Source organism: Allobosea robiniae (assembly GCF_900102525.1).
GTDB classification, from domain to species: Bacteria; Pseudomonadota; Alphaproteobacteria; order Rhizobiales; family Beijerinckiaceae; genus Allobosea; species Allobosea robiniae.
In genome coordinates this window covers 1-56420 of record NZ_FNBZ01000011.1, presented here as the reverse complement: position 1 = coordinate 56420, position 56420 = coordinate 1, and the positions used below count along the sequence as shown (strand labels likewise).

Here is a 56420-nt window from a genome sequence, read left to right as displayed (position 1 = left end):
CGGCAATTGCTGGAAGGTTCGTCGCCTAGATGGAGCAATTGCGAGGTGTGACGGCTACTGCCGCTGCGAGGTGCAGCGGTCTGACACCTCAATCCTGCATTACGGCGGCGGGCACCCGTCACTGTCGGGAAGATTGAGATGGGGTTGTAGCGCCGAGCGCGACGCAAGAAAGGATTCTATTTCAGTGATCCTTTCGCCGCAGTCCGCGGTGGCATCGGTGGAAGCCGCGTCGCTGCGATCCTGCTCCCAGCTGCGCAAAATCTCATCAAGACGATCGGGAACAGACGCCTGAATTCGCCGGTTGCGCTCGAGCGTCACTTGCGAAAGAGCCCTCATGGAAATCCGCCTCGGCTACCGGATCGAGATCACCACCGTTCAGCCAACCCCGGTATTACTCCTACTCGATCCCCATCCCAGCCGAGCCGGAGACATTATTGAGGGGCCAAATCCCAGCATCACCTCTCTGAGCGATGGCTGCCCGCTTGCAGCGTCCGAATACACCGATGGCTTCGGCAATCTGTGCCGCCGGGTGGTCGTGCCGGCGGGCGGGGCTGCCTTCAGCAATGACATGCTCGTCCGAGACAGCGGTCAGCCGGACCAATGGGACAAGAGCGCCCCGGAAATCTGGCCAGCCGACCTCCCGCCGGACGTGATCGAATACACACTCTCCAGCCGCTACTGCGAGGTCGACGAACTCTCTGCGACCGCATGGAGCCTGTTCGGCACTTATGCTCCAGGCTGGAATCGCGTTCAGCAAATCTGCAACTACGTCAACGCCCAGATCCGGTTCGACTACCAGTTCGCCCGTGCCACCCGTACCGCCGCGCAAGCCATGAACGAAGGCGTCGGCGTATGCCGCGACTTCACGCATCTCGCGATCGCGCTGTGCCGCGCGATGAACATCCCGGCGCGGTACTGCAACGGTTTCCTGGGCGATATCGGCGTGCCGCCGGATCCCGCGCCGATGGATTACAACGCCTGGTTCGAAGCCTATCTCGGCGGCCAATGGTACATATTCGATGCCCGGCACAACGTGCCTCGCATCGGTCGCGTTCTCGTGGCGCGTGGGCGAGATGCGGCTGACATTCCGATGATCCACAGTTTCGGGCCGCACATCCTGCAAAAGTTCGAAGTGATCACTGAAGAGGTCGCAGCCTCGGAGTCCTGAAGACTGTCATTGGCGGGGCGGAAGGATCAAATAGATCGCCCGCCGGCTCGGAAGCGACAGGCCTTTGACGGGTGTCGATATCACGAAATTCTGCGAGCACCCTTCGTCATTTTCGGAAGACGAGGGCGGCTCCTGTCCGGGGGCCAATTCAAACCAGCGGCCGCAACGGTCGCCTATTGCAGGAAGCGGACGGTCGTGCCGGGCCTGACGATCCGCGCCAATTCCTCAGCGTCCCAATTGGTGAGCCGGACACAGCCATGCGACGACGCCTTGCTGATCCGCGAGGGCTCCGGCGTACCATGGATGCCGAAGGTCGGCTTCGATAGTTCAATCCAGATAGTCCCCACCGGGTTGTTGGCGCCCCTGGGGAGCACCATCCGGCGCTTGTTCTTGCCCTGCTGAAAATTCTTCACTGGATCATAGTGATAGGTCGGATTCTTGACTACGCGGATCACCTGATATTCGCCGTCCGGCGACGGAGTGTCCTCGCTGCCGATGGTGGCTGGATAGAGCGCGATCACCTTTCCGGTCGCATCCAGCGCGCGAACGATTCCGTTCGTCTTGTCGGCCTCGACCGTTCGGGCTTCGTCTGAAGGAAGGGTTCGTCCGACCGAGACGACGTGCAGCGTTTCCTCCCGCTTCCGATAGTGCATTCGCGGGTTGAGTACCCTGAGAAGGCCCTCGCTCATGTGAAAGCGTTCAGCGAACATCTCCTGCGCGTTCCTGTAGCCGAGCCGTTTCATTCGGGCCTGACGGGCGTAATCGCGAGGAATGCGCCTGACGAACCGGGTCTTGATATCCTCATTCGTCATCTCGTAGTCCGAGACGATGTCCGCGCTGCCATCCCCTTTGAGCGCCTGCCAGGTCGGTGCGTCGATGATCTCGCCAATTCCGAGATTTTCACGACGGCGGAACTGGTCGATGGCTTTCCGATAGTTGTCGCCGTCCAGCCCGTCGATCTCCCCGGGAGAGACCCCTTGACGCGCCAGTAGGACCTGAGCCTTGACGATCGACGCGCTGGGGCGCGTCACCTTGCTTTTCGTGGCGGGAGGGCGGCCAGAACGGTTGACCTCGTCGGCAGTCAGGGCATTTGCGACTGCCGGTGCCAGCAAGGCGCATCCACACACTAGGGCTACCTGGAAGGTCTTAAGCAGCTCGAAAGTGGCTCGCGGCACCGACATCACCATTGCTCGCTTCATGCAGCGGCAACGCGATGTTTCATCGCGGAGTTCCGCGACACGCGATGGGATTGGTGGCGATGACTGGCGATCATCCCCCCGCTCGCGAGAAGCTGTTAGGTTGGCGAAGCACGCTCCCAAGGATCCGAAGCCTATGTCCGCTCCTGATCGCCCGATCTATCTCGATTACAATGGCACCACACCGGTGGATCCCGAGGTGCTCGATGCGATGCTCCCCTTCCTGCGCGAGCAGTTCGGCAATGCCTAATCGACCACGCCGCTGGGGCGTGCGGCTCGCTCTGCGATCGAGAAAGCCCGAGCCGAAGTCGCGAAGCTGATCGGTGCGAAGCCGGAGGAGATCATCTTCAACGGTGGCGGGACCGAAGCGAGCAACCACGCGATCCGCGGCTTCGCTGCGGTGGCTCCGGTCAGCCGCAGGCGGATCGTCACCAGCAAGGTTGAGCACCCAGCGACCGAGATGTCGTGTCGCCGGCTCGAACGGGAAGGCTTCGCCGTCAGTCGCATCGGCGTTGACGACGACGGCGTCGTCGACCTGGCCGCGGCCCGCGCAGCCATCGATGACGAAACCGCGCTGGTCACGATTATTCATGCTTAGAACGAGATCGGGACGCTCGAACCGGTAGCGGAACTCGCCGAGGCGGCGCGCTCGGTTGGGGCTCCGATCCATGTCGATACCTCGCAATCGCTCGGCAAGGTTCCGGTCGACGTGGCCGCCTGGGGCATCGATGCGCTGACGCTCGCCGGACACAAGCTCTACGCGCCGAAGGGCATCGGAGTCCTCTACCTCCGACGGGGACACGCCATCCCGAGCGTGCTCGACGGAGCAGGGCAGGAGGGTGGCCGTCGGCCCGGGACGGAGAACGTTCCCTATATCGTCGGGCTTGGACGAGCCTGCCGCATCGCCCGGGAGCAGTTGACGGAGGATTCGACGCGGATCGCCGCGTTGAAGGAACGGCTATGGCAAGCGCTTGTTGGGGGCGTGCCGCGTCTGAGGCGATTGGGTGGGGAGCTTACCTTGCCGAATACCCTGAACGTGCTCTTCCCAGGAGCGGTCGGCAACAACCTCCTCGAAGCGACGCCGGCGATCGCAGCCTCGACCGGTTCCGCCTGCCATGCCGGAAGCTCGTAACCCTCAGCGATCATCCTCGCGCTCGGCATCTCCCTGGGCGAGGCGCTCGGTGCCGTCAGGCTTTCGCTTGGCCGTTCTACCGATGCCGTGCAGGTAGATGCCGCCGCAGCCGCGCTGATCGAAGGCCATCGAAATTCGCCCGCCCAGTAAGGGGTGCCGTCCGGATTGATCGGTGAGTCGGATTTATTTGTATTGAAATGGTCCGCAATGCGGTGGTCGGCGCGAATAGCGGTTGCAGGCTTAAGGCGACGAAATGGCTTCGCGCCGGCGATCATAGCGATGGAGTTCTTGAGCGATCACTATCGCTGTGGTCACGATCATGAAACCGACCGAGGCCCACAGGACGCTGGTTGCCAGACCGTTATCCAGCAGAAGGCCGTAGAGGATGGGCCCGATCACGCCGCCGATATTGAGACCCGTCGACACGAATCCGAAGGTCTTGCCCTCCTGACCGGCGGGCGACGCGGCACGGACCAGCATGTCCCGGGAAGGTGCGACGACCCCCGTCAGGAAGCCTGTGGCACCGAGCGTCAGGATCAAAATTGGTGGCGGCAGGCGAACCAGGATCACCATCGTGACCAATAGCGCAGCCAGCGCGAAGGCAATCGCCGCCACGAAGCCGTGGCGTGAGGTGCGGTCGGCCAGAACGCCTCCGGCGAGCACGCCGAAAGCGCTGGCGAACAGGAACGAGGTCAGGGCGATGTTGGCAACCGAGAGAGGTACCTGGAAGCCTTGAACCAGGGCTGTCACCGAGAAACGCTCGATCGCTCCGGTGCTGAGGCTCAGCATCATAAACAGGAGTGTGAGCACCAGAATGGTCGCGCGGGCGGCTCGAACAGGTTGCCGTGTATCGGTCGAATGCTCGCCAGCATGGGCCGCCTGCCCAGCCGCGGGCATCCCTCTGCTTCCGAGCGAAACGAAGGTCAATGTGATGACGCCTACAACAGCGGCGGTCGCGAAGGCCCATCGCAGATCGAATGCTAGGGCCATGCCGAGGATGATCGGCGGTGTGATCGCTCCGCCGAGGAAGCCGGCGAAGGTGTGGATGGAGAAGGCCCGTCCCATTCTCCGGGCATCCATGTTCTGCGACAGGAGCGCATAGTCAGCGGGGTGATAGACGCCATTGGCAACCCCCGCGATCGCCATCCCCATAAGAAGCCCGGTGTAGGTCGGGATGGCAGCCACCAGCGCGAATCCGGAGCTTCCTAATGCCAGGCCGAACATCAGCACCCGCCGCGCTCCGAAGCGATCGACGGCGAAGCCCAGTGGGGCCTGACACAAGGCCGAGACGACGTTGAAGACGCCGAGCGCGATCCCGAGATCGACGAAGCTGACCTTCATCGCGTTGGGGAGCACGGGAAGCAGGGCAGGGACCGTCATGAAGTGGAAGTGGCTGATCAGATGTGCCACGGAGATCTGCGCCAATAGGCGGGTCTGAGGGCCCATCGCGATCAAAACTTCCTCGTCAGAAGGGGGCAGGTTGCCGCAGCGGCTGCCAGCGGAGCGGCACACGCTATCGCCGTTCGCAGGCGTGCGTAATGGGCGCGACGCCGCGGCATGTTCTCGAACTTCTGAAGCGATACCAATGAAGGGCGCTCGCGTTCGCTGCTCGCGAGGCCCGCTGACAGGGTTCTTACGCCGGACCCAGAAGAATGTGCGTTTCTGACTTCGAGATGCCGTCCATGATTCGGATGCCGCTCACCAGCCGATTGAACTCGGCCATGTCCAAGACCTCGATTTCGGCGATGAGGTCCCAGAGCCCATTAGTGGTGTGAAGTCCGGCAAATCCCGGATTCCGCCTGAGCGCGACTACCGTGCTTTTCACATGCCGCCCTTCCAGCTCGATCATCATGATGCCGCGGATCCGATCAGTGGCAGCATGATCCTTTAGCCGAACCGTGAACCCGGCAATCGTTCCGTTGGCGATCAACCGATCCATCCGGGTCTGGACCGTGCCCCGTGCAACACCAAGGAGCTTGGCTAATGTCGGAACCGTGGCGCGGGCATTCACGCGCAGCTCCGCAATCAAGCGGTGATCGAGATCGTCCATTGGATTGCTCATTCTGGCAGAAGTGCTGACGATAAAGACAACATCACGCCCAAAGCGTGTGGATGTGACGTTTCTGCTCACCTGTCGGTCGCATATGTTGGGCGTGCCCGCAATGCATCCGGAGCGTTCCGATGGAACAACGACGAAAGCTGGAGTTCGGTCCTCGCGTTCGTGAGCTAGCCTGCCGCCTGGTAGGCTGGGGAAGCGAAACCGGCACGCCTGGTGAAGCAGAGTTCGGAGCGAAGCTCGCGGGACTTCTGCGCGAAATGCCGTACTTCCGCACCCACCCGGATCAGGTTCGCCTCGTAGATAGTCATGGCGATCCAATGACCCAGAGCGTGATAGCTCTCGTGCGTGGGCAGGGAGCCCGGGCGCTGGCATTGGCCGGGCATTATGATGTCGTGTCGATCGATAACTATCGGGAGCTCGCTCCCCTTGCGTTCAAACCCGACGAGCTGCTGGCGGCCCTGATCGCCGATCTCGAGAGCAGGCCTTTGAACACCACGGAGCAACGCGCCCTGGAGGACCTTAGGAGCGGCGAATTCCTGCCCGGGCGCGGCTTGCTCGACATGAAGAGCGGGATCGCGGCGGGCATTGCGGTACTGGAAGCCTTCGCGGCCCAGCCGGACCGGCTAGGCAATCTCATTCTCATTGCGACGCCCGACGAGGAGCGTGGCTCGCGAGGGATGCGCAGTCTTCGAGATGCTCTTCCGACGTTCGCGAACGAGTTCGGGCTGGATATCCAGGCGGGGATCAATCTGGATGCAACGAGCGACCAGGGAGACGGCGAGGAAGGCCGCGCGATCTATCGCGGCACGATCGGCAAGGCGCTTCCGTTCGCTCTGGTCATCGGACATTCCTCGCATGCGAGCTATCCGTTCGAAGGCGTCAGTGCCCAGTTGATCGCGTCCGAGATCACCAGGGCGGTTGAGGCGAATCCGGAGCTTTGCGACACGGCCGGGGGCGAGATTTCACCGCCGCCGATCTGTCTCGAGGCCAAGGATCTACGCGGTGGCTACGAGGTGACCACACCGGAACGAGTCTGGCTCGGCTTCAACTGGCTTTCGCATCATTGGGCGGCGACGGACCTTCTCGGCCTCTTCGAGCAAGTAGTCCGCACCGCGGCCGCCGAGGCCATCGAGACCTTCAATCGGCGAGCACGCACCTATGGTACGATGCTGGGAACGAAGCAGACGGCCGCGGCGCCGGACGTTGCGGTCATCTCGGCTGCGGAACTGCGGGATCGCGTCCAATACGTCGGCGGGACGGAAGCCATCACGCGGTTGAATGAGGTCGGGAGGAAATGGCGCAACGCCGATGATCCCCTGGCTCAAACCCGTGCAGTCGTCAGTGCCATGGTGACAGAAGCCGGCTTGATTGGCCCCGCCGTCGTCTATGGCCTGAGTAGCCTCGTGTATCCTTCGACCCACTTTTCCAGGTTGAGCGGGCATCCTGAGTTTGCTGCTGCGATCGAAGCGGCGCGACTGACACAGGAGGAGAGAGGTCACCCAGCGATCAAGTACCGAGAATTCTTCACCGGCATCTCCGACATGAGCTTCTTCGGACATCGCCCGCTCGATACCGACCGCGCGCTGATCGCGGGCAATACGCCAGCCAGGGAACTCATCGATGATGTGCGGACCGATGCACTTTCGTTTCCGGTGGTGAATATCGGACCTTGGGGGCGCGAATTCCATCAAAGGCTCGAGCGGGTGCATGCACCTTACGCCTTCGAGGATCTGCCGAGGTTTCTTCGCCAGATTGTCAGCCGCTTCTTGGGCTAATGGTTGGACACACGCTGCAAAAGTTCGAAGTGATCACCGAAGGAGTCACAGCCTCGGGTCTTGAAGGCGTGGCTTTGCGAGCCGGATCAAATAATAAGCCCGCCACTTGGAAAGTGGCGGGCCTCTGACTTCTGTCAGGACTAGGCGGCTCCGGCCATCGCCGGGAAACTGGCTATGCCCTCCTGTCGGTTGCGGCCGGTACATCCGCGGCGACGCATCCAACCGGAGAGCAGGCAGGCATCCGAGGATGCCGCGCTGACAACGAGATAAGCGCCACTTCGGTTCCCGCAAGATTTTAGCAGCCAGTGAGCGCCGCCGCCGGGAACGAGCTCGCGTCCGCGGACGTTCAACCTCAGCCTCGCGGGAAGGCCGGTGGAGAAATGCATGGCGAACGAACGAAGCCCGGCGGTCGAAAGCCTCCGGCAGGAACAGAAGACCCAACGCAAGGAGGAGCGCGAGCTGACCCCCGATCAGAAGCTCGAAAGGGCGCTCAAGGATACCTTTTCCGCGAGCGATCCGGTGGCCGAGCAAGTGCCTATCACACCCGGTGGAGCCGAGGAGCAGAAATGATCAGGGCTGCATTTTCCAGCTTGGCGGGCGCCTGGATTGCCCGGAATGTCGAGCAGGGTGAAATCCCGGAACGGTTTGCAGTTCCTCTGACCTTGCTGGCCACCCGGCTCCCGACGCCAGTCATTATTGCGGGAGCGATCGGCTACGGGCTTTATCGCCTGAACCAGGACGCGCGGGCCATGGCGGCAAAGGACGTTACCCCCAAACGCCGCGCAAAGCCGACAGCCGCACGCGCAAGACCCGCCTCTCGGCGCGCGCGACCGAACACAAAGCGACAGAACTCCGCAGGCCGAAAGGCGTCAGATGCTTAAGCTCTTCCTTGAAATGTCGATGCTGGCATTCGAGTCGCAACAGGCCATTTGGCTCAGAAGCATGAAGGTCGCCGCTGGCGGCTCAGCCGGCGAGCGCGAAGCCAAGTTGATGGTGAAGGAAAAGATCACGGCTGCTCAGACAGCTGCTATAATGGCGGCGACGGGGACCGGGCCTGTCGGCATCGCCCGCGGCTATCGACGCAAGGTGCGGGCGAACGTCCGTCGTTTGTCGAAATAGGTTTCTGCGATGAACTGGGTCGCTGTCGCCGGCACTCTGGCCGCACTGTGCTCCACAATCTGCTTCGTGCCTCAGGCGTGGCGGATCGTCAGGACGCGCGATACGAAAGCGATCTCTCCGCTGACCTACAGTCTCACCGTCACCGGCTTTGCGCTTTGGACCGCCTACGGCCTCGGCTTGGGCCAATGGCCGTTGATCGTCACCAACAGCATTTGTTTCGTCCTCTCCGCCTTCATCCTGATCATGACGCTCCTGCCCCGCCCGAAGAAGGAGGCAGTGGCCGAAACGATCGATCCTGCTGCTTGAGCAGCGCTGGAATTCGCTGGGTCGTGCCGTGGGCAGTGCCTATGATTGTTCGATCATGCCGTTTTCGTCTCTGAGTGATCCGGTCGATGTCGCCCGTGCCCAGGGTGCTCTCGATACAGTCTGGAACGAAATCCGACCTAGCGTTCCTGACGCGGATCAGGAGCTCGAACGGGAGCGCCTTGCCGATATTGTGGCTTGTCTAGCTCGTATCGCGTTGGATGAGGCAGATCTCGTTCGTCGCGCTTTGGAACGATACCGGCGAAAAGCCGATTAGCCGTGCCGAATTGAGGAAGCGATCCTTGGTTTGGACCCTGCTGAAGGACGTCCTCCATGACTGATCATATCAAGAATCCGGAGGTCGATAAGCTGACCGGGGAACCCGTCAGTTTTTCCGGGACCTCGAAAGGCGAGGCAAACAAATCTGCGAGCGAGCACGAAACTGCCCAGAGCAGTCTGTCGATGCGCGATCGAATGTCTAAATCCCTCGCGATGGTGCAGGCGGCAGGGCCGTTTGCGCTCGGCGATCACAAGCGCGAAACCGATGAGATGTGGGGCGAACACGGATGCAGTTCGTCGACGCGACCGTGAGCGATCCCATCGTCTGCTTCAACGTGCGTCACGAGACGGCCGGCGGGCTCGCCGCCTTGGATTGCGAAATGGGTGGGTATGCATGCTTCTCACCTACGCGATAGGCGATGTCCACGGTCGCTCTGACCTCCTTCAGACAGCCATCACATTCTGTGAGAAGGATGCGGCTCGCATGGGCGGCACGCCGCGGATCATCTTCCTCGACGATCTTGTCGACCGTGGTCGAGATGCGAAGGGAGGTCTTGAGATTGTCGGTCGTGCCCTGACCGACCATCCTGCTTCCGTTTTCCTGCGTGGAAATCACGACGACTGGTTTCTCCGATTCCTGGAGAATGACCGGCGCCAGCTCCGCACGTGGTTTCATGACGGCGGCAGGGAAACCATAGATTCCTACTGCGACCTCAACATCGACTGCACGTCGGTTCATCCTGAGCCGGCATCCCGGCCATTTCGACCTTCTTCGCGGCTCCACATTCATGATTGAGGAGGGCCCGTTTCTTTTCGCGCATGCGGGCATTAGACCGGGCGTCGCCCTCAAGGCGCAGTCGCCTGAGGACCTGATGTGGATCCGGGAGCCGTTTCTCAATCATTGCGGCAAGCTGCCTCGGGTCGTCGTTCACGGCCACTCGGTCATGGATCCTCCTCGACCCGTGATCACAGAGAATCGGATATCTATGGACACGGGCGCCTGCTGGACGGGACGATTGTCGGTCCTTGTAATCGATCAGGCGAGACAAGAGCTGTCGTTCTTCCAGACCGATGGGGAAGGCCGATCGATCGTCAAGGTCGATCCTGTGGAACGCAACCGCGGGGATGGGACGTTGCTGGATGATCTGTCCTGGCTTGCGCCCCAGCAGTAACTCGAAGCATCTGGAGGTATCCCGTCGCTCAATGCGACGGGCGCGAGGAGCACGGTCGTTCGCTGGGATCGAGACGACGTCCCGGGAATGGAGGTTGGTCCGTAATGACGATGGCAGCAAGGGCTCAGCCTTGAAGAGCATTTCCAGCCAGTTTGACTTGTTCGACGATGCGCCTGGCTATCGGCAAACGCCGAGAGCTACGCCGCGCAAGCGGAAGTCGGAAAGCCCGTCCACTCCGCCCGGCTGGGATGACGAGGAGGCCGCACAACGGCTGGAGCAGGGCGGGCGCTATAGAATCCTGCGCAAGCTCGTGCCGCGTCCGATCATCCCGCGAGCGGAGAGCGCATTTCCGAACCTTGCAGTTTTGGTGGACACGGAGACGACAGGGCTCAATCACGCCAAGGACGAGATCATCGAAATTGGAGCTGTCGCCTTCACCTACGACGACGAGGGAGCGGTCGGCGACGTCGTGGGAATCTATAGCGGCCTGCGTCAGCCCTCGGATCCGATCCCAGCGGAGATTATCCGGCTGACGGGCATCACCGACGAGATGGTCGCCGGTCTTGAGATCGATGTTGCAGCGCTGGATGCTCTTATCGAGCCTGCAGATCTCGTTATCGCCCATAACGCCGCTTTCGACCGGCCATTCTGCGAAAAGCTCTCGCCGACTTTTGCCTCGAAGGCCTGGGCATGTTCCGTCAAAGAAATTCCGTGGGCGGATTTAGGCTTCGAAGGCAACAAGCTCGGATACCTCGTTGGCCAATCTGGCCTGTTCCACGAAGGCCACCGCGCGACGGATGATTGCAATGCGCTTTTAGAGGTACTGGCGAGGCCGGCCGGGGAGGGTGGCGCGCCACCATTCTCGCAGCTCTTGCGTTCAAGCGAGCGGAGCCGCGTCCGCATCTATGCGGAGAACGCGGCGTTCGACATGAAGGATCACCTCAAGGGCAGGGGCTATCGCTGGTCGGATGGAAGCGATGGCAGGCCGAGAGCCTGGTGGATCGAGATCGATGACGAGCTCGAAGAGGAAGAGCTCCGCTATCTCCGCACCGAGATTTACGGCTGGGAGGACGCGGAGCCACTGATCCAGCGGCTTACGGCATTCGATCGATATCGCACCTAGCCGGCGCCCATTCGTGCAGGGTGCCCGGGTGTGAATTTTGCCTGGTATCTTGACTCCTCGCAGGTGATTGTTCTCATAATGTTCTCATTCTTGAGGACGCATCCATGCCCCCGGTCGTGCTGAAACAGGCGCCTGCTCCAAAGCCTATGGAGCAACAAATCGACTCTGTTCTGGCGGAGTTCGAGGGCGATGCCCGGGCTGCCATCAGGGCCTTACTTCACAACCGTGATGAGCTCTTGCGAGATGCCGATCGGGCAGCCTCACTGGGCTTCCTTCGCGGTCGGTTCTCGGAAGGAGCGCGGCCGGTTCGGGAATTGAAGTCATGAACGCCGTCGCGCCGATCAGCTATCTCGACGCGCTCAACCCGGCGCAGCGACGCGCGGTGATCCATGGTGTCGGCGCGGTGGCTTCCTCGCCGCTGCTCGTCATCGCGGGGGCCGGCTCGGGCAAGACCAATACGCTTGCACATCGCGTCGCCCATCTCATGGTGAGCGGCGCCGACCCGCGGCGGATCCTGCTGATGACCTTCTCGCGGCGCGCGGCTTCCGAAATGGCAAAGCGCGTCGAGCGGATCGCCCGGAAGGTGCTCGGCGAAGGTGCCGGCGTACTCGCCGACGCGCTGACCTGGGCAGGCACCTTCCATGGCATCGGCGCGCGCTTGCTGCGCGACTATGCCGAGCAGCTCGGACTCGACCCGGCTTTCACGATCCATGATCGGGAGGATTCGGCTGACCAGATGAACCTGGTTCGACACGAGCTCGGCTTCTCCAAGACGGAGTCGCGGTTTCCGACGAAGGGCACCTGCCTGGCGATCTATTCGCGCTGCGTGAATGCCGAGCTGCCGATCGAAGACGTTCTGCGCCTGTCCTACCCTTGGTGCGCCACCTGGGCGGCTGAGCTGAAAGAGCTGTTCGCGGCCTATGTCGAAGCCAAGCAGAGCCAGAACGTCCTGGATTACGACGACCTGCTACTCTACTGGGCCCAGGCCGTGACCGATCCCGACATCGCGGCGGACATCGGCGGTCGCTTCGACCATGTCATGGTCGACGAGTATCAGGATACCAACCGGCTCCAGTCCTCGATCCTGCTGGCGCTCAAGCCCGACGGCCGCGGGCTTACGGTGGTCGGCGACGATGCCCAATCGATCTATTCGTTCCGCGCCGCGACAGTCCGCAACATCCTCGATTTCCCAGCAGCCTTCGTGCCGCCAGCCGAGGTCATCACGCTCGATCAGAACTACCGCTCGACCAGCGCCATCCTGTCGGCTGCGAATGCCGTCATCGACCTTGCGGCCGAGCGCTTCACCAAGAACCTCTGGACCGACCGCGCGACCGGATCGCCACCGCAACTCGTCCATGTTCGAGACGAAGCGGACCAGGCGCGTTTCATCGCGGAGAAGGTGCTGGAGAGCCGCGAGGGTGGCTCAACCTTGAAGCAGCAGGCGGTCCTGTTCCGCGCCTCCCACCACAGCGGCCCGCTGGAAATCGAGCTCACGCGACGGAATATCCCGTTCTTGAAATTCGGCGGCCTCAAGTTCCTCGACAGCGCCCATATCAAGGACCTGCTGGCGCTGCTGCGCTTCGTGGAGAACCCGCGCGACAAGGTATCCGGCTTCCGGGTGCTGCAGCTCTTGCCCGGCGTCGGCCCGACCTCGGCGCAGCGCGTCCTGGAACATGTTGCCCAGGCCTCGGCGCCCCTCGAGGCACTGGAGAACGCTCCGGCTCCGCCGCGGGCTGGCGACGACTGGTCGTCGTTCGTCGCTGCGGTCGGTGAGCTGCGCGCCGGCACGGCGGGTTGGCCGGCAGAGATTGAACTTGCTCGCCGCTGGTACGAGCCCCACTTGGAGCGGATCCATGAGGACGCCAGCACCAGGCAAGCCGATCTCGTGCAGCTCGAACAGATTGCGGGCGGTTACCCGTCGCGCGAGCGCTTCCTGACTGAACTGACGCTCGACCCGCCGGACGCGACAAGCGATCAGGCCGGCGTTCCGCATCTCGATGAGGACTATCTCATCCTGTCGACGATCCATTCGGCCAAAGGGCAGGAATGGAAATCGGTCTTCGTCATGAACACAGTCGACGGCTGCATCCCTATCGACCTTGGCGCCGGTGCGCGTGATGAGATCGAGGAAGAGCGGCGTCTGCTCTATGTCGCGATGACGCGGGCGAAGGACGATCTGCACCTCGTCGTGCCACAGCGCTTCTTCACGCACGGCCAATCGGCGACGGGCGATCGTCACGTCTATGCCAACCGCACCCGTTTCATCCCGAATGCGCTGCTCGGCCAGTTCGAACGGACGGCCTGGCCCATGGCCGCCGCGGAAGCCTCGCGAGCACCATCTGGTGGCCCCAAGGTGGATGTCAGGGCAAAGATGCGGGGCATGTGGCGATGACCGCGCATTGGCTGCACCAGGTCGAGATCAAGCTGGATAGGGCGTCCGCGGCCGAACGTCTTCGCCGGATCGAAGCATGGTGCACCGATTGGCAAATCGGCTTCCGCGTACTCGGCACAGTGACGGAGGACCTGATCCGGGTGGCTTTCGAAGAAGCGCGGTTTGCGCGTGCCTTCCACGCTCATTTCGGCGGCGTCATCGCGCCTGCTGATGAACTTGAAACGGCTCTGGCCGCTGATGCCGCGGAAGTCGACTTGTATGATCGGCTTGCGGGCGACTACCCTGACTAGGGAGGGCCAGCGTCATGACGGATGTGGTCAGGCTCGGATCAGGGGTGCCGCGCGTCCCATTGCGGCGGGCTGATGATTTGGTGGATCGGATCGAGGTGTTGAAGAACGAAGCGGCCGCCAGAGGGTTTGGCACGCTGGCCTACTTCCTTGATACGGCCTTGATAGAGGCCAGGATGCAGAACCAACACATCAGCGATGACACCGCCATAGCGAGAGCCAAACCCGGTGAGCTTTGGCTCCCGGTTAGGGATCAGGAGTGATGGCTGAGCCGCCCGAGTTGCCCGAAATCGATCTCGATGTTGCGGATGTGAAGCGGATCGCGCTGACGACCGATCCGCAAGGCGAGACGATGATCAGCTTCGAGATGGCCAGCGGTCAGGTGATGAACCTGATGTTCTCACCGGAGATATTCGCGAAGCTCGAGGCCATGATGGCCAAGGCCAACGAGGCGCAAGCTCAGGTCTCACCGATCCAATAGGAGCGGAGCGCATGTGCGGACGGTTTAGCCAAGCCTACACGTGGGGCGAGATCTACGCCTTCAGCCAGCCTCTCACCGAGCCGGAATCGCCAGCCCGCAATCTGCAGGCCAGGTATAATATCGCCGCTACGACGACGATTGATATCCTGGTCAAGACCAATGTCGGTCGGGAACTATGGAAGGCACGCTGGGGTCTGATCCCCCCTTGGCACAAGGGAACGGCAAAGCAGATCAAGCCGCATATCAATTCCCGCGTTGAGGGCATCGACACCAACAGCCTTTTCAAGCGCGCCTATGTGAAGAACCGCTGCATTATCCCGGCGAGCGGCTTCTACGAGTGGACGGGCGAGGAGAAAAACAAGACGCCCCATTTCATCAGTCCCAGGGACGGCGCCATTCTCGCGTTCGCTGGCATCTGGGAGCGGTGGCGCGACGAGAACGGCGAGGAGATCATCAGCGCGAGCATCATCACCCGGGACGCGAACGATTGGATGCTGAAGATCCATACCCGCATGCCGGCAATGTTGCATCCCGACGACTTCGAAGCCTGGTTAGATGGCTCGGCCGGTAAGGACGTGCTGGTGCGCTCGTCGCCGGAGCTTCAGGAATGGGTCGTCGATCGCCGTATGAACAAATCGGGGGCCGGAGACGACGATCCGGCGACGGCCGCTCCGATCGAACTGGAGGCAGCCGCCCCGTCTGCTTCGCTGCCGGTGCAAGGCACTCTCTTCTGAGCCGGCTATCAGCATCGCCTGCATCGGAAGCATTTAGGCGACATTGGTCGAGGTAGAAACCCTGCGCCGCTTCTGGCCCTTAGCGGACTTTGGCATCGTCCGGTTTCAGGTGATGTGATCCGTCGTCTAGCACTCGACATCGCCGGGTAAATTTACTGACGCCAAGTGGCTGCTTGGCGAGGTCCGCTGCTTCCCGCATGTTAAGGCGATGGCCTATACCTGCCCCGCCTACTTTCTTCGGAGATGCAAGATGCGTCGCTTTCGAGCCGTTGCAGCAATCCTTCTCGCTGCGCTCGTTTTGCCGGCGCCTGGTGTGCAGGCGCAGTCCCGCATCAAGGCATTGATCGAGAGATTGCGAGGCGACACGATGCCGGACGGGATCGTCAAGACCAACGGTCGGATCGAGGCGACGCAGGTCGACGTTTCCTCGAAATATGCCGGTCGTCTGGCGGAAGTCACTGTGAAGGAAGGTGACGAGGTCACTGCCGGGCAGGTCATCGCCCGCATCGCGTCGCCCGAATACGAAGCGCAATTGCGGTCCGCACAGGCGCAGGTGCTGCGCGCTCGGCAGGCCCTCGCGGAGGCCGAGGCGCTCATCGCCCAGCGCAAGAGCGACCAGATCCTCGCCCGCACCGATGCCGAGCGGGGCAAGGAACTTGTCGCAAAGGGATATCTCAGCAAGCAGGTCGACGACCAGCGCTCGGCCAAGGCCGACGCGGCCGACGCGGCGCTGCGAGCCGCCCAGGCGCAGCGCGATCAGGCCCAGTTCGCGATCCACGCCTCCGAGGCCGATGCCGAGCAGATCAAGGCGATCTTGGTCGATCTCGTGCTGCTCGCGCCGCGCAGCGGGCGCGTCCAGTACCAGCTTGCCCGGAGCGGAGAGGTCGTCGCGGCGGGCACCCGCGTCGTCACCATCCTAGACCTCTCGGATGTCTACATGACGATCTATCTGCCGGCCGCGCAGGCGGGGCAGCTCGCGCTGGGCGACGAAGCGCGCATCATCCTCGACCCCGTGCCGCAATATGTCATCCCGGCGACGGTGAGCTTCGTCGCAGCCGATGCACAGTTCACGCCCAAGGTCGTCGAGACCGCCGAGGAGCGCGAGAAGCTGGTCTTCCGCGCCAAGCTACAGGTCGATCGCAACCTGCTCGCGAAATACCATCGGCAGGTGAAGACGGGCGTGCGCGGCCTCGGTTTCGTCCGCACGTCCCCCAGCGCGAAATGGCCTGACTCTCTCGCCGTGAAGCTGCCATGACGGAGGCCGGCCCCGCCGCCAGCCTCGCGGGGGTCACGCATCGCTACGGCAAGGTGATCGCCCTCGACGCGCTGACCCTCGATATTCCCGCCGGCCGGATGATCGGCGTGATCGGGCCGGACGGCGTCGGCAAATCGACCTTGCTTGCACTGGTCGCCGGGGTGCGGGCCATCCAGCAGGGCAACGTCCGTGCGCTTGGCGGTGATCTCGGTATCAAGGCTGAGCGCGAGGCCCGGCGCGGGCGCATCGCCTATATGCCGCAGGGACTCGGCCGCAATCTCTATCCGACGCTCTCGGTCTTCGAGAATATCGACTTCCATGCCCGGCTCTTCGGGCAGGACGCGGCCGAGCGCCGCAGCCGCATCGACGAATTGCTCAAGGCGACGGGGCTTGATCCCTTCGAGGCTAGGCCCGCCGCGAAGCTGTCCGGCGGCATGAAGCAGAAGCTCTCGCTCTGCTGCGCCCTGATCCATGATCCCGATCTGCTAGTCCTCGACGAGCCGACGACGGGCGTCGATCCGCTGTCGCGCGGCCAGTTCTGGGACCTGATCGACACGATCCGCACCCGCCGCCCGGGCATGAGCGTCATCGTCGCCACCGCCTATATGGAGGAGGCCGAGCGCTTCGACTGGCTCGTGGCGATGGATGACGGCAAGGCGATCGCCACCGGCACGCCTGCCGAACTCCGCGAAAAGGCCGGGCAAACGACGCTGGAAGGCGCCTTCGTCGCGCTATTGCCGGAAGTCAAGCGCGCGCAGCATCGGGAGGTCGCGCTGCGGCCGCGGGTCGTGAGCAACGATGCGACACCTGCGATCGAGGCGGAGGGCCTGACCCGCCGCTTCGGCGATTTCGTTGCGGTCGACCATGTCAGCTTCCGCATCGGCCGCGGCGAGATCTTCGGCTTCCTCGGCTCGAATGGCTGCGGCAAGTCGACGACGATGAAGATGCTGACCGGCCTGCTGCCCGCGACCGAAGGCACGGCCAGGCTTTTCGGCCAGCCGCTCGCGGCCGACGACATGGAAACGCGCCGCAATGTCGGCTACATGTCGCAGGCGTTTTCGCTCTACAGCGAGCTGACGGTCCGCCAGAATCTCGTGCTCCATGCCGAGCTCTATCATTTGCCACCGGCCGAGGTTCCCGGCCGGATCTCGGAGCTGCTGACCCGTTTCGATCTGGCTGATGTCGCCGACGAGCGGCCAGAGAGTCTGCCACTCGGCATCCGCCAGCGCCTGCAGCTCGCCGTCGCCGTCCTGCACAAGCCGGCCATGCTGATCCTCGACGAGCCGACATCGGGCGTCGACCCGATCGCGCGCGACGCCTTCTGGCGCACGCTGATCGACCTCTCGCGCGACGACGGCGTGACGATCTTCCTGTCGACGCATTTCATGAACGAGGCGGAGCGCTGCGATCGCATCTCCTTCATGCATGCAGGCAAGGTGCTAGCGGTCGGCACCCCGCCGGAGCTGGTGCAGAAACGCGGGGTCGATACGCTCGAAGAGGCCTTCATCGCCTATCTCAAGGAAGCCGCCGGCATTGAGGATACGCCAGCGGAGGCGGCTGCGGCGCCTGCCGGCGAAACCCGGCCGGCGCCCCCGGCCCGCCGCTTCGATCCGCGCCGGCTCTGGGCCTGCACCCGCCGCGAAACCATGGAGCTGCTGCGTGACCCGATCCGCTTGAGCTTCTCCTTCCTCGGGCCGCTCCTGCTGATGCTGGCCTTCGGCTTCGGCATTTCCTTCGATGTCGAGAACCTGAAATTCGCGGCCTTCGACCAGGATAACTCGATGGAGAGCCGGCAATTGGTCGAGGCCTTCTCCAGCTCGCGCTATTTCGACGAGCAGGCGCCGATCCGCTCCGCTGCCGAACTCGACCAGCGCCTGCGAAGCGGCGAGATTCAGCTTGCGATCGAGATCCCGCCCTCCTTCGGCCGCGACCTTATGGCGGCGCGAGCGCCAGAGCTCTCGGTCTGGCTCGATGGCGCCATGCCGTTCCGGGCCGAGACCACCCGCGGCTATGTCACGGGCCTGGCGACGCAATATGCGCAAGGTTTCGCGGCAGCGCAGGCCGCGTCGAGCCATGCGCCGTCGCCCGTCACGATCGAGACCCGCTTCCGCTACAATCAAGACTTCAAGAGCGCCAATGCGATGGTGCCGAGCGTGATCATGCTGATGCTGATCCTCATCCCGGCCATCATGTCGGCGATCGGCGTCGTCCGTGAGAAGGAGACCGGCTCGATCGCCAATTTCCGCTCGACGCCGATCAGCCGCTTTGAGTTCCTGTTCGGCAAGCAATTGCCCTATATCGCTGTGGCGATGGCGAGCTCCTTCATGCTGGCACTGATCTCGCTCACCGTCTTTGCGGTGCCGATCAAGGGGCCGACCTGGGTGCTGGTGCTGGCGACCCTGCTCTATGTCTCCGCCACGACCGGCTTCGGCCAGCTTATCTCTAGCTTCACCCGCACGCAGGTCTCGGCCGTCTTCGCGACCGCGATCCTGTCGATCATTCCCGCAGTCAATTTCTCCGGCCTGATGGTGCCGGTTGCCTCGCTCTCTGGCGGCGGCCGGATCATCGGCATGAGCTTGCCGCCGGCCTGGTACCAGCCGGTCAGTGTTGGCGTCTTCACCAAGGGGCTGGGGGCGGCCGAGCTCTGGCCCAATCTGGTGATGCTGGGCTTCTTCTTCCTGCTCTTCCTCGTCGTCGCGCAGCTGGCGCTACGCAAGCAGGAGGTGTGAGATGGCCGCGCTCGTCATCCATCTCCAGAATATCCTGCGCCTCGTCGTGAAGGAGCTGCGCAGCCTGCGTGCCGATCCGATCATGCTGGTGCTGGTGGCCTATACCTTCAGCATCGCCGTCTACACGGTTGCGACCGGCGTGAAGCTGGAGGCGCGCGACCTCACCATCGGGATCGTCGACGAGGACCAGTCGGAGTTCTCGCGCTCGCTGCTCGGTGCTTTCAACCCGCCGCTGTTCAAGGTCTCAAAGCGCATCGCCGCCTCGGAGATCGACGCCGAGATGAACTCCGGCCGGCTCGTCTTTGTGCTCGAGATCCCGCCCAAGTTCCAGGCGGACCTGTTGGCCAGGCGGCAGACGGCGCTGCAGCTCAATATCGACGCCACCGCGATGACCCAGGCCGGCAATGGCGCGGTCTATATCCAGCAGATCATCGCGCAGGAGATCGCGAACAGGCAGGCCGGGCGCGAGACAGCGACGGCGCTGCCGATCAATCTTGTGGTGCGGGCGCGCTTCAACCCCAATCTCGATTCCGGCTGGTTCAGCTCGGTCATGCAGGTGCTCAACAATGTCACCCTGCTGACAATCATCCTGACCGGTGCGGCCCTGATCCGGGAGCGCGAGCAGGGTACGGTCGAGCACCTGCTCGTGATGCCGGTCACGCCGGTCGAGATCATGCTCGCCAAGATGGTGGCGAACGCGCTGGTCATCCTGGTCGCTGCGGTGGCCTCGCTCGTGCTCGTTGTCGAGTGGGCTCTCGGTGTGCCGATCACCGGCTCGCTCCTGCTCTTCGTGCTCGGGACGGCGATCTATGCTTTTGCCGTCGCCGCGCTCGGCATCCTGCTCGGCACGCTGGCGACCACGATGGGGCAATTCGGCCTGCTCGCGATCCCGGTCTTCGTGGTGACGCAGCTCCTGTCCGGTGCAACGACCCCGATGGAAAGTATGCCGATCTGGCTGCAATGGATCATGCGGATCTTCTCGCCGACGCCGCATTTCGTCGCCTTCTCGCAAGGCGTGCTCTATCGCGGCGCAGGCCTTGACGTCGTCTGGCCCGAGATCGCCAAGATCATCGCGATCGGCGCAGCCTATTTCGCCTTCGCGCTCGCCCGCTTCCGGAAAGTGATCTTCGCTTGAAGGGGATTGGAGAGAGGCAAGGCCGGAGCGGTACCGATGCGTGAGATGGTCATCCATCTGAACCTGTTCGCCATCGCGCTAGCCGGCGCCATCGCCGGATTTTTCGCTAGCCGCTTCGGAGGACTCTGGACGCCGGATCAGATCTGGACGGCAGCCACCATCCCGGTTGCGGTGGCGCTCGCCGTCTCGATGCTGCGGGACATGCTGGCGGGCCGATTTGGCGTCGATGCGATCGCGCTCGTAGCGATGCTCGCGTCGATCGCCATGGGAGAACCGCTCGCCGGCGTGGTCGTCGCGATGATGTATTCCGGCGGCAACCTGCTGGAGGACTATGCGCGCGGCAAGGCTGAACGCGAGCTCCGCTCGCTGCGGGACCGGACGCCGCGCATCGCTCACCGTCAGGAGGCCGGCGGCCTCGTCGACATCGCCGCCGGGGACGTGGCGGCCGGCGACGAACTGCTGGTCCGCGCCGGCGAATTGCTGCCGGTCGATGGCGAACTGCTCGATGTCCGGGCCCAGCTCGACGAATCCGCCGTCACCGGCGAGCCTCTGCCGGAGACGAAGACGCGGGGCGCCGCGCTGCGCAGCGGTACGGTCAATGCCGGTGAAGCGTTCCGTTACCGTGCATCGGCCGCGGCGCATGAGAGCACCTATGCCGGCATCATCCGGATGGTGGAAGCGGCGCAGACCGCCAAGGCTCCCTTCATCCGCATGGCTGACCGCTTCGCGCTGCTACTGCTACCGGCGACGCTGATCGTCGCCGGCCTCGCATGGTGGCTGTCGGGCGATCCGATCCGCGCGCTCGCGGTGCTCGTCGTCGCCACGCCATGCCCATTGATCCTCGCCGCGCCAGTTGCCTTCATCGGCGGTGTCTCGCGTGCTGCGCGCTCCGGCATCCTGATGAAGGGCAGCTCGGCCATCGAGGCGCTGGGCCAGGTCCGCACGGCGATCTTCGACAAGACCGGCACCCTGACCGAGGGCGGCGCCCGGCTGATCGCGCTCGACACGGCACCGGGCGTCGAGGCGGGCGATATCCTGCGCCTCGTCGCCTCGCTCGAGCAAGCCTCGCACCATGTTCTCGCCGAGACCCTGGTCGCGCTGGCGCGCCAGAAGGCCTTGCCCCTGTCGGCACCCACTGCCGTTCGGGAGTACCGCGGCTCCGGCCTGGAAGGCGTCGTGGAGGGGCGGCATGTCCGCGCGGGATCGCGCCGCCTTGTGCTGGGCTATGGGCCGCTTCCTCCCTGGGCGACATCGGCCGGGACGAGCGGAGACATGGCGGCGGCGCTCGCTGTCTTCATCGCGGTCGAGGGCCAACCGGTCGCCTTCCTGGCCATGGCGGACGCAGTGCGCCCTGACGCCGCCGCAACCTTGCAGCGCCTACACGCGGCAGGGGTGAGCCGCATCCTGATGGTGACAGGGGACGATGCCGGCACGGCGAAGGCGGTCGCCGCCCAGCTCGCCATAAACGAAGTCCGGGCTGATTGCAGCCCGGCGGACAAGGTCGCCGCCGTCGCGGCCGAACAGGCGCGGCAGCCGACCGTTATGATCGGGGACGGCCTCAACGACGCTCCGGCGCTGGCGGCTGCCAATGTCGGCGTGGCGATGGGCGCGAGAGGAGCGACCGCCTCCTCCGAAGCCGCCGATGTGGTGATCCTCGTCGACCGGATCGACCGCGTTGCGGAAGCGGTCTCGATCGCGCAGCGGACGCGGGCGATCGCGCTGCAGAGCATCGTCGTCGGCCTCGGCCTGTCCGGGATCGCGATGGTCTTCGCCGCCTTCGGCTACATCCCGCCTGTCGCCGGCGCCTTCCTGCAACAGGGCATCGACATCGCCGTCATCATCAACGCCTTGCGTACATTGGTCGGGCCGTTGCAGCCGGGCCGCCCCGGTGTGGCCGCCCGGACGCCGCGCATCGCTGGCGAGGTTTGACCTGTCGCAAGGCTGTCGCGTTTGCCTCTATCAGGTTGCCTGTCTACCCTTCGGGGCCAATCGATGAGCGAGTGTTTCGACCATGGCGACCAGCCGCAACGCGACGAAGGCAGCGAGCCAGCCGAAGAGCCGCTCCGCCGCGCTCAGCCTACCCTGGTTCTGGCCGGTCGATGCCGCGCTGCGCCTGACCGAGCGCAATCTCGATTTCCTATCCGAGGCCGTGAAGATCACCCGCCCGCCGCCGCCGGACTGGGCCACGCCCAACACGGTGCGGCTCGACCTGCCGACCATGCGCCTGCGCGAATTCGGCAAGGTAGTGGCCGGCAGCATTCCCGTCCTGGTCGACGCACCCTATGCCGGCCACGGGGCCACCATTGCCGATTACGACAAGGGACAGAGCCTCGTCGAGGTGCTGCTGGCGAACGGCGTCGACCGTGTCCTCGTTACGGACTGGAAGCCGGCGACGCAGGAGATGCGGTATTTCAGCATCGACACCTATCTGGCTGAACTGAACGCTGCGATCGACGATCTCGGCGGCGAGGTGCACCTGGTCGGGCTCTGTCAGGGCGGCTGGCTGAGTGCGATGCTGGCCGCGCGCTTCCCGCACAAGGTGAAGTCGCTGGTGCTGGCGGGCTCGCCGATCGATGCCGACGCGGGTAACGGCCCGATCAAGCAGATGGCGCAGACCATGCCGCTGAAGAGCTATCGCGACATGGTCAAGCTTGGACGCGGCCTGATGCCGGGGCGCTTCATGCTCGCCGGCTGGAAGAACATGCATCCCGAGGAGCACTACGTCGATAAGTTCGTCCGGCTCTACCAGAACCTCGCCGACAGGAACTATCTCGACCGGACCGAGACCTTCGCCGCCTGGTACGAGAACCCGCTCGACCTGCCCGGCGTCTACTATCTTCAGGCCATCGAGCAGATCTTCAAGGAGAACCGCTTCGCCAAGGGCGCGTTCGTCGGCCTCGGTCGGCGCCTCAGCCTGAAGGACGTGACCTGCCCGGTCTATCTGCTGGCCGGCGCTGAGGACGACATCACCACCAGCGAGCAGGTCTTCGCAGCGGAGGACCTCGTCGGCACGCCGAAGAGAAAGATCGAGAAGAAGCTGGTGCCCGGCGGCCATATCGGCCTGTTCATGGGTCGCAAGACGCTGGGCGAGACATGGCCCGGCATCGCCCGCTGGCTTGTTGCGCAAAGCTAGAGAGGCGCCATGACGACGCTGACCTCCTCCGAGTACTTCCGGCTCGCGCTCGGCCGTTGCGAGGCTCTTCCGGCCGTGCGGACCGGGGTGGTACATCCCGTCAAGGCCAATGTGATCGAGGCGGTGGCCGATGCCGTCAGCGAGCAGCTGATTGCGCCTGTCCTGATCGGCCCGGCCGGCCGCATTCACGCTGCCGCACGGGAGGCCGGCATCGACATCTCGCCCTGGGAGATCGTCGATGCCGAGCACAGCCACGAAGCCGCGGCGAAGGCGGTCTCGCTGGCCGCCGCCGGCGAGCTTGATGCGTTGATGAAGGGCTCGCTCCATTCCGACGAGCTTCTGGGCGCGGTCGTCCGGGCCGATTCCGGATTGCGGACCGAGCGGCGCATCTCGCACGCCTTCGTGATGCATATCGAGAGCTATCCCAAGCCCTTCATCATCACCGACGCCGCGGTCAACATCGCGCCTAACCTGATGACGAAGGCCGATATCGTCCAGAATGCCGTCAATCTCTGGCATGTCGCGCTGAACGGCATCGACGAGTTGCCGAAGGTCGCGGTGCTCGCCGCCGTCGAGACCGTTAATCCTCATATGGCGGCAACGCTCGACGCCGCTGCTCTCTCGAAGATGGCCGATCGCGGCCAGATCACCGGAGCCATCGTCGATGGGCCGCTTGCCTTCGACAATGCGATCAGCGCCGCAGCAGCGAAGGAGAAGGGCATCGCCTCAGCCGTAGCCGGCCATGCCGATATCCTCCTTGTGCCCGAGATCGAGGCCGGCAACATGCTGGCGAAGCAACTCACCTTCCTGAGCGGTGCCGACGCTGCGGGCATCGTGCTCGGTGCGCGCGTGCCGATCATCCTGACGAGCCGCGCCGATAATCTGCGCGCGCGCCTGCTCTCTTGTGCGCTGGCCGTTCTCCTGGCGGAAGCGCGCCGCACGGGGCGGATCAAGTGATCGACACCGTCCTCGTCCTCAATGCCGGCTCGTCCAGCCTCAAGTTCCAGGTCTTTCGCGTCGGTGATCTCGACGTTCTGGCGCGCGGCAAGGCCGTGCGCCTTGGCGAGCCCGAGCCTGCCATGGACGCGAGCCTCGCGGACGGCACCCGGGAGCGCATCGCGCTGCCGCCGGCCTGCGATCACGATACCGCTCTCGCGGCCGTCCTCGCCTTCGTCGACCGCCACGACGATGCTTGGCGGATGAAGGCGGTGGTTCATCGCATCGTCCATGGCGGCGAACGCTTTGTCGACGCTGTCGTGGTCACACCCGAGGTTTTTGCGGCGCTAGAGGCGCTTTCGCCGCTCGCGCCGCTGCACCAGCCCCATAACCTGGCCGCGGTGACCGCTGCCCGGCGCCTGATGGGCGACGTCCCGAACATCGCCTGTTTCGACACAGCCTTTCACGCCCGGCACGATGCGCTGACCCATAACTTCGCACTCGGGCAGGATCTGCGCGACAGGGGCATCCGCCGCTATGGCTTCCACGGCCTGTCCTATCAATGGCTGGAGATGGTGCTGGCGGAGCAGCATCCGCATCTCCATGCGGGCCGTGTCGTGGCGGCCCATCTCGGTAATGGCGCGAGCCTGTGCGCCATCCAGGGCGGGCGCAGCATCGACACGACCATGGGAATGACGACCCTCGATGGCCTGCCAATGGGGACGCGCTGCGGCGCGCTTGATGCCGGGGCGGTGCTCTACATGTTCCAGAGCCTGGGGATGAACGCGCAGGAGGTCTCGGACGCGCTCTATGAACGCTCGGGTCTGCTCGGGTTGTCGGGCCTTTCCAACGACGTCGAGACGCTGCTGAAAAGCGACGACCCGCGCGCCCGCTTCGCTCTCGACTATTTCGCGCTCAAGGTCGCGCAGTTCGCTGCATTCATGGCCGCCGCCATCGGTGGGATCGACGCGCTCGTCTTCACTGGCGGCATCGGCGAGCACGCAGCTCCGGTGCGCGATGCGATCGTCGAACGCCTCCGCTTTCTCGGCGCATTCGAAGTCATCGTGATCAAGGCGAACGAAGAGCGTGTGATGGCGCTGCAAGCGCGCGCATGTCTCGCCGGAGAGGGATAGAGACAATAGCTCTTACAGCCGCGTGACGCACTCCGCATGGGGCAGCGAGCGAATTCACCCGCTCAGTCGACATGCAGATCGCAATACGTCGCTTCTTGAGCAATGGCGACTACACAGGCTGATCGACAGCGGGGCGTGTCATCGAAAACGTCCATTGCCGGCTGTGGTCATTGCAAAACTGAAGTTGGCTCATATCGAGAGAGGACAGGTGACCTTCCGGGCGCGCCAATGTCTGTTTCTCGAAGGCCGCCCAACGTCCGCAACTGGCGCAGGGCGCGCTCCTCGCCGCGGTTTTGGCCAAGAGGCGTGAGAGGGCCATCCGTCTTTGATAGAATTTTGGTGGATGCGGCATCCCAAGAAGGGGATCTGCCATGGATATCCAAGCGCAGAACCAACTACCCCATCAGGCCTGGAACCTCGGGCGCATCATCGGGCCGAAACCACCTCTGAAGCCAAAGCACATCTGGGCGTTGCGGACGCGGCTTCAGCATGAAGGGCGAACTCGCGATCTCGCCATGTTCAATCTAGCAATCGACAGCAAGCTGCGGGGTTGCGATCTCGTTCGCCTTCGGGTCGGAGATGTCGTCCTCGGAGGCACTGTTCGCCTCCGAACCGCGATCGTTCAACAGAAGACCGGGCGGCCGGTACCATTCGAACTGACGGACTCAGCCCGGGAAGCGCTTGCCGCCTGGCTTAGAAAGCGAGGTTCGCGTGAGGACGACTGGCTCTTCCCGAGCCGCAGCCGGCCTGGCGATCACATCACAACGCGCCAATACGGCCGCCTTCTGGACTACTGGGTCGCCCTGATCGGATTGAACCCAGCGCTCTACGGAACGCACAGTCTCCGGCGCACGAAGGTCGCGCTGATCTATAAGCGCACCGGCAATCTGCGCGCCTGCCAGCTTCTTCTCGGTCACACGAAGCTGGAAAGCACCGTGCGCTACCTCGGCATCGAGGTTGACGATGCGCTTCTCCTTTCGGAGCAAACAGACCTATGAGCTGTGGCACGGCGGGCTCCCGCCGTGCCAGTCCCGCCGTTCGGCCCACAGAAAACTTGGGTCGGAAGCGTTCGTTCCCCATACTATCGGGAAATGTCCGGTTCCGGCGCGGTCCAATCTTCCGTCACAGCGCAGAACCGAGATGCACGGGTCAATGGCCGCCCTAATGCGCGCCAGCGCTGCGCGGCTACAGATTTGACGTGTCTAATCGGGTCGATGGCGCATGTCTGCGATTGCGCGCATAGTGCTCACTGGCATGAGGGGGAACTCATCATCACCGACGCGGCTCGCCGCGCAGAAGGCATCGCGTGAAACTCCGGATCGGCTACGAGCTCGACTACGACTTTCCACAACCTACCCCGTTGATCTTGATGCTGAACGTGCATTTCAGCCGGTTCTCGGATCTAGAGACGCCCGACTACATGCGAATTGAGCCATCGGTACCGATCAGCGCTTACCGCGACGGTTTCGGCAACTGGTGTAGCCGGTTGCTCGCACCGGCAGGCGCAATGCGCATCACCGCCGACGCCCTGATTTCCGACAGCGGTCTGCCCGAGACCACGAACTTGAGCGCCGGGCAGGTTTCAGTCGACCTCCTGCCGGAGGAGACCATCGTCTTCCTCTTGGCAAGCCGCTTCTGCGATAGCGACCGCCTGCTCGATCTGGCCTGGCAGCTTTTTGGGCATACGCCACCCGGCGCACCACGCGTGCAGGCGATCTGCGATTTCGTGCACCAGCGCATCGCCTTCGACTATAATGATGCCAGCGTGACGCGCACAGCCACAGAGGCGTATCGCGAAGGTCGCGGCGTGTGCCGCGACTATGCCCACCTGGCGATCGCCTTCTGCCGGGCACTGAACATCCCGGCGCGCTATTGCACCTGCTATCTGGGCGATGTCGGCACGCCACCACCTTGGCCACCGGGCGATTTCGCCGCATCCTTCGAGGCTTACCTCGAGGGCGGCTGGCAGATGTTCGACCCTCGCAACAACGTGCCGCGCATCGGCCGCGTGTTGATCGCGCGTGGCCGCGACGCAGCCGACGTCGCCATCGCCACGACCTTCGGCCCCAACACGTTGAAGGGCTTCAGGGTCTGGACAGACGAGGTCGCCGCGGCTGGGTGATAACGGCTCGCGCTCGATAATCCTTGAGGGGAATTATTTCTTCTTCGGCGCTGTTGCCTTGATAGCCGCCGCCGCTAGGGTCGACGGCGCGGCGGCGATCACCTTCGGCTTTTCCTTTTTGGGCTTCTTCGCTTCGCGATTGCCGCGCTGTTCGCCTTTGGCCATTTTAGTCTCCTGTCATGACGAAGAGCGGGCTGCTTGGCCTGCTGCCGGTTTCGTGGACACCGAGATTGGGTGTTTCATGAAACCGGAGGTGGCGTATGCGGCGACGACAGTTTGGGCGTGAGTTCAAGATCGAGGCGGTCCGCCTGATCAAGGATCGCGGAGTGAGTGTGGCGCAGGCGTCTCGGGACCTGGATGTCCATGAGAACCAGTTGCGCAAATGGGTGAAGCTCTTTTCTGCCGATCCAGCGCAAGCCTTTCCCGGCCACGGCCAGATGAAGCCGGAGCAGCTTGAGATCGAGAAGCTGCGGCGCGAGGTGGCCAAGCTCAAGGCGGAGCGCGATATCCTAAAAAAGGCCGCAGCCTACTTCGCGAAGGACGTGACATGAGGTTCACGTTCATTGCGAAGCACCGGGGGATCTGGCCGGTGGCATGGCTTTGCGAAGCGCTGGATGTGTCGCGCTCAGGCTTCCAGGCCTGGCTCAACCGATCACCGAGCCGTCGAGCACGCGACGACGAGGAGATCGGCAACAGGGTCCGGGCAAGCTTCCTTGGTTCGGATCGAACCTATGGTGCCAGGCGTGTCTGGCGGGACGTGCTGGCGGTAGGTATCGATTGCGGCCTGCATCGCATCGAGAGGCTGATGCGTGCCCAAGCTTTGCGTGCCAGGCCGCGTCGGCGCAGCCTGCCCAAGGACGGTGGCCAGCGATCGGCCATCGCGCCGAATTGGCTCGGCCGGGAGTTCCATGCCGAGCGTCCGAACCAGCGCTGGATCGCCGACTTCACCTATATCTGGACCGCGGAGGGTTGGCTTTACGTTGCCGCCGTCATCGACCTCTTCTCCCGCCGTGTGGTGGGCTGGTCGATGAAGCCCGATATGACCGACGAGCTCGTGACCGATGCGCTGATGATGGCGATCTGGCGCAGAGGAAAGCCAGATGCCCTACTGCACCATTCGGACCAGGGCAGCCAGTATGCCAGCGAGCAGTTCCAGAAGCTCATGGCTGACAACGGCGTCACCTGCTCGATGAGCCGCTCTGGCAATGTCTGGGACAACGCCGCGATGGAGAGCTTCTTCTCGTCGCTGAAGACCGAGCGGATCAGAGGCAGGGTGTACCGGACACTTAACGAGGCTCGTGCGGATGTGTTCGATTACATCGAGCGCTTCTACAATGCCGTTCGTAGGCACTCGACCATCGGCTACATCAGCCCGGTCGAGTTCGAAAAGAAGGTCGGGTTAGCTTAACTGAGCGTCCACGAAACCGGCAGCAGGCCAATAGTTGCCCTGGCATCTTGGTTAGGATGTCCGCTTCCTGGCAGAGTCGCAATGGCAGCAATTGGCGCGGTTCCGTCGCGTGCCCCCTTCCTTCGCCCCCTGCGAAGCGCTTCTTGAGCGAACCGGCTTCCCCTGGTAGCCTCCGCCAGGATCAGCTTCTCATGCGTTAGGTCCGGGACCGCCTTGCGAAGCCGCGCGTTCTCCTTCTCGAGGTCCTTCAACCGCTTCACCTGATCACTCTTCAGGCCGCCGAACTCCTTGCGCCAACGGTAATAAGTGAAGGCGGTCACCCCGATCGTACGGATCGCCTCGGCAACTGGTCGATCTTGCGATAACGACACGTCGACCTGCCGAAGCTTATGCTTCTTCTGCGCCATAGCGGCACCCTCCAAGGCTCAAAAACCTACTTCACGGAGGACCACTTTTCAGGGGGCCGGCCAATTTCGCCGTCGGGCGCGGTATTCTCTTTCTGACCTCCACTGTCCCGCCAGCTCACAGCCACTTGCGTGTCATCTCGGGCCCGCCCGACGTCCAGATTTATATGAGCGCCTTAACTCTCTGGTATATGTGCTCATAGCAAGGGCGCGCTTTGCCGATAGGCGCACTGCGGTGCGTCCCCAAGTTCCCAAAACGCATGAGGATTCATGGCTCTGTCCGAACGAACCTTGCGATAAAAGTAGCGTTCTGTTGGGTTAACTCTATGTTAATCTGCGGCTTTACTGTTATTCTCGCCTGAGCAAGGATGGGGCATGCAGTACGGATCGGCCGCTCGGGTTTCCATTGCAATTGTCGATGACCATCCGCTTCTGGCGGAGGGGATCGCGACGGTACTTGCCCGCCGCGAGAACTATGCTGTCGTCGAAATGGGGGCCAGTGCGACGGATATCGTCGCTATCCTCGGCCGGAGCGCTTGCGATATCCTGATCGTCGATCTGAACATGCCTGGCGACGTCTTCGCCGCGATTGCCGAGCTGCGCGAGATCGCGCCGGACTGCCGGGTGGTGGTCTTCACCGCCTCGACCGAGACGGAGCATGCCGCGAAGGCGCTCGGCGCCGGTGCGGCTGGCTATGTGCTCAAGGGGAGTAGTGCCGGCGAATTGCTCGACGCGGTCGAGGCTGCTTTGCGTGGCGAGGTTTATATCACGCCCAGTTTTGCGGCGAAGGTGATCGGGGCGCTGCACAACAAAGCGGTGGAGAAGCAGACTCCGCTCAGCACCAAGCTGAGCGTCCGCGAGGAGCAGATCGTCCGCCTGCTACTCTGCGGCAAGCAGAACCGCGAGATCGCGCACTGTCTCGATCTCAGTGAGAAGACGGTCAAGAGCTACATGACCAATCTGATGACCAAGCTCCGGGCCCGTAACCGGCTCGAAGTCGTCATCGCCGCCCAGAAGCTCAGGCCGGCCGACTTCTCGTCGGCGGGACGCTGAGGCCGAAGCGGCCACGCCGTCATTGGTCATTCCACCTTTGTCGTCAGGGAACGCTGGCGGACGGGCAGGAGTGCCCTGAGCAGCAGCCCGCCCTGCGGCCGGGGAGTGACGTTGAGGCTGCCGCGCAGGGCCTTCACCCGGGTCTCCAGCCCGCGGAGACCGAGCGGAGGCCGTTGCTGTGACTGGTCTGCCGGTGCGACTTCGTCGCTCGGTCCGTCATCGGCCACGTTGATCTCCAGCGTTTCCGCATTGAACTGTGTCGCGACGTGCTGGCCTCGCCCCTGAGCGTGTTTGTAGGCGTTCATCAGCGCCTCCTGCACGATGCGGAAGGCGCAGAAGCGGATCGCCTCGGGCATCTGTTCCGGCAGGTCGGCGAGGTCGCGCGCGACATTCGTGCCGGTCTGTTGTTCATGCCGCTTGATCGCGGCCTCGATCGTGTCGGCGGGCGAGAAGTCCCGGATCTCGGGCAGCACCAAGCCGGCCGAGAGGTTGCGCAGTTCAGCCAGCGTCTGCTGGATTAGCCGTTCGAGTTGCGTGCGCAGCTCCGGTGGCTCGTCAGGGAGCCGTAGCATCAACAGACTCAGCATCTGGATCGGGCCGTCATGCAGATCGGCACCGATACGGGCGAGATACACCTCGTTGGAGGCGGCAGCGTCGAGCCGGGAGCGATCCGCGGCGCGGCGCAGCATATTGTTGTGCTTGGCCAGCGCCGATGCGCGCGTGAGATTGACCTCGAGCTGCGATTGCTGGGAGCTGATGATGCGGCTGGCGCGGCGGATCGTCAGGTAGAGCAGGAAGCCGATGATGATCGCCACGTTGACGATGAGGAACCAGGTCGCGTAGCGCAACTGCTGGATCTCCCGGTCAAGCGATTGGCTGACCTCGTAGAATTCACCGATGGCGAGGACAGTGTCGGTGCCCGGCTTGTAGATGGGCGCATAGGTTTCCAATAAGTGCTGACTAGGCGGCCCGTCGCCATGACTATCGTTCTGAGATAGGACGACGACATGGCCCCTGACGAGTCGGGAGAGGCGAGCGGGCTGAATCTGCGCGCCCTTCTGGGCTTCTCCGGTGCTGTAGACCAGCTTGCCGTTCCGGTCCCAGATCTTGATCATCGTGACGCGCCGGCCGAGGCGGGTGCCTGTGAGCAGCGCCTTGATCTGCCGCTTGCTGTCCTCCGATAACGTGTCGGTATGCTCGAGGTCGAGCACATGCGGGGCGAGGAAGGATTCGAGGTAATGGGCGCCGATCTCGGCCATGCCCTTCTCCCAGCCGCTGCGGATGCGCCGCTCGACCCAGTATCCCAGCGTTGCCATCGACAGGCCGACGACGAGCGAAGCGGCGATGGTGAAACGCCGCTCCAGGCTCTGACCGGCCCAGCGTTGTTGCAGAGCCTCGATGCGGCGCAGAAAGCTTTCCCGGTATCCGGACCGGCCGGGAGCCGCTTCCGCCGCCGGGCTTTCGGTTTCCGAAACCTGCGCGGGCTTTCCAGCTTCGAGGTTCAGCATCCGCAAGACGCCCTGTTAATCGATGAAACTATCGGTGATGGCTGAAGGTTAAGCCGTTGCATCATCGTTCGACAATTCTTGTCCGTGATCCAAACTGCCGCCTGTGCTGAAGACTGGACCTAAGTCTGGTCCCCGACCCGGCCTAAAGTCCGTAACGGCAGGTCCAAAAGTCGATTCTAGCCACCTGCCAAAGTCTTCGAAAAACGCGCGACCTTCTGCTCTTTCGCGTCAGGTGGGACGCCTTGATCATGCAGATTAACGAAACGTTAATGTGCGTTTCGTCGAGCCGGCCTCCCGGTCGGTCCGGCAAGCCGTGGGGCACGCAACCAGGCAGCGCCGACGCGCTGAGCGAGGACGCCATGAAACTCAATACGCAGGACCTCGATTACATCCTGAGGCAGATCAAGATCGCCGAGGCGCATACCACGGCGATTAATGCTGGTACCGATCCGCGCGTCGCTCTGGAGCAGCTCGTCTCGAGCCCGCTGCTGCCTTATGGCCTGCGTACGGTCGATGGCTCCTACAATAACTTTCAGCCGAACATGGTCCATTTCGGCTCGGCGGATCAGGTGATGCTCCGGCTGCTGACGCCGAATTATGCCCCAGCGGAAGCTAACCCGCGCACCGGAGGTCCGACCAGCTATGCGGACGCGACTGGCTCGGTCTACGATAGCCAGCCCCGCACCATCTCGAACCTAGTTGCCGACCAGTCGCTGAACAATCCGGCGGCTATTGCAGCGGCCCTGGCATCGGTCGACATCAAGGGAGCCGAGGCACTTGCGATCGTCGGCGATGTGATGGCGTTGCAGGCCGCGGCGCGCGCGGCGCATAACGCGGTCGCCGACGCCGCTGCGGTTGCCGATGCCGCAGTCGACGCAGCCGAGGATGTAGTCGCGAATGCACAGGTCTTACGGGATGCGGCGCAGGCGGCGGTCGCGGTCGCCACGCAGCAGCAGGCAGCCGCGTCGACCGCCGCCGGCACCGCTGCTGCGACGCTGGCCTCTGCGATTACGGCGCAAAATGCGCACGCACCGGTGCTCGCGGGCGCTCAGGGCGATGTCACGGACGCCCTGACGGCGGTCGGGAACGCCACAAGCGCGGCGGCGGCTGCCGAGATCGCCAAGAACAGCGCGTTCGCGGAGCGTGCATTGGCCCAGCAAGCGGCGGATGCGGCGCTTGCGGCGTTCCAGAGCGCTCCCACCCCGGACAATTCCGCTGCATATGCCTTAGCTTACAATACGCTTCAGGCAAAGCAGGCTGCATATGGTCTGGCCGACCTGGCCGATCAAGACGCCGATGCCGCTTTGACCGTGGCCCAGGGTCTTCACACGCAGGCCGTCACGGCACTGCAAAATGCGCTGGAGCAAAACGCGGCTCTGGCCACGGCCGTTGACGATGCCGAAGCAGCGGTTGCCGAGGCGGGCGGAGTTCTCACCGCCACCGATGCGGCCCTGGCCACCGCGAACGAGGACCTTACCCAGGCGGCCGGGGCTCTGGCGGATGCCGAGGCGGCTCTCGACACGATCCCGACTGGCTCCGCCGCCACGGCGGCCGCCCAGGCTGCGGCGGCAGCCGCCGACGCGGCAGTCGTTGCGGAACTCGCTTCGCACGGCGTGACGATGGACGGCGGCAACGTCTTCATCAAGAATATTGCGGCCGATCTCGGCGACACAGCCTCGTTCAACGGCTTCATGACGATCTTCGGCCAGTTCTTCGATCACGGTCTCGATCTGACCACGAAGGGCAGCAGCGGTACCGTCTACATTCCGCTCCAGCCGGACGATCCGCTCTATGTGCCGGGAAGCCCGACCAACTTCATGGTTCTGACCCGCGCGACCAACGCTCCCGGTGCCGACGGTCTGATCGGCACGGCCGACGACGTCCGCGACCACACCAACGAAACCACGCCCTGGATCGACCTCAATCAGGTCTACACCTCCAATCCGTCGCATCAGGTGTTCCTGCGCGAATATGTCCTGATCGACGGCAAGCCGATGGCGACCGGCGAAATGCTGGCGAGCGCGACCGGCGGCCCGCCGACCTGGGCCGACATCAAGGCCCAGGCAAGGACCATGCTCGGCATCGAGCTGGACGATCTCAATGTCCATAGCGTGCCGGCGATCATGACGGACCTCTACGGCGAGTTCATCCGTGGCGCCAATGGCCTGCCGCAGATGGTGACGGCCGGCGGCCCTGTCGAGGGCAACCTCGCGACCCCGATCGACGCCCTCACCAGCCTCGGCGCCGGCCGGGCCTTTCTCAACGACATCGCGCACACTGCTGTTCCGGGGCAATATGTCGTCAGCCGCGATATGCAGACCGGCGCTGCCATCTATGGCACGCAAACCGCCGATAGCGACGACTTGACGGGCAATCCCCAGGCGCCAGCCAATATGTTCGGCGGCGTTGCCACCTACGACGACGAATTGCTGGACGCGCATTTCATCGTCGGCGACGGTCGCGGCAATGAGAACATCGCCCTGACGGCGACGCACACGATCTTCCACAGCGAGCACAACCGTCAGGTCGCCGCGATCAAGGAAACGCTGCTGGCCGAGGGCGATCTCGCGCTGCTCAACGAATGGCTCGCAATCGATGTCGCGAGCTTCCCCGCCAGCACCACAGGGTTGGTCTGGGACGGCGAGCGTCTGTTCCAGGCGGCGCGCTTCTCCACGGAAATGGTCTACCAGCACCTCGTCTTCGAGGAGTTCGTGCGCGCAGTCGCGCCGCAGATCGACCCCTTCGTCTTCTCAAACTCGGTCGAGATCGATGGCCGGATATTCGAGGAATTCGCCCAGGTCGTCTATCGCTTCGGGCATTCGATGCTCAACGAGAACGTGGCGATGCTGAAGCTCGATGCGGGCGCGGCGAGCCCCGACGAGGTCGGCCTGATCGACGCCTTCCTCAATCCGGTGGTGTTCGGCGAGCAGGGCGTCGATGCCCACAGCGCCGCCGGCGCCATCATCCGCGGTATGACCCAGCAGGCCGGCAACGAGATCGACGAATTCGTCACCAGCGCGCTGCGCAACAACCTTGTCGGCCTGCCGCTGGACCTCGCCACTATCAACATGACCCGCGCCCGCGAAACCGGCATTCCCTCGCTCAACGAGGCGCGGCGGCAGCTCTACGAGCAGACCAACGACAGCTATCTCAAGCCCTACGAAAGCTGGGCCGACTTCGCCCAGCACATCAAGAATCCGCTTTCGGTCGTCAATTTCATCGCTGCCTACGGTACGCATCAGACGATCACCGCCGCCACGACGGTCGAGGCCAAGCGCGACGCCGCCTGGAACCTCGTCTTCGGTACGGAGGGCGAGACGGCGCTGGAGCACCAGGCGCGCCTCGACTACCTGAATTCGACTGGCACATGGGCCGCGCAGGAAACCGGCCTCGACAAGGTCGATTTCTGGATCGGCGGCCTCGCCGAGCAGCTCATGCCTTTCGGCGGCATGCTCGGTTCGACCTTCACCTACGTCTTCGAGCTCCAGATCCAGAATCTCCAGAACAGCGACCGCTTCTACTACATTAGCCGCACGCAGGGGCAGAACCTGCTCAACGAACTGGAGGCCGACAGCTTCGCCGAACTCATCCGCCGCAACACCGATACCGGAGACAACGGCCTGCACATCAACGGCGCGGCGTTCCAGACGGCCGACTACATCATTACGATGGACCAGTCCAAGCAGTGGAACCGCGGCATCGGCCATGACGACCCGACGCGCGAGGCTGACGTTATCTCCGCCATCACCGGCACGAATTCACTGGTCGTCCGTGGCGAGAACTACCTGCGCTTCGCCGGCGAACAGCATGTCGTGCTCGGCGGCACGAACAACGGCGAAACCCTGATCGGCGGGTCGGGCGACGACACGATCTGGGGCGAAGGCGGCGACGACCGCATCGAGGGTGGCTTCGGCGTCGATCATCTCCATGGCGGCGACGGCGACGACATCATCACCGACAGCGGCACCGATATCGGCGCCAGCGACGTGCTCAAGGGCGAGGGCGGCGACGACGTCCTCAACGGCGGCATGGGCCTCGACCTGATCTTCGGGGGCGACGGCAACGACGTCCTGACCGGCGGCGAGGATCAGAAGACCCTGTCCGGAGGCCAGGGCAACGACTTCATCCGGGCGCCCACCGGCGGCGGCGGCGCGATCCTCGGCAACGAGGGCGACGACTGGATGGAAGCTCAAGGCAACATGACGACGCTCACCGGCGACAATTCGGAGCTGTTCTTCAACTCGCGCATCATCGGCCACGACGTGATGATCGCCGGCGAAAACGATACCGATTTCGACGCCGAATCCGGCGACGACATCATGGTGCAGGGCATCGGCATCAACCGCTCGAACGGCATGGCCGGCTTCGACTGGACCACGTTCCAGAACAATAATTACGACGCCGATGCGAACATGAACATCAGCATCTTCGTCAACCAGCAGAACAACATCCTGCGCGATCGCTACGATCTGGTCGAGGGGCTTTCGGGCTGGGACCACAACGACACGCTCATCGGGCGCGACGTAGTGATCGGTGGCTACGACCCCAACGGCAACGCCGCGCAGGTCGACCCCGACGCACCGATCGAGAGCTTCTCGAACGCGCTGCTCGAAAAGAACCTGGACCGGATCGAGGGGCTGCGCGAACTCGTCGCCCATCTCGAGCGCTTCAATATCTACAACCCGCACAATCTCGATGCGGACGGCAATCCAATCGATCCCGCCGGCGAGAGCCAGCTTGCGGTCATGGACACCTCCGACGGCTCGGACATCATCCTCGGCGGCGGCGGCTCGGACACGATCCGCGGCATGGGCGGCAACGACGTCATCGACGGCGACAAGTGGCTGAACGTCCGCATCCAGGTCACGCCCCGCGCGGGCCAGAGCTGGGACGCCTTCAGCGTCTACTCCATCGCCGAGATCCAGGAGCGCCTGTTCTCCGGCGAGATCAAGCCGAGCCAGTTGCAAGTCGTCCGCGAAATCCTCGACGGCGGCAAGGACGGGGATGTCGACACCGCCGTCTATTACGACAACCACGACAACTACGAGATCACCCATCACGCCGACGGCAGCGTGACCGTGTCCCATGTCGACCCGACCGAAGGTGTGGTCGATCCGGAAACCGGACGCACGCTCGAAGCCGAAGGCACCGACCGGCTGTTCAACATCGAGCGCATCCAGTTCGCCGACCGCATGCTCGACCTGCGCGGGCCGAGCCTGGATCTGCACGCCTACGACAGCGCCGATTATCGCGACAATTTCGGTTCGCAGAGCTACGCGAATTCCAACGGAACGGCGGCGTGGACCAGCCCGTGGGTCGAGATCGGCGACCGCCCGGCGAACCCGGCGCTCACCGGCGAGATCGGCATCACCGGCGGCGAGCTGGAATTCCGGCGGGATACGGGAACCGGCTCGACGCCGGCGGGCGCCACGATCACGCGGCCGGTCGATCTGTCGATGGTCGGCACGGGCACTGCGACACTGAGCTTCAGCTACGACGAATCCGGCCTGGATAACGGGGAAACCCTCCAGGTGCAGTTCTCGGCCGACGGCACGACCTTCGCCACGGTGCAGACGATCGACGGCAATTCCGGCGAGGGCACGGCGAACGTCGCGCTGACCGGCCCCTTCACCGCCGGCTCGGCGATCCGCTTCGTCTTCAGCGGCGTGAACGGAAACAATGAAACGGTCACCATCGACAATGTGAATGTGCAGTACACGACTCCTTCCAGCGACGGCTCAACGGGCTGGAACAGCACCTTCACGGAAGGCCAGGCCGCGGTCGGCATTTCCAGCCTCTCCGGCATCACCGGCAGCGACACGATCGCCTCGGCCCGCATCGTCGTGAAGAACATGGTGGCCGGCGACACGCTGACGGCTACCACCGCCAACGGCCGCCCCTCGGGGATCGCCGTCGCGCAGGCGGTCGTTGTGGCCGGCGAACTCGTCCTGACCCTGACCGGCCAAGCGAGCGCGGCGGACTATCAGCGGGCGCTGGACGCCGTCCGCTTCTCCAACACCTCCGACGATCTGGGCACGACGCGAACCATCGAGGTGACCGTCGACAACGGCATCAGGACCAGCCTGCCGGCGATTGCCACGATCAACATCGTCGCCGTGGACGATCCGATGATCGCCAACAACGACCGCATCGTGACGAACTGGACCAACGGCAACCCGTTCACCGTCCCGAATTGGGCGCTGCTGGTCAACGACACCGATCCCGACAGCCCGATGGCGATCTCGGCGATCACCGGCCAGTCGAGCCTGACGGCGACCCTCGGCGCCGACGATGTGACGATCACCGACACCGGCGGAAACAATGGCGGCAGCTTCACCTATCGCGGGACCGGAACCGATACCGCAACCGTTGAGGTCGTCCGCGATGCGAACGGCGCCATCACCGGCGGCAACGGCAACGACATCCTTGTGGGAGACAACGCGAGCTCGACCTTCGACGGCGGTGCCGGCAACGACATCATTTTTGCCGGCGGCGGCAACGATACGATCCAGCAGACCAGCAACCAGGGCCGCGACATCATCGACGGCGGTGCCGGCAACGATACCTATGTGCTCTCCGGCTCGCAGGGAGCGGAAACCTTCCGCATCTATGCCGTTACCCCCGGTCAGAACACGGGCCTCGCCGCGCAATTGGGGACGACCTTCCTCGCCTCCACGGAGATCGTCGTCACCCGCACCACCGGCAACGGCACCGAAAGCGTGGTGGCCGAACTCGACAATATCGAGGAGATCACCGTCGGCTCGCTGAACGTGACCGCCAACAACGGCAATGGCGGGCCGGATGGCGGCAGCAGTGGCGGCGATACGATCCAGGTGATCGGCGACTTCACCGGCACGAGCCTGAACTACTCGACGATCACCATCGAGGGCTCGGCCGGCGACGATGTCGTCGACATTTCCAGCCTCGCCTCGGCCCACCGCATCGTCTTCCGCAGCAATGGCGGGCGCGACACCATAATCGGCACCATGCGCCCGCAGGACGTCGTCGAGCTGCCTGGCGGTACGAGCCTCGACGATTACGACGTCATCGACAACGGCGACGGCACCATCACCCTGGACGGCCCGAATCACTCGGTCACCTTCTCCAGCGACGGCGTCCAGCATGTACGTGTCGCCGGCGCTGTCAGGGACGATGACGACGACCATGATGACGACGACGATAGGTCGTCCGGTCATGAGGGCGATGACGATCCGTCCTGCGGCGACGATGACGATGACGACGACGGCCCCGGCACGCCGGCGCCCGATCCGAACGCGGCGACGGGCGGTACACTGCGCAGCGGTACGGCGGGAGCGGACGTCCTGATCGGCACGACGGGCGCCGACAACATCATCGGCCTCGCCGGCGACGACACGCTGATCGGCCATGCCGGGGCCGATGCGATCTCGGCAGGCGACGGGGCGGACTTCGTCGATGCCGGTGACGGGCGCGACGTGGTCTTCGCCGGAGCGGGCGACGATCAGGTCTTCGGCGGCGGGGGGGCCGACATGCTCTATGGCGAGGCCGGCAACGACCGGATCTTCGGCGGGGCGGGCAACGACCTGATCGATGCCGGTGCCGGTCACGACACGGTGGTTGCCGGCGGCGGCGACGATCTCATCGTCGCGGCGGTCGGCGACGGTGACGACACCTATTTCGGCGACGAGATCGACGGCGGCAGCGGCATCGACACGCTCGATTTCTCGGCGATCACGGCGAACCTTACCGTCGATCTCGGCAACGGCCTTGGCGGACGCGGCAGCGCGGTAAGCAGCCAGAGCGGCACCGACACGCTGTGGAATATCGAGAATGTCGCCACCGGCTCGGGCAACGATGTGATCACGGCGAGCGACGCGGTGAACGTGATGGAAGGCGGTAATGGCAACGATACCTTCCGCTTCCTGAGCACCGTCGGTGCGGATGGCGACACGATCCTCGACTTCCAGCCGGGCGATCGCCTCGACCTCAGTGCCATCGACGCGGATGCCAGCCAGGCCGGCAACCAGAGCTTCACTCTGGCCAATGGCGGAGGCTTCACCGCCGCGGCCCAGCTCACGGTCACCTACGAGACCCGCGCAGATGGCGAGTACACCATCGTCAAGGGCAACGTCGATGCGGCGACGGATGCCGAGTTCCAAATCAACCTGAAGGGCAGTCACAACCTGACGGCCAACAGCTTCATCGTCTGATCGAACCGGCAGCGGGTGGGCGGACCGAGGGGGCCGCCCACCCGATCCTTCTCGTCAACAGCATTTTACGGGGGCCACAATGGCACCGGCCAAGACGCTTTCATCCGCCCGCAGGCGCGACGCCGCCCGGCTGACGCGCGGCCTGCGCGGCATCGCCATCTTCCTGTTCGTGGTCTCGGGCCTCATCAACCTGCTGGCCCTGACCGGCTCGTTCTACATGATGCAGGTCTATGACCGCGCCCTGACGAGCGGCAGCATCCAGACGCTGGCGGCGCTCTCGGCGCTCGCCATCGGCCTCTATCTCTTTCAGGGCTGCTTCGACGTCATCCGCTCGCAGGTGCTGGTCCGGGTCGGGGCCCGCTTCGACGACAAGATCGCGCCGATCGCACATCGGGTCACCATCGACATGCCGCGCCTGGGCTTCTCGACGGCGGAGGCGATGGAGCGTGGCCGCGACGTCGACACGGTTCGCAGCTTTCTCGGCGGGCAGGGGCCCGGTGCCCTGTTCGATCTTCCCTGGATCCCGCTCTATCTCGCCTTCGTCTATTTCCTGCATCCCTGGCTCGGCGGGCTGACGCTCGCCGGCGCCGTCGTGTTGACCATGCTGACATTGATCAGCGAGGTCCTGACGCGCCGCATCAACAACGAGACGCGGCAGGCGGCCATCGCGCGGGGGGCGATTGCCGACAGCAACGCCCGCAACGCCGAGGTGCTGAAGGCGATGGGCTTCGCGCCCCGCGCCGTCGCGCGCTTCGACGAGGTCAATCGCGAGCATCTCCAGCTTCAGACCCGCTCCAGCGATCTCGGCGGCACCTTCGGCGCGATCTCGCGCGTGCTGCGCATGGTGCTGCAATCGGCGACGCTGGGGCTCGGCGCCTATCTCACGATCAAGGGCGAGCTCTCGGCCGGCGCCATCATCGCGGCTTCCGTCGCCTCTTCCCGCGCGCTCGCGCCGGTCGATCAGGCGATCGCCAACTGGAAGCCCTTCGTGGCGGCGCGCATGGCTTTCCAGCGCCTGCGCGAAACGATGACGGCGCTGAGCAAGGCGGTCGAGCCGATGGAACTCCCGGCCCCGCGCCAGTCGCTGAAGATCGACAAGATCACGGTCGCCGCGCCGGGCAGCGGCCAGGTGCTGCTGAGCGATGCCAGTTTCGACGTACAGGCGGGCAAGGCGGTCGGCATCATCGGCCCGAGCGGCGGCGGCAAGACCACGCTTGTGCGCGCGATCACCGGCATCTGGCCGATTCTGCGCGGCGCCGTGAGGCTCGACGGCGCGGAGCTGGAGCAATGGCCCGAGGAAACGATCGGCCGTCATCTCGGCTATCTGCCGCAGGAGGTCGCGCTTCTCGACGCCACGGTCGATGAGAATATCTCGCGCCTAGCCGAGTCGGTCGAACCCGCTAAGGTCGTCGAGGCGGCCACCGCGGCCGGCATCCACGAGATGATCCTTCGCCTGCCTCTGGGCTACAAGACCCAGCTCGGGCCGCAGGGCACCGCTCTCTCCGCCGGCCAGCGCCAGCGGATCGGGCTCGCGAGAGCGCTCTACGACAACCCCTTCCTCGTCATCATGGACGAGCCCAACTCCAATCTCGACGGCGAGGGGGAGGCCGCGCTCACGGCGGCGATCGAGCAGGTCAAGGCGCGCGGCGGCATCGTTCTCATCGTGGCGCATCGCCCGAGCGCGCTGCAGGCGGTCGACGATGTCGGCCTCATCCAGGGCGGCAAGCTCGTTGCCTTCGGACCGCGCGACAAAATACTCGCGCCGGCCCAGCCACGTGCCGCAGCCAGCGTTTCTGCGAGCGCTCCGGCGGCCCCAGAGCGCACCGTCTCCATGCCGCGGGCAGTCGGCATCGGCGAACATTCCACAGCGCTTGAAGTTCGGGTGCCGGCATGATCACGATCAAAGCTGCCAAACCAGCGGAACCACCGCTTTCCGACACCGGCCAGATCTACCGCAAGGCGCTGGCCGAGCCTCCGACGCGGCCGCGCTGGCCTGGGGTGATCGCGCTCGCGGTCGTAGCGGTTGCGGCTTATTTGAAAAGCCTGTTCCCCGGCCAGGCTAACACTGACGCGACGGCGCCCCCCGCCGCGGAGAAAGACGCCCAGGCCGGGGAAGCCCTCCGTAAGCCGGGCGTGGCGGAGGGCGAGGAGCAGCTGCTGACCTCGGAGAAGGAGGTCGACGAGACCGGTTCGCTTGGTAAGGAGCCGGCTCAAAAGGCAATCGGGTCCGGCGGTCTGGGGCCGGTCGTCCCTGGTCTGCCTGACTATCTCAATATCGACTCTCAACTGATCGACTACGAGCAGTTGCCGCTGCCTCGCTATCCGTCGCCGATCTTTGATGCGGGGCAGGGAGGCTCGGCCAATAATGACAATGGCGGGCGCGATTTTGCCCTGACCACGATTTCGGGCGGAGGCGGGGCCGATAGCGGCGGCCTGCCGACGCGCTCTGGCCCGGATGACGGGAATAGCCCCGCCACCCCCCGGCCGAACCCCGACTCCGGTGAGGACGATGGTGACGATACGCCGCAAGAGCCGCGCAACCGCGCTCCGCGCGTCTCCGGCCCCGTCCAGCTCGTCGATATCGGCGGTTGCCAGACATTGATGATCGCCAGCCTCGCACTGCTTGCAGGCGCGAGCGACGCCGACGCCGACCCGCTCTCTGTCGTCGGGTTGAGGACTTCGCACGGCCAGCTGACCATTGCAGAGGGCGGCTGGGTCTTCAGGCCGCAAACCGGCTGGTACGGCACGGTGACGCTGACCTACTGGATCAGCGATGGCGAGGATCTCGTGCAGCAGACAGCGACGCTGCGCGTGGTGGAGTTCCTCGATGTCACCGGTACCCCAGGCGACGATGTCCTGCTCGGCAGCGAATGCGCCGACCGGATAGCGGGCATGGGCGGCGACGACGTGATCGATGCGCGCGGCGGCAACGATATCGTCGTGACCGGAGCAGGCGGTGATCACATCGTCGGTGGTGCCGGCAACGACCAGATCGATGCCGGAGCGGGTGACGACATCGTCTTCGGCGGGACCGGTAACGACGTCATCCATGGCGGTGCCGGCAATGACAGCCTGCATGGCGGCGATGGCGACGACACGATCTATGGCGGTGCCGGCAACGATGTGATCACGGGTGGCGCCGGCAACGATATCATCGACGCCGGCGACGGCGATGATGTTGTCGATGGCGGGGCCGGCGACAACATCATTGATGCGGGTGACGGCGACGATCTCGTGACGGCCGGCGATGGCGACAACATCGTGCTTGCCGGCAACGGCAACGACCGTGTGCGCCTCGGTGCTGGCGACGACGTCGTACGGGCCGGTTCTGGCGACGATATTGTCGAAGCAGGCGGCGGCAGTGACCGTATCTTTGGCGACGAGGGCAACGATGAGCTGTCCGGCGAGGCCGGCGACGACGTGCTTGATGGCGGCGCGGGCGCAGACCGTGTCGATGGCGGCGCCGGTAACGATGTGATCGTTGCGACGAGAGATGCCACCGCCGACTGCTACGACGGTGGCGAAGGCTGGGACACGCTCGACCTCTCGGCGACCGAACGGGGCGTCACAGTCGACCTCAAGCGCGGCAAGGCAATCGGTATCGAGATCGGTGAGGACACGGTGATCGATTTCGAGGCCATCCTCGGCGGCAGCGGCGATGATTGCCTCATCATCGGGGAAAAAGGCGCGACGCTCACCGGCGGCGCCGGCAATGACCGCTTCGTCTTCCTGATGGAGGATAATGACGCGCGCGCCGACGATCTTGTGCATCAGATCCTCGATCTCGAAGCCGGCGACCGCATCGTGGTTAAGCAGTACCAGCTCCGCTCGCACCGCGACGACGATGACGATGATCGCAGCGATGGTGACGACGACGGCTTCGGCAAGGCCTATGGCGACGACAGCGACGATCGCCCCTTCCGCTTCCGCCTCGAGAAGGTTGGAGAGGATGAACGCACCTATGTCGACGTCTATGTCGAGCAGGAGGATGCGAAAGATTTCTCGATCGAGATTTATGGCAACCACAAGCTCTACTACGTCTGAGGCAGGAACCGGCTGCACCGAACGGCTGGCGAGGGGAAGAGCCCGATGAACGCCCATAACCACGATTTCATCGCCAACCCGGCGAAAGCCGGCGAACAGGCGAAGCTTCGCCGCCCGAGATTCAGCCTGCGCGGCCATGTGGTTGCCGGCTCGACGTTCGCCTTGCTGCTGGTGGTCGGCTGCGGCGGCTGGGCCGCGAACGCTGCGCTGAATGGCGCCGTCGTCACACAAGGCACGGTCAAGATCGATCAGAATCTGAAGGAGGTGCAGCACCGCGATGGCGGCATCGTCCAGTCGATCGCGGTCCGGCAGGGCGACCGCGTCGAGGAAGGTCAGGTTCTCTTCCGGCTCGACGATGTCCAGACCCGAGCCGAACTCTCGATCATCCGCTCCCAGCTCGCCGAGAACCTTGGTCGCAAGGCCAGGCTCGTCGCCGAGCGAGACAATCTGGCGAGCGTCGACTTTTCCTCAGAGATGGTGGCGCTGTCCGACCAAGCCGACCACATTCGCGAAGGTGAAGTCCGCCTCTTCGCAGGCAACAAGGCCAACCGTGACAGCCGCAAGGAGCAGTTGGAGATCTCGATCGTCCAGTCGGGCCAGGAAATCCGGGGGCTCGAGGCGCGGCAGGTCGCGAAGGTTGAGGAACTGAGGCTCGTCGATCTCGAGCGCGCCAAATATCTCAGTCTCTTCCAGAAGGGCTTCATTGACGGCGTCAAAGTCTTCAACATCAACCGCGAATGGGCGAGGCTACTCGGCGAGCGCGGCGAGATCGACGCGACGCTCGCCCGCGCCAAGCTGCGCATCAGCGATGCCCGCCTCCAGATCATCGCCATCGATGAAACCGCCCGCACGGAGGCCCAGCGGGAGCTGCGTCAGGTCGAGGCCAAGGTCTCCGAGTTGAGCGACCGCCGTATCGCCAACGAAGACAGGTTGGCGCGCATGGAAATCCGTGCCCCGATCGCCGGCACGGTCAATGAGTTGATGATCTTCACAGTAGGGGGCGTCATCACCCCGGCGGCTCGCCTGGCCACGGTTGTCCCGCAGAGCGCAAAGCTCGTAGTCGAGGTCCGTATCGCACCCAGCGACATCGATCAGGTCCATGTCGGCCAGACCGCGCGGATGCGCTTCTCCGCCTTCAACCGCAACACCACCCCGGAGATCTCAGGCAAACTGACCCATATCTCGCCGGCGACGACGAAGGATCCCGTGAGCGGGCAGAGCTTCTATATCGGCGAGGTCCAAATGGAAGGCGTCGCCACCGCGCTCGGGGACCGCCGACTCCTGCCGGGCATGCCCGTCGAGGTCTTCATCTCGACCGAGAGCCGCACCGCGCTATCATATCTGATGAAACCACTCATCGACCACGCAGAACGGGGCTTCCGCGAACGCTAATGAATCGGCCCGACAAGGCGGATTCGGCTTCCGTGAAATGCCGATGCACGAACTATGCCTCAGGTTTGCCCTGACCAAGGCCGACGATGAGTTGATGCATCGGGTGTCCGATCCGTAAATTCCGGACGTGGGCGACGTCGTCATTAAGGTCGCGGCCTGCGCCATCCGCAGCTCCGACTTGCACGTCTACGACAGATACACTCCCACAATGGAGGTCAGCGACGTCCTTGGCCACGAGACCATGGGCGAGGAGGTCGAGGCTGGCTGTGGCGTCCAAAACCTGAAAGGCGGCAATAGGGTACCAGTTCGACAGGAGCTGCGAGATCGTCGTCGTCAAGAGCATCAGGAAACGACGGATCAAGCGCAGTGCCCATTACACTTTTCGCGAATTGCCGCCCCGTTATGGCGGCAAAGCTTGTAAACGGGCGTTGAAATCATTGAGCGACTTCCAGCCTGTCACGCCGGAGGTCGCGGGTTCGAGTCCCGTCTCCAGCGCCATTTAAATCAATAACTTAGCCTGTATGGCGGCGTCGCCGTTACACTTTCCCAGCTAGGTTCATTACACTTTTCATCTCAGTTTGTTCCTTCTGAGTTTCGCTCGGCCCTCGCGGCGGTTGGCATCGACGTCGCGGACTGAGGCCGGGTAGAGCCAAGTAAGCATCAGATCCAAGCATTGCAAAATTGAGGCGAGGTGACCGGCACCTTGAGTCGCGCCGTGCGGAATGTCCGCTTTCAGCCAGTGATCCAATGTCCGGAAGTGGCGCGTCGTAGCTTCTGGCCTCTGCCACTTCGAGAACGACCTGGGCTGGTAGTAGGGACTTTGTCAGATCGACGAGACCCGATAGGCAAGTCCAGGACGATGGGCCGGGGGCATGATGAGTCTGATTGAGGAAGTATCGACGGTTCTGCGACAGGCAGCTGCCGAGGCAATCTTACCTCGCTTTCGCAAACTTACCGCGAGCGACGTTGAGGAAAAGTCGCCGGGAGAACTCGTCACCGCTGCCGATCATCACGCCGAACGGTTAATTGGCGAACAATTGCTGCAGCTCGATCCATCCGCGAGGATCGTAGGTGAGGAAGCCTGTGCACGTAACCCCGCCTTGGCTAGCGCTCTAGACCAGGGCACCGTCTGGTTGATCGATCCGCTGGACGGCACTGGAAATTTCGTCTCCGGCCGAGGACCATTTTCGGTCATGGTCGCGCTTCTGCACGGAGGGGAGACCGTCGCCACTTGGATGCTCGACCCGCTGTCAGGTCAGCTTCATGTCGCCGAATTGGGAAGTGGAGCCCAGATTAATGGAGTCCGCGTGGTTGCTGATGGAAAAGCAGAGCCGCTGCGGAAGGGTTCAATTTCTATGCGTTTCTTTCCTCCCGAGGTGCTTGAGGCCGTCAAACCACGGTTGGATCAGGTGCCCTTGATCGTGCCGCCACTGCTTTGCGCAGGAGCCGAGTATCCTGCCATTGTCGCTGGCGATCGCGATTTCGCCGTTTTCTGGCGGACCTTACCGTGGGATCATCTGCCCGGTGCGTTGTTCTTAAGCGAGGCCGGCGGCCACGTCGCACGCTGGAATGGTTCTCCCTACGGGGCTGGACAAGACGGTTATGTATTATTGGCAGCGCGCACGCCTGATCATTGGCGAGCTGCGCACAAGGCGCTCTTCGAGGTAATGACTATTTAGGGGCGCGACCGGCCTTCAACCGGATAGCTCTGAGATGTACGCTTCCGAGCGAAGCGCTAGGTTCCGCCTCTGGCGCGAGGCACAGCCCTCCGGGCTCATCGTCTGCCACTGCCAGCGACGATGTGTCGGACTACCGAGCCCGGATGGCTGGCATAGGCGCTATTGAACAGGCTGGTGCTTCGCCTGCTCCTGGCTCGCTTTCGCCAGCATCGCTTCCAAAGCGACCAGGGCCGTCATCGGCAACACGAGGAGGACGTCTGCGTCCCCGATCGTCTCGAATGTTATGGCTGCATCGCCTCGCGGGTCGCTGCTCATTTGGATCATCGTCGGTTTAATGACCGGGATCTCAACTGTCTTCTTCTCGGACATGGGGCGGCTCGTCGAGTTAGTTCTCGCAACGCACTTGTGGCGCTTCAACAGTTCGCATCCCCGGCTGGTTCCAGACGGGTGACCCAAGACCTGACCAATCGAGAAAAGCACTGACAATGAAGCTGGCGCTGGTGAGACCGGCGCCAGGGGGTGGCCACTCTCGGCAAGACGACGGAGCTAGAATGGACCGGGGCCTCGCGCGGCTCCGGCCCGCGCCAGCATTCGTCTCGTGACGCTCCAGCAGCTGGCGGCGCCCGAGGCGCGCCGCCAGGGTCTCGGCGATCTGCTAATGCTTGATCGCGATGCGCTTGACCTGAGACTGCGCCCTCTCGCTCTTGGGCAGGACGACCGTCAGCACGCCGTTCCTGAAGCGGGCATCGATCTTGTCCTGCTCGACCTCATAGCCGAGGGGGATGTGACGCTCGAAGCGGCCGTAATACCGCTCCGAAAACTGCCTCTCCTTGTTCTCGCTCTCGGCACGCTTCTCGCCCCTGAGGGTGAGAGTGTCACCATCGAGCAGGATCTCCAGGTCCTTCTCCTCCATTCCCGGAATTTCGGCGGTCACCTTGATATCCCTGGCTGTCTCGGAGACCTCGACCTTCGGCCAACCGCCGTTGAAGGGCGGCAGCGAACCAAGGCTGTCGAACGAGCGGTACATGTCGTCGAACAGACGATTGACCTCGCGATGGAGCGAGAAGACGGGGTTGTGCTGATCATCGCGATACAGCGCGGGAGGCCGATTGCCGTTATCGCGGCCCCAGGGGATCAAATCTCGAACGCTCATGACATCCTCCTTGCGTTCAAACATCGAAGCGGATTCGCGGCGCCGGGCTCGCCGCCCGGCGCTCAACGCTGATTCAATCAGCCTCTGCTCAGGCTGCGCGCTTCTCCGAGTCGATCTGCCGCCGATCGGCTTTCGGCAGTGCGGTGCCGGTGGCGATCTCGATCCGGCGCGGCTTCATCGCCTCTGGCAGCTCGCGTTTCAGATCGACCGTCAGCAAACCGTTCTCGAGGTTGGCGGCCACGATCTTGACGTGGTCAGCAAGCTCGAAGCGGCGCTGGAAGGTGCGCTCGGCAATGCCGTGGTGCAGATATCGGCCATTGTCCTGGCCGGCTTTCTGCCCGGACACCACCAGTAGGTTCGGCTCATGCGTGATGGTGAGCTCGTCCCGCGAGAAGCCGGCCACGGCCATCGTAATGCGATAGTCGTCGTCATCGGTCTTGACGATGTCGTAGGGCGGCCAGTTGCCGGGCGGGTCCAGCCGGCTTGCGGCTTCGATCGCACCGAATATGCGGTCGAAGCCGATGCTCGACCGATACAAAGGAGAAAAATCGAAGACGGTTCTCATAACCACATCCTCCATTGAGCAACATGGGCACAAGTCGGTCATTCCGAGGTCTCACCGATGTCGGCTTGACCGGCCGATCCCTCAAAAGGCGCTCGGCAATTAGCGATTTGGATCCGGTCGGCGGACGTTCAAGGGGATCAGTGAGATTTTTGGGGGAATCGTTCGATGGCTCGGAAACGGTACCGCGCTGGGTGGGAGCTCCCCGTCGGGCTGGGCTCTCAAAGCCGTAACCGCCCGCCCAAAATCCGGGGCAGGATTTCGGCAATAAAACAGCGTCCCGCGGCTTCGGAAATGCCCGGCCCCCACCGGTGCGGAGCCGGGCCACTGGTCAAGCGTGGCCGCGCGAGCCTTCCTTGCGGCTGCTGGCGAACGCGGCCACGTCGGGCGCAAGAAGATCATGCTTTTCCGCCCAGGACGCGAACAAGCCGCGCGCCGTGTCTGGTTCGATCTCTCCGCGGATCGCCGCCAGGCAGGCTTTCAGCGCAAAGCCGTGGACCGGATCGCGCCTGGTCTCCGGCCAGTCGGCCAAGAACATGTAGGCCTCCATTGCGGACGCGATCGCCGCCGGATGCCCGAGCCCGGTCAGGATCACGACCGGCCTCTCGAAGTCGTCTGATGTCATCATGCAGTCCTCCCTTGGCGGGGAGCGATTGCCAACGTTGCCATAGCCATATCCTCCAGGAAGCAACATGGATCCGGTTTGGTTGATCACCGCGTCGAGCGCGCTGTCGCTGTCGGCGGCTGCTATGATTTTGGGATGTGTTCTCTTCGGATCAAGCCCTGCGAAGCATCAACGTCACTGGAGCCGGAACTCGCCGCTGACCGCGCTGAGGTCGGCCGGCCCGATCAGGTCCTTGTGAGCGACGGTGATGCGGAACAGCTCGCCGTCAAGCTTGGCCTGCCAGAAGGCGAGGAACTTGTTGAGTTCGGGAAAGCGCGGAGCGAGGTCGTAATCCTGCCAGATATATTCCTGCAGGATCGAAGGGTGGTCGGGCAATCGGTAGAGGATGCCGGCGGTGGTCAATCCGTAGCCGGCGATCTGGCGGGCAAAGTCTGTCGAAGCCATTCCTTTCAGCTCCCTGGTTTTCACTGCGCCGATGGCAGCGGATTCTCAACGCTCTGGCAAGATGAAAGGTTGCGTTTGTGCTGCCTTTTCAGACTGTTAGCACTCTATCAAAAAAAGTGCTGCCGACCTCTTGAAGGCAAAAATCGGGCAACCCAAATCTTCGCGCGGGCACGGCGCCTCAGGGCGCGCGGAACCTCGCCGCGAGACCTGAACAGGGCCGGCCCGCTTTGACATGTGACCGACATGGAAACTGGAGGAACTCATGAAGTTTCGGCCACTGCATGACCGCGTCGTCGTGAAGCGCATCGACGCCGAGGAGAAGACCAAGGGCGGGATCATCATTCCCGACACCGCCAAGGAAAAGCCGCAGGAGGGCGAGGTCGTCGCCGTTGGCGCTGGCGCGCGCGACGAGACCGGCAAGCTTGCGCCGCCCGACGTCAAGGTCGGCGACCGCGTGCTCTTCGGCAAATGGAGCGGCACCGAGGTCAAGATCGATGACCAGGATCTCCTGATCATGAAGGAGTCCGACATCATGGGCGTCGTCGAGACGACGGCCGCCCTCAAGAAGGCCGCCTGACGGGGCCTTCATCCCACATCATCAACCTGAAACCTCAAGTCTGAAGGAGTGAGGAATCATGGCTGCGAAGGACGTGAAGTTTTCGCAGGACGCGCGCGAGCGGATGCTGCGCGGCGTCGACACGCTTGCCAATGCCGTGAAGGTCACGCTGGGTCCGAAGGGCCGCAACGTCGTGATCGAGAAGTCGTTCGGTGCGCCCCGCATCACCAAGGACGGCGTCACCGTCGCCAAGGAGATCGAACTTTCCGACAAGTTCGAGAATATGGGCGCCCAGATGGTCCGCGTGGTGGCCTCGAAGCAGAACGATGCGGCCGGTGACGGCACCACGACCGCGACGGTGCTCGCCCAGGCCATCGTCCGCGAGGGCGCCAAGGCCGTCGCCGCCGGCATCAATCCGATGGACCTCAAGCGCGGCATCGATCTCGCCGTCGAGGCCGTGACGAAGTCGCTCGGCGACCACTCTAAGACCATCACCGGCTCGGAGGAGGTTGCGCAGGTCGGCACCATCTCCGCCAATGGCGACCGCACGATCGGCGAGATGATCGCCGAGGCGATGAAGAAGGTCGGCAACGAGGGCGTCATCACCGTCGAGGAAGCCAAGACGGCCGAGACCGAGCTCGACGTGGTCGAAGGCATGCAGTTCGATCGCGGCTATCTCTCGCCCTATTTCGTGACCAACACCGAGAAGATGGTTGCGGAGCTCGAAGACCCTTATGTCCTGATCCACGAGAAGAAGCTCTCGGGTCTCCAGACGATGCTGCCGCTGCTGGAAGCGGTGGTGCAGACCGGAAAGCCGCTGCTGATCGTGGCGGAGGATGTCGAGGGCGAGGCTCTGGCCACGCTCGTCGTCAACAAGCTCCGTGGCGGCCTGAAGATCGCCGCCGTCAAGGCTCCGGGCTTCGGCGACCGCCGCAAGGCCATGCTGGAGGACATCGCGATCCTGACCGGCGGCACCGCGATCAGCGAGGATCTCGGTATCAAGCTGGAGACCGTGACGCTCGACATGCTCGGCCGCGCCAAGAAGGTCCGGATCGAGAAGGAGAACACGACCATCGTCGATGGCGCGGGCAAGAAGGCCGAGATCGACGCGCGCGTCGCCCAGATCAAGGCCCAGATCGAGGAAACCTCCTCGGACTACGACCGTGAGAAGCTCCAGGAACGCCTGGCCAAGCTCGCCGGTGGCGTCGCGGTCATCCGCGTCGGCGGCGCGACCGAGGTCGAGGTCAAGGAGAAGAAGGACCGCGTCGACGATGCCCTGAACGCCACCCGCGCAGCGGTCGAGGAGGGCATCCTGCCGGGCGGGGGCGTCGCCCTGCTGCGCGCGGTCGAGGCGCTCGAAGGGCTGGTGCCCGGCAATGACGACCAGAAGACCGGCGTCGAGATCGTCCGCAAGGCGATCACCGCGCCTGCCCGCCAGATCGTCGAGAATGCCGGCGGCGATGGCGCGGTCGTGGTCGGCAAACTACTGGAGGCGCAGGACTACGCCTGGGGCTACAACGCCCAGACCGGCGAGTACGGCGATCTGGTCAAGGCCGGCATTATCGACCCGACCAAGGTCGTGCGCACGGCGATTCAGGACGCGGCGTCGGTCGCGGGCCTGCTGATCACCACCGAGGCGATGATCGCCGAGGCGCCGAAGAAGGACCCGGCACCGGTCATGCCCGCCGGCGGCATGGACTATTGAGCATCGGGGGCGCCGCGATTGCCGCGGCGCCCCCTCTCAGGATCCCAACCGCACATGCAATGCCTAGGGGAACGCTATGCCCTTTTCATCACTGACCGATCCCATCGATCTGGCCCGTGCCGAAGCTGCTCTTGAAAAGGCATGGGCGGAACTCAAGCCGTCGCTTTCGGCGGGCTCTGACGAGCTGGAGCGAAACAACCTCGCCTATATCGTGGCTTCGCTGGTTCCGCTGGCGCTCGACGAGGACGATCTCGCACTGCGTGCGATCGACCGGTTTCGCGAGAAGGCCTAGGCGAAAGGCTCCGTGAAAGCCCCTGCATTCTCTCAATCGCATCAGACCGACATGACCTACGGCACACAGGAACCTAAGGACATCTCACCGTCCGACCGCTTCAAGGCCCTCATCACCAACGCCGAGAGCGCAACGTATGGCCTCAAGGATAATCTCCTGGCCGTCATGACGCGGGATGGATCGGCAACGTGGCAGACTGTCGCCGCTCACATCGAGGCTCAGTTGCCCGGCGCCGGCGAGTTCGCGACCGCGCGGTTGAATGCCATACTTGCTCTGGTCAGGACGCTGTCCAATCGAGAGGCTCGGGCAGCACATGAGTATCGCTCCCTATTGTCGCCCCCGACAGTCCGTGCGACCGGCTAGCTCGCCGCGTTTGCGCAGGATATCGCTCTCCGCCGAGAACTTCTTGCTGTGCCATCTATTCGAGAAACCCGAATGACCACGACCGCCACGCCAGAGCATCGCAGCTTCGAAGCCGACGTCTCCCGCCTGCTCCACATGATGGTGCATTCGGTCTATTCCGACCGGGACGTTTTCCTGCGCGAACTGATCTCGAACGCAGCTGATGCCTGCGAGAAGCTGCGCTACGAAGCGATCGGCAACCCCGAACTTCTGGGGGATGACCCGAAGCTCGCGATCACCATCTCGGCCGATCCGGAGGCTGGCAGGCTGACCATTGCCGACAACGGCATCGGTATGAGCCATGACGAGATGATCGAAGCTCTCGGCACGATCGCCCGCTCCGGCACGCGCAGCTTCATGGAGCGGGTAGCAACCGCTGATGGCAAGGACGGCGCGCAGCTCATCGGCCAGTTCGGCGTCGGCTTTTATTCCGCCTTCATGGTGGCCGAGAAGGTCGAGGTTGTCAGCCGCCGTGCCGGCAGCGCCGAAGCGTGGACCTGGTCTTCCGACGGCAAGGGCGAATTCACGGTGGCGCCTGCGGCGCTGGACGAGGCTCCGTCCCGCGGGACGTGCGTGACGCTTCACCTGATGGAGGAGGCCAAGTCCTATGCCGAGCGCTGGACGCTGGAACGCATCGTCAAGGAACAGTCCGGCCATGTACCGGTCCCGATCTCGCTGATCACGGAGCCGGGCGCCGATGCGGTCGCCCTCTCCGACGGGGCCGCGCTTTGGACCAGGCCGAAGAGCGAGATCACCAAGGACGAATACGCTGATTTCTACCGCAGCGTTGCGGGACAATATGACGAGCCCGCCGCCACGATCCATTTTCGCGCCGAAGGCCTGCACGAATATACCGCGCTGGCCTTCGTCCCGGGCGCGCGTCCGTTCGATCTCTTCGACGCCGACCGCAAAGGGCGGATCAAGCTTTATGTGAAGCGCGTCTTCATCACGGACGAAGCCGAACTCCTGCCGCGCTACCTGCGCTTTGTGCGCGGTATCGTCGACACAGCCGACCTGCCGCTCAACGTCTCCCGCGAGATGATTCAGGACAGCCCACTGCTCGGTGCGATCAAGAAGGGCGTCACCAATCGTGTCCTCGCCGATCTCGCGAAACTGGCCGAACAGGAACCGGACACATTCCGCCTGATCTGGGACAATTTCGGCGTCGTCATCAAGGAAGGGCTTTACGAGGATTTCGCGCGCCGGGAGCAACTGCTCGGCCTCGCTCGCTTCCGGACCACGGCCTCCGGCGAAGGGTGGCGCAGCCTCAAGGACTATGTCGGCGCGCTCAAGGACAACCAGACCGCGATCTACTACATCGCCGGCGACGATGCCTCCCGAATCGCCAACTCCCCACAGCTCGAAGGTTTTCGGGCGCGGGGCATCGAGGTGCTGCTACTGTCGGATCCGATCGACAGCTTCTGGGCCTCGGCCGCGCCGGATTTTGAAGGCAAGCCGTTCAAGTCGGTGACGCAAGGGGCGGCCGATCTCGGTCTCATCCCGCTGCTTGATGGCGCGGCGCCTCCGTCGGCGGAAGCGAGCGAGAAGATCGCCGCTCTACTTGCATCGATGAAGGAGATTCTGGCCGAAGAGGTTGCGGATGTCCGATCCTCCGATCGGCTGACCGAGAGCGCGGTCTGCCTTGTCGCGTCGGATAAGGGGCCGGATCGCCAGTTCGAACGCCTGCTCAGCGCCGCTGGTCGAGTGGAGAGTGCTGCCAAGCCCATCCTCGAGGTCAACCCTCGGCATGCGATGGTTTCGGCCCTCTCGTCTGTCGAAGATGATGCGTTGCGTAGCGACGTCGCCCATCTGCTCCTGGATACCGCGCGCGTCCTGGACGGCGATCGCCCGATAGACGCAAGTGCATTCACCGAACGGCTGAACCGGCTGGTGATGCTAAGCTTCAGCGATGGCTGAGCAGGGAGCGAGGGAAAGCGTGACCGTGCGGGCTGGCGTCGCTTGCGCGCTTCCCATTTCGCTCAGCTTCGAACGTCCGGTTCTGGGTCGCTTCCCAATGTCCGATTGTGGCGCATGACGCGAGCTATCTTGAAGTGTTTGCGGAGATCTCGGCCTTTCGGTATTTTTCGCCGCAGCGCCAGGGATCAAACAGCAGATGTTCGTCACGATCGACATCGAAGACAGATTGCTGGAAAAAGCCCGGTCGCTGACCGGCGCCGAGGAGATAGATGCCCTCGTCCGACAAGCGTTGGAAACGTTGGTGCGCGTCGAGGCTGGCAAGCGCCTAGTCGCCCTCGGCGGCACAATGCCGGACGCGGCGGCTGGACCGCGGCGCCAAAGCGAGGCCCCTAAGTGACTCTGGCCTAGCTATCGGTCTGGATTGATCGTTTTCGTCGGCCCGCGATGCAGGGACGCGCCCCGGCTCAATTGGCAAGATCTTCGCACTTCTGAGGCGCGTCAGCGCTCGGAAGGTGTGTTCCCGCTCGCGCTCTTCCACGGCGTTGATGAGCTCGACTAGCTCCTTTTCTTCCGGACTATCCTCGATCGCGCCGATGAGGCTGTCTCTACGGATGGCCCTAGCTTTTCTGTTGATCAGAGTTCAGCCAGCGGCTGTAAGCTCGGATATCAACCATGGGCACCGTGGCCAGCGCCTGCAGCCGTGCGATCAGCTCGAACAGGAAGGCTGTTGCCGGCTTGCCCTCCGAAGTGAGCTTATAGACGCCATCCGAGTCTCGGCTGTAGTGACCATGCGCCGCGACGCAACCAAGGTCGATCTGCTCGGTTGTGGAGGACCTTGCCAGGGCGTCCCGCAGTGCTTCGCCCATTGCCGGCTTCCAGTCGCTCTCAAGCGTCAGGAGCCCGCCTAGAATATGATGGAGCGGCTTTGGCGCCGCTATCCCGCCGACATGGGGAACCGGCAGGCTCGTGCGGTGCAGCGCCCGCACGCTGGCGATCTTTTTATGAGCGTAGGCGACCTGATCAGCATTTAGCGATTGCTTGGCCTCAAAGGCCGCGTAGACGCTCTCGGCCGGAATCACCTTAGTGCCCTTCATGACGAAGATGAACGGCGAGTACTGACGGTCATAGACCACCACATCCATCTGATGGCTAAAATTTCCCTCGCTATCGACCACATGCGCCTTATCGGCCTTGTAGCGCGCTGGCAGATAGGTGCTCAGCAGCTCTAGCCAGGCTCCTTCGCTGGCATCGCCCTTATCTACAGAATGGCCCAGCAGTTGACGTGCCGCAGCCAGCTTGCCTTGAATTTCGTCGTGAAGACCCGCCAGGAGTGATCCACCCCCCTTGAATTGGTCCACCCTGAAGTATGTCTTTTGGCAGACAGGAGGATCGAGATGCCGAAGAAGCGCCATAAGCCCGAAGAG

The 56420-nt window shown here is 63.6% G+C and carries 52 protein-coding genes and 2 pseudogenes (1 of these 54 running past the window's edge); 40 read left to right on the top strand and 14 right to left on the bottom strand.

Translation table 11 applies throughout. The features are described from left to right. Window positions 1-29 carry the end of a DUF2958 domain-containing protein gene (locus BLQ70_RS23940; RefSeq protein WP_091862434.1) on the top strand. It extends 316 nt beyond the left edge of the window, so the window shows 29 of its 345 coding nt (coding positions 317-345); the start codon falls outside the window, past its left edge; the stop codon is at window positions 27-29. A gap of 70 nt (window positions 30-99) precedes the next feature. Here BLQ70_RS23940 and BLQ70_RS25480 read toward each other — a convergent pair whose 3' ends face one another. Further along, window positions 100-336 carry a hypothetical protein gene (locus BLQ70_RS25480; RefSeq protein WP_139163632.1) on the bottom strand — a complete coding sequence of 79 codons (237 nt, stop codon included), beginning with the start codon at window positions 334-336 and terminating at the stop codon, window positions 100-102. Here BLQ70_RS25480 and BLQ70_RS23935 point away from each other — a divergent pair. Further along, the gene (locus tag BLQ70_RS23935; RefSeq protein ID WP_091862431.1) at window positions 335-1168 is read left to right on the top strand and encodes a transglutaminase-like domain-containing protein; all 834 of its coding nucleotides are present in this window, start codon (window positions 335-337) and stop codon (window positions 1166-1168) included. The two genes, BLQ70_RS25480 and BLQ70_RS23935, sit on opposite strands and share 2 nt — an antisense overlap. A 173-nt stretch (window positions 1169-1341) precedes the next feature. Here BLQ70_RS23935 and BLQ70_RS23930 read toward each other — a convergent pair whose 3' ends face one another. Continuing rightward, entirely contained in the window at window positions 1342-2355 is a 1014-nt protein-coding gene (locus BLQ70_RS23930) for a L,D-transpeptidase (protein WP_185745034.1), read from the bottom strand. 271 nt (window positions 2356-2626) lie between these two features. On the opposite strand from BLQ70_RS23930, the pseudogene BLQ70_RS26060 reads away from it, so the two are divergent. After that, window positions 2627-3496, top strand: a pseudogene (locus tag BLQ70_RS26060) (cysteine desulfurase family protein). A 3-nt stretch (window positions 3497-3499) separates the two neighbouring features. Here the strand turns inward: BLQ70_RS26060 and BLQ70_RS26175 are convergent. From BLQ70_RS26175 to BLQ70_RS23915, 3 genes are all read right to left on the bottom strand, one after another. Next, window positions 3500-3625 carry a hypothetical protein gene (locus BLQ70_RS26175; RefSeq protein ID WP_280140842.1) on the bottom strand — a complete coding sequence of 42 codons (126 nt, stop codon included), beginning with the start codon at window positions 3623-3625 and terminating at the stop codon, window positions 3500-3502. Between the two features lie 111 nt (window positions 3626-3736). Beyond that, complete coding sequence (locus tag BLQ70_RS23920) at window positions 3737-4906, bottom strand: MFS transporter (RefSeq protein ID WP_210184345.1); 1170 nt, start codon at window positions 4904-4906, stop codon at window positions 3737-3739. 223 nt (window positions 4907-5129) lie between these two features. Beyond that, window positions 5130-5546, bottom strand: coding sequence for an Lrp/AsnC family transcriptional regulator (locus BLQ70_RS23915; protein WP_091862419.1), 417 nt, complete (start codon window positions 5544-5546; stop codon window positions 5130-5132). 131 nt (window positions 5547-5677) lie between these two features. Between BLQ70_RS23915 and BLQ70_RS23910 the strand changes: the two genes are divergently transcribed. The 22 genes from BLQ70_RS23910 (at window position 5678) to BLQ70_RS23800 (ending at window position 27663) form a co-directional block, all read left to right on the top strand. Beyond that, window positions 5678-7330 (top strand): M20/M25/M40 family metallo-hydrolase, encoded by a 1653-nt coding sequence (locus BLQ70_RS23910; protein WP_091862416.1) that lies wholly within the window; start codon window positions 5678-5680, stop codon window positions 7328-7330. A 384-nt stretch (window positions 7331-7714) separates the two neighbouring features. Next, window positions 7715-7900: a hypothetical protein gene (locus BLQ70_RS23905; protein WP_091862412.1), complete on the top strand. Its 186-nt coding sequence runs from the start codon at window positions 7715-7717 to the stop codon at window positions 7898-7900. Between the two features lie 303 nt (window positions 7901-8203). After that, entirely contained in the window at window positions 8204-8449 is a 246-nt protein-coding gene (locus BLQ70_RS23900; protein WP_091862408.1) for a hypothetical protein, read from the top strand. Between the two features lie 9 nt (window positions 8450-8458). Beyond that, entirely contained in the window at window positions 8459-8755 is a 297-nt protein-coding gene (locus BLQ70_RS23895) for a SemiSWEET family sugar transporter (RefSeq protein WP_091862405.1), read from the top strand. Between the two features lie 330 nt (window positions 8756-9085). Continuing rightward, window positions 9086-9343: a hypothetical protein gene (locus BLQ70_RS23890; RefSeq protein WP_091862402.1), complete on the top strand. Its 258-nt coding sequence runs from the start codon at window positions 9086-9088 to the stop codon at window positions 9341-9343. After that, entirely contained in the window at window positions 9297-9827 is a 531-nt protein-coding gene (locus BLQ70_RS26280) for a metallophosphoesterase (protein WP_425284634.1), read from the top strand. Before BLQ70_RS23890 ends, BLQ70_RS26280 begins: the two co-directional genes overlap by 47 nt. Then, window positions 9820-10203 (top strand): metallophosphoesterase family protein, encoded by a 384-nt coding sequence (locus tag BLQ70_RS23880; RefSeq protein ID WP_091862396.1) that lies wholly within the window; start codon window positions 9820-9822, stop codon window positions 10201-10203. Before BLQ70_RS26280 ends, BLQ70_RS23880 begins: the two co-directional genes overlap by 8 nt. Before the next feature lie 139 nt (window positions 10204-10342). After that, window positions 10343-11326 (top strand): 3'-5' exonuclease, encoded by a 984-nt coding sequence (locus BLQ70_RS23875; protein WP_425284635.1) that lies wholly within the window; start codon window positions 10343-10345, stop codon window positions 11324-11326. A 322-nt stretch (window positions 11327-11648) separates the two neighbouring features. Beyond that, the gene (locus tag BLQ70_RS23865; protein WP_091862387.1) at window positions 11649-13718 is read left to right on the top strand and encodes an ATP-dependent helicase; all 2070 of its coding nucleotides are present in this window, start codon (window positions 11649-11651) and stop codon (window positions 13716-13718) included. After that, the gene (locus BLQ70_RS23860) at window positions 13715-14008 is read left to right on the top strand and encodes a hypothetical protein (RefSeq protein WP_091862384.1); all 294 of its coding nucleotides are present in this window, start codon (window positions 13715-13717) and stop codon (window positions 14006-14008) included. Before BLQ70_RS23865 ends, BLQ70_RS23860 begins: the two co-directional genes overlap by 4 nt. A 14-nt stretch (window positions 14009-14022) precedes the next feature. Continuing rightward, a complete protein-coding gene (locus BLQ70_RS23855; RefSeq protein WP_091862381.1) occupies window positions 14023-14268 on the top strand; it encodes a hypothetical protein in 246 nt (81 codons plus the stop codon). Then, the gene (locus BLQ70_RS23850; RefSeq protein ID WP_091862378.1) at window positions 14268-14486 is read left to right on the top strand and encodes a hypothetical protein; all 219 of its coding nucleotides are present in this window, start codon (window positions 14268-14270) and stop codon (window positions 14484-14486) included. The genes BLQ70_RS23855 and BLQ70_RS23850 overlap by 1 nt, the downstream gene beginning before the upstream one ends. An 11-nt stretch (window positions 14487-14497) precedes the next feature. Further along, window positions 14498-15220: an SOS response-associated peptidase gene (locus BLQ70_RS23845; protein WP_091862374.1), complete on the top strand. Its 723-nt coding sequence runs from the start codon at window positions 14498-14500 to the stop codon at window positions 15218-15220. Window positions 15221-15470: 250 nt separating this feature from the next. Continuing rightward, window positions 15471-16475: an HlyD family secretion protein gene (locus BLQ70_RS23840; protein ID WP_091862371.1), complete on the top strand. Its 1005-nt coding sequence runs from the start codon at window positions 15471-15473 to the stop codon at window positions 16473-16475. Then, on the top strand, window positions 16472-19204 hold the full coding sequence (rbbA, locus tag BLQ70_RS23835; RefSeq protein ID WP_091862368.1) for a ribosome-associated ATPase/putative transporter RbbA: 2733 nt from the start codon (window positions 16472-16474) through the stop codon (window positions 19202-19204). Before BLQ70_RS23840 ends, rbbA begins: the two co-directional genes overlap by 4 nt. A 1-nt stretch (window position 19205) precedes the next feature. After that, complete coding sequence (locus BLQ70_RS23830) at window positions 19206-20339, top strand: ABC transporter permease (RefSeq protein ID WP_091862365.1); 1134 nt, start codon at window positions 19206-19208, stop codon at window positions 20337-20339. Between the two features lie 36 nt (window positions 20340-20375). Next, window positions 20376-22268, top strand: a complete 1893-nt coding sequence (locus BLQ70_RS23825) for a heavy metal translocating P-type ATPase (RefSeq protein ID WP_091862362.1) — start codon at window positions 20376-20378, stop codon at window positions 22266-22268. Between the two features lie 82 nt (window positions 22269-22350). Next, entirely contained in the window at window positions 22351-23472 is a 1122-nt protein-coding gene (locus BLQ70_RS23820; RefSeq protein WP_091862357.1) for an alpha/beta fold hydrolase, read from the top strand. A gap of 9 nt (window positions 23473-23481) precedes the next feature. Continuing rightward, the gene (locus BLQ70_RS23815) at window positions 23482-24429 is read left to right on the top strand and encodes a bifunctional enoyl-CoA hydratase/phosphate acetyltransferase (RefSeq protein ID WP_091862352.1); all 948 of its coding nucleotides are present in this window, start codon (window positions 23482-23484) and stop codon (window positions 24427-24429) included. Continuing rightward, entirely contained in the window at window positions 24426-25541 is a 1116-nt protein-coding gene (locus BLQ70_RS23810) for an acetate/propionate family kinase (RefSeq protein WP_091862349.1), read from the top strand. The genes BLQ70_RS23815 and BLQ70_RS23810 overlap by 4 nt, the downstream gene beginning before the upstream one ends. 371 nt (window positions 25542-25912) lie before the next feature. Next, the gene (locus BLQ70_RS23805; protein WP_091862347.1) at window positions 25913-26539 is read left to right on the top strand and encodes a tyrosine-type recombinase/integrase; all 627 of its coding nucleotides are present in this window, start codon (window positions 25913-25915) and stop codon (window positions 26537-26539) included. A 308-nt stretch (window positions 26540-26847) separates the two neighbouring features. Then, a complete protein-coding gene (locus BLQ70_RS23800) occupies window positions 26848-27663 on the top strand; it encodes a transglutaminase-like domain-containing protein (RefSeq protein ID WP_091862342.1) in 816 nt (271 codons plus the stop codon). Window positions 27664-27696: 33 nt separating this feature from the next. Here the strand turns inward: BLQ70_RS23800 and BLQ70_RS26170 are convergent, their stop codons facing one another. Next, window positions 27697-27828, bottom strand: a complete 132-nt coding sequence (locus BLQ70_RS26170; protein WP_280140841.1) for a hypothetical protein — start codon at window positions 27826-27828, stop codon at window positions 27697-27699. Between the two features lie 95 nt (window positions 27829-27923). Between BLQ70_RS26170 and BLQ70_RS23795 the strand changes: the two genes are divergently transcribed. Next, window positions 27924-29071, top strand: a protein-coding gene (locus BLQ70_RS23795) for an IS3 family transposase (RefSeq protein WP_091862337.1) whose coding sequence is annotated in 2 segments (ribosomal slippage) — window positions 27924-28173 and window positions 28173-29071 — 1149 coding nt in all. Because the reading frame shifts where the segments join, the coding sequence is not laid out codon by codon here. Window positions 29072-29229: 158 nt separating this feature from the next. Here the strand turns inward: BLQ70_RS23795 and BLQ70_RS23790 are convergent. Continuing rightward, window positions 29230-29478: pseudogene (locus tag BLQ70_RS23790) on the bottom strand (transposase); the annotation flags it as partial. Window positions 29479-29850: 372 nt separating this feature from the next. On the opposite strand from BLQ70_RS23790, the gene BLQ70_RS23785 reads away from it, so the two are divergent. After that, complete coding sequence (locus BLQ70_RS23785) at window positions 29851-30528, top strand: response regulator (protein WP_091862334.1); 678 nt, start codon at window positions 29851-29853, stop codon at window positions 30526-30528. 26 nt (window positions 30529-30554) lie between these two features. Here BLQ70_RS23785 and BLQ70_RS23780 read toward each other — a convergent pair whose 3' ends face one another. Further along, window positions 30555-31787 carry a sensor histidine kinase gene (locus BLQ70_RS23780; protein ID WP_139163629.1) on the bottom strand — a complete coding sequence of 411 codons (1233 nt, stop codon included), beginning with the start codon at window positions 31785-31787 and terminating at the stop codon, window positions 30555-30557. Here BLQ70_RS23780 and BLQ70_RS25470 point away from each other — a divergent pair. The 7 genes from BLQ70_RS25470 to BLQ70_RS23750 all read left to right on the top strand — a co-directional run bounded on the left by BLQ70_RS25470 (window position 31767) and on the right by BLQ70_RS23750 (window position 47340). Beyond that, window positions 31767-32081 carry a hypothetical protein gene (locus BLQ70_RS25470; protein ID WP_139163628.1) on the top strand — a complete coding sequence of 105 codons (315 nt, stop codon included), beginning with the start codon at window positions 31767-31769 and terminating at the stop codon, window positions 32079-32081. The two genes, BLQ70_RS23780 and BLQ70_RS25470, sit on opposite strands and share 21 nt — an antisense overlap. Window positions 32082-32395: 314 nt before the next feature. Then, window positions 32396-40225 (top strand): peroxidase family protein, encoded by a 7830-nt coding sequence (locus BLQ70_RS23775; RefSeq protein WP_170843515.1) that lies wholly within the window; start codon window positions 32396-32398, stop codon window positions 40223-40225. 79 nt (window positions 40226-40304) lie between these two features. Then, entirely contained in the window at window positions 40305-42119 is a 1815-nt protein-coding gene (locus BLQ70_RS23770; protein WP_091862325.1) for a type I secretion system permease/ATPase, read from the top strand. Then, window positions 42116-44269, top strand: coding sequence for a cadherin-like domain-containing protein (locus BLQ70_RS23765; RefSeq protein ID WP_091862322.1), 2154 nt, complete (start codon window positions 42116-42118; stop codon window positions 44267-44269). The genes BLQ70_RS23770 and BLQ70_RS23765 overlap by 4 nt, the downstream gene beginning before the upstream one ends. Window positions 44270-44314: 45 nt before the next feature. After that, window positions 44315-45661: an HlyD family type I secretion periplasmic adaptor subunit gene (locus BLQ70_RS23760; protein WP_091862319.1), complete on the top strand. Its 1347-nt coding sequence runs from the start codon at window positions 44315-44317 to the stop codon at window positions 45659-45661. 127 nt (window positions 45662-45788) lie between these two features. Continuing rightward, window positions 45789-46082 carry an alcohol dehydrogenase catalytic domain-containing protein gene (locus BLQ70_RS23755; RefSeq protein ID WP_244512138.1) on the top strand — a complete coding sequence of 98 codons (294 nt, stop codon included), beginning with the start codon at window positions 45789-45791 and terminating at the stop codon, window positions 46080-46082. 451 nt (window positions 46083-46533) lie between these two features. Then, window positions 46534-47340, top strand: a complete 807-nt coding sequence (locus BLQ70_RS23750; RefSeq protein ID WP_091862316.1) for an inositol monophosphatase family protein — start codon at window positions 46534-46536, stop codon at window positions 47338-47340. Between the two features lie 159 nt (window positions 47341-47499). Here BLQ70_RS23750 and BLQ70_RS23745 read toward each other — a convergent pair whose 3' ends face one another. From BLQ70_RS23745 to BLQ70_RS23725, 5 genes are all read right to left on the bottom strand, one after another. Beyond that, the gene (locus BLQ70_RS23745) at window positions 47500-47709 is read right to left on the bottom strand and encodes a hypothetical protein (RefSeq protein WP_091862312.1); all 210 of its coding nucleotides are present in this window, start codon (window positions 47707-47709) and stop codon (window positions 47500-47502) included. A gap of 286 nt (window positions 47710-47995) precedes the next feature. Next, window positions 47996-48493 carry an Hsp20/alpha crystallin family protein gene (locus BLQ70_RS23740; protein ID WP_091862457.1) on the bottom strand — a complete coding sequence of 166 codons (498 nt, stop codon included), beginning with the start codon at window positions 48491-48493 and terminating at the stop codon, window positions 47996-47998. A gap of 88 nt (window positions 48494-48581) precedes the next feature. Continuing rightward, on the bottom strand, window positions 48582-49058 hold the full coding sequence (locus BLQ70_RS23735; RefSeq protein WP_091862309.1) for an Hsp20 family protein: 477 nt from the start codon (window positions 49056-49058) through the stop codon (window positions 48582-48584). 328 nt (window positions 49059-49386) lie between these two features. Then, window positions 49387-49680, bottom strand: a complete 294-nt coding sequence (locus BLQ70_RS23730; RefSeq protein WP_091862453.1) for a DUF982 domain-containing protein — start codon at window positions 49678-49680, stop codon at window positions 49387-49389. A gap of 174 nt (window positions 49681-49854) precedes the next feature. Beyond that, window positions 49855-50124, bottom strand: a complete 270-nt coding sequence (locus BLQ70_RS23725) for an usg protein (protein ID WP_091862306.1) — start codon at window positions 50122-50124, stop codon at window positions 49855-49857. Window positions 50125-50386: 262 nt separating this feature from the next. Here BLQ70_RS23725 and groES point away from each other — a divergent pair, with 262 nt between their 5' ends. From groES to BLQ70_RS23695, 6 genes are all read left to right on the top strand, one after another. Further along, complete coding sequence (groES, locus tag BLQ70_RS23720) at window positions 50387-50701, top strand: co-chaperone GroES (protein ID WP_091862303.1); 315 nt, start codon at window positions 50387-50389, stop codon at window positions 50699-50701. Window positions 50702-50759: 58 nt separating this feature from the next. Next, window positions 50760-52385, top strand: coding sequence for a chaperonin GroEL (gene groL, locus BLQ70_RS23715; RefSeq protein WP_091862300.1), 1626 nt, complete (start codon window positions 50760-50762; stop codon window positions 52383-52385). Window positions 52386-52461: 76 nt separating this feature from the next. After that, window positions 52462-52677 (top strand): hypothetical protein, encoded by a 216-nt coding sequence (locus tag BLQ70_RS23710; protein WP_091862297.1) that lies wholly within the window; start codon window positions 52462-52464, stop codon window positions 52675-52677. Window positions 52678-52728: 51 nt separating this feature from the next. Next, on the top strand, window positions 52729-53040 hold the full coding sequence (locus BLQ70_RS23705) for a hypothetical protein (protein WP_091862294.1): 312 nt from the start codon (window positions 52729-52731) through the stop codon (window positions 53038-53040). A gap of 72 nt (window positions 53041-53112) precedes the next feature. After that, window positions 53113-54996 carry a molecular chaperone HtpG gene (gene htpG, locus BLQ70_RS23700; RefSeq protein ID WP_091862291.1) on the top strand — a complete coding sequence of 628 codons (1884 nt, stop codon included), beginning with the start codon at window positions 53113-53115 and terminating at the stop codon, window positions 54994-54996. A gap of 196 nt (window positions 54997-55192) precedes the next feature. After that, the gene (locus BLQ70_RS23695; protein WP_091862288.1) at window positions 55193-55393 is read left to right on the top strand and encodes a type II toxin-antitoxin system VapB family antitoxin; all 201 of its coding nucleotides are present in this window, start codon (window positions 55193-55195) and stop codon (window positions 55391-55393) included. Window positions 55394-55613: 220 nt separating this feature from the next. On the opposite strand, the gene BLQ70_RS23690 is transcribed toward BLQ70_RS23695, so the two are convergent. Then, window positions 55614-56408: a DUF6602 domain-containing protein gene (locus tag BLQ70_RS23690; protein ID WP_244512142.1), complete on the bottom strand. Its 795-nt coding sequence runs from the start codon at window positions 56406-56408 to the stop codon at window positions 55614-55616. Between the last annotated feature and the right edge of the window lie 12 nt (window positions 56409-56420).

Excerpts from the sequence above, each read along its gene's own strand:
- BLQ70_RS23935 (WP_091862431.1), top strand. The coding sequence starts at position 335 with ATGGAAATCCGCCTCGGCTACCGGATCGAGATCACCACCGTTCAGCCA.
- BLQ70_RS25480 (WP_139163632.1), bottom strand. The coding sequence starts at position 336 with ATGAGGGCTCTTTCGCAAGTGACGCTCGAGCGCAACCGGCGAATTCAG.
- BLQ70_RS23930 (WP_185745034.1), bottom strand. The coding sequence starts at position 2,355 with ATGGTGATGTCGGTGCCGCGAGCCACTTTCGAGCTGCTTAAGACCTTC.
- BLQ70_RS26175 (WP_280140842.1), bottom strand. The coding sequence starts at position 3,625 with ATGGCCTTCGATCAGCGCGGCTGCGGCGGCATCTACCTGCACGGCATC.
- BLQ70_RS23915 (WP_091862419.1), bottom strand. The coding sequence starts at position 5,546 with ATGGACGATCTCGATCACCGCTTGATTGCGGAGCTGCGCGTGAATGCC.
- BLQ70_RS23910 (WP_091862416.1), top strand. The coding sequence starts at position 5,678 with ATGGAACAACGACGAAAGCTGGAGTTCGGTCCTCGCGTTCGTGAGCTA.
- BLQ70_RS23905 (WP_091862412.1), top strand. The coding sequence starts at position 7,715 with ATGGCGAACGAACGAAGCCCGGCGGTCGAAAGCCTCCGGCAGGAACAG.
- BLQ70_RS23900 (WP_091862408.1), top strand. The coding sequence starts at position 8,204 with ATGCTTAAGCTCTTCCTTGAAATGTCGATGCTGGCATTCGAGTCGCAA.
- BLQ70_RS23895 (WP_091862405.1), top strand. The coding sequence starts at position 8,459 with ATGAACTGGGTCGCTGTCGCCGGCACTCTGGCCGCACTGTGCTCCACA.
- BLQ70_RS23890 (WP_091862402.1), top strand. The coding sequence starts at position 9,086 with ATGACTGATCATATCAAGAATCCGGAGGTCGATAAGCTGACCGGGGAA.
- BLQ70_RS26280 (WP_425284634.1), top strand. The coding sequence starts at position 9,297 with ATGAGATGTGGGGCGAACACGGATGCAGTTCGTCGACGCGACCGTGAG.
- BLQ70_RS23880 (WP_091862396.1), top strand. The coding sequence starts at position 9,820 with ATGATTGAGGAGGGCCCGTTTCTTTTCGCGCATGCGGGCATTAGACCG.
- BLQ70_RS23865 (WP_091862387.1), top strand. The coding sequence starts at position 11,649 with ATGAACGCCGTCGCGCCGATCAGCTATCTCGACGCGCTCAACCCGGCG.
- BLQ70_RS23860 (WP_091862384.1), top strand. The coding sequence starts at position 13,715 with ATGACCGCGCATTGGCTGCACCAGGTCGAGATCAAGCTGGATAGGGCG.
- BLQ70_RS23855 (WP_091862381.1), top strand. The coding sequence starts at position 14,023 with ATGACGGATGTGGTCAGGCTCGGATCAGGGGTGCCGCGCGTCCCATTG.
- BLQ70_RS23850 (WP_091862378.1), top strand. The coding sequence starts at position 14,268 with ATGGCTGAGCCGCCCGAGTTGCCCGAAATCGATCTCGATGTTGCGGAT.
- BLQ70_RS23845 (WP_091862374.1), top strand. The coding sequence starts at position 14,498 with ATGTGCGGACGGTTTAGCCAAGCCTACACGTGGGGCGAGATCTACGCC.
- BLQ70_RS23840 (WP_091862371.1), top strand. The coding sequence starts at position 15,471 with ATGCGTCGCTTTCGAGCCGTTGCAGCAATCCTTCTCGCTGCGCTCGTT.
- rbbA (WP_091862368.1), top strand. The coding sequence starts at position 16,472 with ATGACGGAGGCCGGCCCCGCCGCCAGCCTCGCGGGGGTCACGCATCGC.
- BLQ70_RS23830 (WP_091862365.1), top strand. The coding sequence starts at position 19,206 with ATGGCCGCGCTCGTCATCCATCTCCAGAATATCCTGCGCCTCGTCGTG.
- BLQ70_RS23825 (WP_091862362.1), top strand. The coding sequence starts at position 20,376 with ATGCGTGAGATGGTCATCCATCTGAACCTGTTCGCCATCGCGCTAGCC.
- BLQ70_RS23820 (WP_091862357.1), top strand. The coding sequence starts at position 22,351 with ATGGCGACCAGCCGCAACGCGACGAAGGCAGCGAGCCAGCCGAAGAGC.
- BLQ70_RS23815 (WP_091862352.1), top strand. The coding sequence starts at position 23,482 with ATGACGACGCTGACCTCCTCCGAGTACTTCCGGCTCGCGCTCGGCCGT.
- BLQ70_RS23805 (WP_091862347.1), top strand. The coding sequence starts at position 25,913 with ATGGATATCCAAGCGCAGAACCAACTACCCCATCAGGCCTGGAACCTC.
- BLQ70_RS26170 (WP_280140841.1), bottom strand. The coding sequence starts at position 27,828 with ATGGCCAAAGGCGAACAGCGCGGCAATCGCGAAGCGAAGAAGCCCAAA.
- BLQ70_RS23785 (WP_091862334.1), top strand. The coding sequence starts at position 29,851 with ATGCAGTACGGATCGGCCGCTCGGGTTTCCATTGCAATTGTCGATGAC.
- BLQ70_RS25470 (WP_139163628.1), top strand. The coding sequence starts at position 31,767 with ATGGGCGCCGATCTCGGCCATGCCCTTCTCCCAGCCGCTGCGGATGCG.
- BLQ70_RS23780 (WP_139163629.1), bottom strand. The coding sequence starts at position 31,787 with ATGGCCGAGATCGGCGCCCATTACCTCGAATCCTTCCTCGCCCCGCAT.
- BLQ70_RS23775 (WP_170843515.1), top strand. The coding sequence starts at position 32,396 with ATGAAACTCAATACGCAGGACCTCGATTACATCCTGAGGCAGATCAAG.
- BLQ70_RS23770 (WP_091862325.1), top strand. The coding sequence starts at position 40,305 with ATGGCACCGGCCAAGACGCTTTCATCCGCCCGCAGGCGCGACGCCGCC.
- BLQ70_RS23765 (WP_091862322.1), top strand. The coding sequence starts at position 42,116 with ATGATCACGATCAAAGCTGCCAAACCAGCGGAACCACCGCTTTCCGAC.
- BLQ70_RS23760 (WP_091862319.1), top strand. The coding sequence starts at position 44,315 with ATGAACGCCCATAACCACGATTTCATCGCCAACCCGGCGAAAGCCGGC.
- BLQ70_RS23750 (WP_091862316.1), top strand. The coding sequence starts at position 46,534 with ATGATGAGTCTGATTGAGGAAGTATCGACGGTTCTGCGACAGGCAGCT.
- BLQ70_RS23745 (WP_091862312.1), bottom strand. The coding sequence starts at position 47,709 with ATGTCCGAGAAGAAGACAGTTGAGATCCCGGTCATTAAACCGACGATG.
- BLQ70_RS23740 (WP_091862457.1), bottom strand. The coding sequence starts at position 48,493 with ATGAGCGTTCGAGATTTGATCCCCTGGGGCCGCGATAACGGCAATCGG.
- BLQ70_RS23735 (WP_091862309.1), bottom strand. The coding sequence starts at position 49,058 with ATGAGAACCGTCTTCGATTTTTCTCCTTTGTATCGGTCGAGCATCGGC.
- BLQ70_RS23730 (WP_091862453.1), bottom strand. The coding sequence starts at position 49,680 with ATGACATCAGACGACTTCGAGAGGCCGGTCGTGATCCTGACCGGGCTC.
- BLQ70_RS23725 (WP_091862306.1), bottom strand. The coding sequence starts at position 50,124 with ATGGCTTCGACAGACTTTGCCCGCCAGATCGCCGGCTACGGATTGACC.
- groES (WP_091862303.1), top strand. The coding sequence starts at position 50,387 with ATGAAGTTTCGGCCACTGCATGACCGCGTCGTCGTGAAGCGCATCGAC.
- groL (WP_091862300.1), top strand. The coding sequence starts at position 50,760 with ATGGCTGCGAAGGACGTGAAGTTTTCGCAGGACGCGCGCGAGCGGATG.
- BLQ70_RS23710 (WP_091862297.1), top strand. The coding sequence starts at position 52,462 with ATGCCCTTTTCATCACTGACCGATCCCATCGATCTGGCCCGTGCCGAA.
- BLQ70_RS23705 (WP_091862294.1), top strand. The coding sequence starts at position 52,729 with ATGACCTACGGCACACAGGAACCTAAGGACATCTCACCGTCCGACCGC.
- htpG (WP_091862291.1), top strand. The coding sequence starts at position 53,113 with ATGACCACGACCGCCACGCCAGAGCATCGCAGCTTCGAAGCCGACGTC.
- BLQ70_RS23695 (WP_091862288.1), top strand. The coding sequence starts at position 55,193 with ATGTTCGTCACGATCGACATCGAAGACAGATTGCTGGAAAAAGCCCGG.
- BLQ70_RS23690 (WP_244512142.1), bottom strand. The coding sequence starts at position 56,408 with ATGGCGCTTCTTCGGCATCTCGATCCTCCTGTCTGCCAAAAGACATAC.